The sequence below is a fragment of the Lysinibacillus sp. FSL K6-4013 genome (assembly GCF_038630435.1).
GTDB lineage: Bacteria > Bacillota > Bacilli > Bacillales_A > Planococcaceae > Lysinibacillus > Lysinibacillus boronitolerans.
Genome location: NZ_CP152031.1, coordinates 4,437,209 through 4,494,879 on the forward strand (window position 1 = coordinate 4,437,209; position 57,671 = coordinate 4,494,879).

The following is a 57,671-nucleotide window of genomic DNA, read 5'->3' on the forward strand; positions in this document are numbered from 1 at the left end:
ATTGATCAAAAGTGGGCTACAAACGTTGATTACATAATAGAAGAAACCCACATATTTTGAACAAAGATTGATTAAAATGTGTGGGTTTAATTATAGTAATGTTGAGGTTTTTATAAAAAAGATTGATCAAAAATATATCAAGAAATTACATAGTTTTAATTTTCTACGGTTTGCTCTACTAAAGGTAAATCATAAAATCTATCACAGTGAATAAAATCTATATATTGTTCAATTATGCCGATTTGAGTTAATTTATTTCTAAACGTCTCAATATGATTCTCATCATAATAATATACATGCCATTGTGTATCTCTACTAACATGTGCCTTTACTTCTTCAAAATATGGCAAATCTACATCACCTAAAGAATGCCCAATTATAATTACTCTTTCAATAGCCTCAAAATTCAATGAAAATAATTTATGTATATAATTATTTACATCTTTATATGTTTTAGAACAATAATCAGTTAAAACATTATATATTGGTGTATTTTGCTCATCAAACCTATTTTGATAGTCAATATATTTTTCATTAAAGTAATTTATTCTAGATAAATTTGAATGCCCCAACACCAATTCCTCATTTAAATCTACTACACCGTGTATATGTAAAACGTTTCTTCTTGGAATATTGTAAATCTCCTCTAAAGTAGTGGTGTAATTAAAGTTTATAAATATATCTTGATGGCTTTCATTGATTAAAGATGTTCTTCTGTTCATTCTATTCAACTCATGATTTACTACTTCAATCCATTCTTTCAAATAGACAGTTAATTCTTCAATATACTTAAATTCGTCTGCAAAGTAATCATTCAAAGTATCTTCTATACCAATATTACCACTTTCTAACCCCAAATCCGTACTTTGAAACATTTTTTCAACCAGTACATCTTCATCAATATTAGCTAAATTAAATTCCAAATCGCACCACAGATAATTTTGTAATTCTTCTCCCCATAAATAATATTTCTCTTCAAAATCCCTCAAGAAGTCTCCTCGATGTTCTTCTAAATAGCAACGAAAATTCCAATACCTCGTAGGTAAACCGTGACCTAAATCAAAACCATTCCCAATAATAAACAAATCCACTTATATCACCATCCTAATTAAAAATCTATAATAAAATTACAATGGAACTTACAAATTATGTTTTTTAAAAATTATATTCTAAAAAGAAATTGATTTTTAATTCAAAATCATTGCTGCTAACACCATGTTTGAATCCCGTACTTACACTTAAGGAGTACAGCAAAATTTCTTGGAATTTTTTCAGAGTGAATTTTTGAGTCTCTGAAACCGTATTAAATATTTCCTCAATATTTTGTATACTTCTTGATTCCAAGAAAGCCATCCAATATCGTAAAACCCCTATAATCAAATCTGAAATTTGCACTAAACGTTCATCTTTTGAATCAACGAATTTATAATCTATGCTTTCATGTCCTGATAATTCAATCGGATTAGCATTCAAAATTTCTTCAATCAACAATTCGTGATCAAAAATATGCTTTGCTTTAGGGTAAATAATTATTACATGAGAATAAAAAGTTGAATAATCTCCTATTGCAACTCTATCTTCATTATTTTGTAAAAATATCAATTGCTTCTCTCTGTAGCTTTTAAGTGATTGCCGTAAATATTCTAGATAAAAATTATTATTAATATTAATTGACCATATCCAATCAACAAGTTTTTCAACAAATTCATTATGATTCTTAATATTAGGATAATCCATTTCAATTAGTAAGCTTAAAAACCAATCTTGATTTTCCTTAATCAATAAAAAAAGACTATTTTTTAGTTCTCGATTTAATTCTGGTCCCCCAAACCATGATTCTTCCATTGAATCTACTATATCAACTATTGTGTAATAGAAATTATCAATGTATGAATAATGGATTATGTATTTTTTGTCATAAAGCCACTCAATAAGAGCAGCTACCCTTGGTTTTGATATCAACGTTAAAAGATCTGGTGCATTTTGACGTATATGCTTAAATTTAATTTCTTTAACATTGTTCTGTAATAAAAGTGCATCAAATAATTCATCTATATCTTCTGATGATGCAAAATTATCCCCTTCAAAACCAATTCCTCCAAGAACAAAAAATTCATGTTCCTTAACATTAAAGCCTTTATCGGTGATTTTAAAAGTACGAGGATTATTTGTTTCGTCGTAATATAGTATATAGGGTTTATCTATATTAGTTACTCCTCCTACAGAAGCAATAAAGTTGTATACATCAGTATAATCCATTTAAATTTCTCCCACAGTTAAAGTACAAAAGTTTTTATTAAACTTATCTTAAAACAAAAACCTCAGGTTACTTATTCAAAAATTTAGTAACCTGTGGGTTTGAAATAAGTACTATTCTAGTTTTTGTTTTGCTTCTTCGAATAGTAAGTCGAAACAGTCATTAACTAATTTAACAATACAATAATAAATTAGGGCATTCTCACTTTTTAAACCTCTATCACCATATAGTATACCTGCACTCAAATTATGTGCTATCCTGTTTCTAAATTTAGACAATCCCAGATATTCGTCACTATTTAAAATTCGTTTTAAAGTATTTAATACTTCATCATTATTGTTAGGGGTAACGGATTTTAAATTTTTAAAATATTTTATATTTTCTAGACCCCTCGCGGAAGCATAATACTGTGAAAATTTATCATATGCAGAATAAATTCTAGACATACTCGCGTATATAAACATTCTCTTATCAATAAAACTTGAGATATCCATTCCTATAGTATGATTCCAATAGCCTTCAAAAGTATTTTCTTCTAATCTATAAACATCAACTATACATTTTTGTATTTCTTCAAGTCTAAAGAAAATATCCCATAAGAGTTGAAGTTCTAAATTATACTTTTTATCTCCTTTGGGAAGTTGAATTAACATATTGAAAGCTGCATTTTTCCTAAAATCAATCCCTTTAATGTTAAAAGTCTCATTAATCTGTATCTCATATAAAGTGTACTTTTCGTATTCATCTTTCATTGGTATTTGTAAATTATCAAACTGATTACAGTTTAACTTTACATCCTTAACTATTTCTAAGAACACTGAGTATAATTGCTCTACAGCCGAGATAGTTTTATTTACTTTCGGTTTTAAGTGTACACCATCAAAATAGTTAGCGTTTTTTTCCTCAAACATTTTTTTAGCATTCTTATTCGATGCTATTTTATTTATTTCTTGAATATGAATAGAAGAATTATGAGTATTATCTATTCTTATAGAACTGATAAACTTAGCACTTTTTTGATTATAAATAAATAGTTCTTTATAAATTGGTGTAGTTTTTTCATCTAATTCCTTAGAAAGAAAGTCTGTTATTTTAAAGGTACCATTTGCCTCTAATTTATTTTTAAATTTGAATCCATACTTTAAACCTAGATACACTACTATTCTTTCAAACGCATACCATATAGCTTCGATAGCGTTATAAAAGAAAAATCTTGCTGAGTAAAAAGGCTGATTCTCTTTAGTTTTATTTACTTCAAGTGTAATATCAAAAAGAGACAAATCTTGACATGCTCTTAACAAAAAATAATGAATATCTTCTATTAAATTTATTATGTAACCAAAGTTAGTTGGCTTTTCTGGAATTACAGTTATTCCTTCATTAATCATATAGTTTACAACAACATCATCTATATCAATCTCTGTATATTTTTTCTTTTCAAAAAGATAATTTAGTCTATCCCCTTCTTCTTTTCTAATATTTCCAAACGAAATAGGTTTTGAAAATTTCAGGAAGTTTTCTAGTTGAATCTTTTCGTTAAAGTAAAACAATTCTTCAATCTCATCTCTATTAAAAAAACCATTAAAATTATCTTCTTCCACTTTTTCTAGGTGTACCTCACAACCATTAAAGCACTCTACTATATCCCCTTCAAGCATACGAATTGAAAATTCACTGCATTCTGTACAGAAAATTTTCCTGTAAAACTTCGTGAAATTTTGTTTTGTAAAGTCAAGATTAATCATTTAGTTTTCCCCCTTAACAAATAGCCCACTTTAATATTTTATACTAATTATACCTTCTGATTACATATATTGTTATTGAAGGTTTTTGCAAGCGAGATATTTTTAATATATATGGCTTAACAATGAATAGATAAAAAAGGAGCATTCTTATGCTCCTTCCAGACTGTAGACAAAAGCCATCGAGAGGTTGAACTGCCCCGTAAAAGTTAGACACCAATCTAACTTTTACGGGGGTTTTTTTATGGCAAAAGTAAGTGCTGAACAACGTATTCAAGCAGTTCAACGATATTTAAATGGAAATGAAACTTTGATCGAAATTGCGAAAGATATCGGTGTGACAGCTCAGATCGTCAGTGAATGGGTTCGCCGTTATCAAAAAAATGGCGTAGAGACTTTCTTAAAGTCCTATACAAACTATTCAGCTGACTATAAAATGAATGTACTTAATTATATGAACGAGACAGGTACATCTTCGAGAGACACAGCTGCACTATTCAATATTTCATCTCCTGGCATGATTCGGAATTGGAAGTTGAAGTTTGAAGTTGGTGGTTATGATGCCCTTGTTTCTAAGAAAAAGGGGCATCCATCTATGAAAAAAGAGACAAAAAGAACAACGAAATCAACACCAGCTGAAGGATCTGTTGAGGCGTTAGAAGCACGAATTAAACAATTAGAAATGGAGAATGCGTACTTAAAAAAGTTGAATACTTTAGTTCAAATGCAAGAAAAATTACCAATCAAATCAAAGCGCAAGTAATTTATGAACTGAAGGAAATCTATGAAGTAGTGGAATTAATCAAAGTCGCTGATATTCCACGTAGTACGTATTATTACTGGGAAAAGCGTTTGAATCGTCATGATAAATACGCTGATGTGAAAGTCGCAATTCAGTCCATTTATCATGAACATAAGGGACGTTATGGTTATCGTCGGATCACCAAAGAATTAAAAAAATTTGGTATTCATCACGATCCAAAAACGATTAACTGCTTGATGAATGCCATTGGCATAAAGTGTGAAGTCCGCATGAAGAAATATCGTTCGTATAAAGGTAACGTCGGAAAAATTGCCCCAAACATATTACAACGCGATTTTACAGCGGAAAAAATGAACGAGAAATGGGTAACAGACGTGACAGAGTTCCATCTATTTGGTGAGAAACGCTATTTATCACCCGTCCTTGATCTATGTAATGGCGAAATCATTGCATACACGGTAATGAAGCGTCCAGTGTATAAACTAGTCCATAATATGTTAGAACAAGCATTGGAGCGCCTCGAATCAGGTGATCAAGTCATTCTTCATTCAGATCAAGGTTGGCATTATCAAATGAAAAAGTATCAACAAACATTAAAACAACACGGGATTACGCAGAGTATGTCCCGTAAGGGCAATTGTTTGGATAACGCAGTTATTGAAAATTTCTTTGGCTTATTAAAATCTGAACTCCTGTATCTACAAGAATTTGAGTCCATGGCACATTTTGAACAGGAACTCCATGACTATATTTACTATTACAATCACAAACGAATGAAGGCAAAATTAAAAGACCTAAGTCCGGTGGAATACCGAATTCAGGTCTTAGAAGTTGCTTAACTAAATATGTCTAACTTTTTTGGGTCAGATCAGGTTCACTCTCGATGGCTTTTGTCATTTTTCTTCCTATTTCTTTTTTAGATTTGGTCCTATACAACCAAATCTAGCATATTCTTCGAGCATAGTTGCTCTCTTAAGCTACTTGCCACGTCCAAGTAGCCAGTTTCTTTAAATTCATGGCAGCAAAAGTAAGCATCGCCTGCATGGACAATTTTTTTAGACCTCTTAAGGTTGTCCATCGCATACCATGCTTTTCTTTTGCATCTGCAAAGATACGCTCAATCGTTTCTTTGCGCTTTGCATAGATTTGTTTGATGTCATTGGAATGGCGTAAATGTTCTGCTTCCTCTACATACGATTCCCAAATATGACGTTGAATGAGTTTTTGATGTTGCTTACTTTCTGTACATTGGGATAGGCTCGGACACTTCGCACAAATCAAAGGATTCGATTTATATTGACGATACCCTTCTTTAGTCGTTGTCGTATACTTCAATATCTGTCCTTGTGGACAAAGATAACAATTATAGTGCTCATCATATATATACTCATGCTTTCGGAAGAATCCATCTTTCGTTTTAGGACGTGTATAAGGAAGAACAGGCAACATTTGATTCTCTAATAAAAAATTCGTAATCGCTGGTGTTTTATAGGCTGCATCTGCCGCAACAGCTAATGGTTTTTGAACGTTTTCAATGACTTTTTCCACAAGTGGCTGTAATACATGACTATCGTGCACATTTCCCGGAGTTACAATGGCACCCAAGACAAAGCCCTTTTCATCTGTCGCTGCATGAAAAGAATACGCAAACTGTCTCGTACGTTCATCCTTCACGTAATAGCCACTTTCAGGATCTGTCGTGCTTTCCTTTATTTCTTTCCATTCTTCCTTTTCAAACTTCTCCGGGGGAAAGGGCTTTTTTCCGTGTTCCTCACGATCCATATTTAACTCTAATTGAAGTTTCTCTTCATAAGCCCGTGTTTCTTTTCGCACAACTTTTTTATCATACTTTCGTTTATTCGCACTCGCTTTCACATGCGTAGAATCGATAAATAAATGGTCTGCATGGAGGAGTCCTTGATGCATAATCTCCTTTAATATACGATAGAATATCTGCTCAAATATATCAGTGTCTTGAAAGCGACGGACATAATTTTTACCGAAGGTAGAGAAATGCGGGACTTCTGTATGGAAGCCAAATCCTAAAAACCAACGATACGCCATATTCGTTTCAATTTCTTTGATGGTTTGACGCATGGACCGTATACCAAAAACGTACTGAATAAACGTCATTTTAAAGAGAACAACAGGATCAATACTAGGGCGTCCTTTAGCAGAGTAGAGGTTTTCTACTAAAGGATAGATAAATGAAAAATCAATAGCCGCCTCTAGTTTTCGTACTAAATGATCTTGGGGAACTAATTGATCAATCGTTAGCATTTCTAATTGTTCACGTTCATTGATTTGATTTTTCGTCATCATGGTTAATCACCTCGAAAGTGTACTTTTTATCAATAGTTGAATTAGGAATTCTTTATGTAGAAGTTGATTGGAACGAAGGGTGGCGACTCCTGCGGGAAAAGCAGGAAAGTCGAGATCCTGGACTGAGCGAAGCGAGGGAAGCAGCTCGACCCCGCCCGCGGAAAGCGTCCGCCCGTAGTGGAAATCAACGGCTTTACTTTATTTTATTGTAAAAGAAAAAAGACTGTAGGCAAACTCAAAATTTCATTGAGTTTGTCTACAGTCTGAATGAGGGTGGGACAAAACCCACCTTTGAGCTGAAAAAGCCGTTGAAATTTTACGATGAGTAAAATTTCAACGGCTTTCAATAATTATTGAATAAAAATAAGGACCACTTCTGATAAAATAAAGTTACCACACAAAATTTTACAGGAAAGAAGGATCCTTATGTTCAAAAATTATAACATGAATCAATTAGTTTTGCCTCTAGATTTAGAAGTTCCATTACAAGAAAATGATATTGCTTTTGCCATCCATCATTTAGTCGAAAGTATTCCTGAGAGAACCTTCGACTCCTTTCAACGCCAAACAGGTTGCCCATCTTATCACCCACGCATGATGCTTAAAATTATTTTATGTGGCTACACGCAATCGGTTTTCTCTGGCCGTAAAATAGAAGACCTAACCAAAGACAGTATACGGATGATGTGGCTGGCCCAAGGGTATGAACCAAGCTACCGTACGATCAATCGTTTCCGTGTTCATCCCGATATGAAAGAGCTCATTCGCCAGTGTTTTGTGCAGTTCCGTGTCCAGCTTGTCCAAGAAAAAATCATCGATCAAGAGGCCATTTTTATTGATGGTACGAAGATTGAAGCAAATGCCAATAAATTCACGTTCGTTTGGAAGAAAGCAGTGGAAAAACATCATCACAATCTCGTTGAAAAATCGAATCAATTGTATAATGAGCTACTTGAAAAACAAATTATACCAGCATTGCAACGTGAAGATGAGGAGCAGCTTTCTATGGAAGAACTCACGCAAATCGCTGAAAAGTTAGAGGAAGTGGTCGAGGACTATACACAAAAAATCGATAGTACGGATGATGTCGGGATGCGGAAACAGCTGCGTAGTGAACGAAAAACGCCAAAGCAACTGTTAAAACAAGTACATGACTGGCTGATTCGTAAGCAGAGGTACGAAAAAGATTTTGAGATTTTTGACACACGCAACAGCTATTCAAAAACGGACAAAGATGCGACGTTTATGCGAATGAAAGACGATTACATGCAGAATGGACAACTAAAACCAGGCTATAACGTACAAATCGCAACAGAAGGTCAGTATGCGCTTGCCTACAGCATTTTTCCGAACCCAACGGATACACGTACGTTCATTCCATTTCTAAATGAAATCGAGCAGCATTATTTCGAGTTACCGCAATACATTGTCGCAGATGCAGGTTATGGTAGTGAACAAAACTATGAGGAGATCCTTTCGAACAGAAAACGAGAAGCACTGATTCCCTATACCATGTATGAGAAGGAGCAAAAGAAAAAGTACAAACAAAACCAATTTAACACCGATAACTGGCCATATGATAAAGAAACAGACACCTATACATGCCCGAATCAGAAACGTCTCGAATGGAAAAATCAAACTGTACGGAATGATCGGACAGGCTTCCAACATACGTTCAACATCTACGAATGCGAGGACTGTTCAGGATGTCCATTCCGTTCATCATGTACAAAAGCAAAAGAAGGCACCAATCGAAAAATGATGGTGAATGAAAAATGGGAACAACAAAAAGAATATATAAGAACAAAGCTTTCAGAAGAAAAAACGCGTACCATTTATCGTCAACGCAAAATTGACGTGGAGCCAGTTTTTGGATTCTTGAAGGCTAATTTGCGTTTCACTCGATTTTCTGTACGAGGAAAATCGAAGGTAGAAAACGAAATGGGGCTCGCATTACTGGCCGTGAATTTACGAAAATACACGGCCAACAAACAAGAACATATAAAATTAAATAGTAAAAAATGGAGAAAGGAGAATTTGAGCGAACTCAAATTCTCCTTTCTCCTTATTCGAAGCTAGTTCTGTCCCAGCCTCTTAAAATGTACTTATATGATTCTTCAGGAGTTTTTGCACCTCACATAGTCTTAGAGTGAGGTGATAGTATGGAACAGTTAGTTAATATTGTAGGGGCAAATATTAAAGAAATTCGTAAAAGAAAAAAATGACGCAAGAAGAGCTAGCTGAAAAGTGCGGGTTACAAACATCTTATTTAGCTGGGGTAGAACGTGGAGATAGAAACATCACACTTCAAACATTAGAAAAAATCACAGCAGGTTTAGAAATTAACGCAAAAGATCTTTTTGAATTAGATTCTCCTATGAAACAATTACCTATCGAGACTGAGCAACTTATACATATGTTTGCTGAGCAACTAAAATTAAAGTCTGATATAGAAGTAAAATTAATTTTCAACTTAGCTAATAGAATATTCGAGACATATTCAAAATAAAAAGAAGACTGCATTCAAATTTAAACTGTACCCTATAAGATAGACACTTTGAAAAAAGTCTATCCTATAGGGTACTTTTGTTTATAATGAGAAAAAAGATGTTGGGGTAGAGTGAAATGACCAAAAGATATTTTACGAAAATGGAACAAGAACAACTAAAATGTAATCCAAATGTGCAAGCAGTTAGCGAGAAAGCGATCACATATACTGACGAATTTAAACGTCATTTTATTGCGGAAAATGAAAAAGGTAAATTCCCAAGAGAAATTTTTGAAAATGCGGGTTTAGATGTTGAATTAATCGGTATAAAACGAATCGAATCTTCAGGCAAACGCTGGCGAGCTTCTTATCGTAAAGCAGGTGTCGGAGGTTTACAAGATACACGTAAAACAAATTCAGGTAGACCTTCCGAACGCGAATTGACATTAGAAGAAAAATTGAAGCGTTTAGAGGCGAAAAATCGGTTACTTGAAGCAGAGAATGAATTGTTAAAAAAGCTCGATCTACTCGAAAGGCAGATGTTGAAGAAGAAATAAAAATCGCTACGACACTAAAATTTGAACTCATCCATCACACGATGAAAAAGTATAAATTAAAGCGTTTAGTCAGCTATTTATGTGATGTGATGGGTATATCTCGGTCTGGCTATTACAATTATTTTTTAGAAAAATCAGCTCAGAAGCGTGTGGAGCAAGAACAAGCAGATGAAGTGGTAAAGGAAATCATTTTAAAAGCGTATCATTTCAGAGGGCGAAAAAAAGGAGCACGTCAAATTAAAATGACGTTAGAAAATCAATATGGAATTACGTACAATCTGAAACGTATTCGCCGTGTGATGAAAAAATATCAGATTATCTGCCCGATTCGAAAAGCGAATCCAACTCGACGTATGGCAAAAGCAACGAAAGAACATCGTACGTGCCCAAATGAATTACAACGCAACTTTAAACAGGGTATGGCCGGAAAAGTGTTACTGACAGATATCACCTATTTAACGTATGGAAGCAGTAAACGCGCTTATTTATCAACGATTAAAGACGCTGAAACGAATGAAATTTTAGCGTATGAAGTGTCGTCTTCATTAAGTATTGATATTGCCCTCAATACGCTTCATCAATTGAAGAAACACCGCCATTTAACGGAAGATGCCTTTATTCATTCGGATCAAGGATTCCATTATACCAATCCACAATTCCAAAAACTTGTGAAGAAAATGGGGTTAGGACAATCCATGTCTCGCCGTGGAAACTGTTGGGACAATGCGCCACAAGAATCATTTTTTGGACATTTTAAAGATGAAACAACTATCGAGAAATGTGAAACATTAGAAGAAGTCAAACGAGAAATTAAGAGTTATATGATGTATTACAACCATTATCGAGGGCAATGGCATTTGAAAAAGCTGCCGCCTGCAAAATACAGACAGCAGCTTCAACAAGTTACCTATCCTTTTTTAAAATGTCCTTTACAAAGGGTACAGTTTAATTTGAATAACAGTCTTCTAAATGCTACATTATTTAATTATTTTTAGATCATTAATTGAAAAGCTTTGCTGGTTATCATTAAGATACTTTACAAAAAACCCCTCTTCAATCCCAGTAATGCTTGCTATAAATTTTATATCCACTTTTAACTCCTCAGTTAATTGTTCTAAATTGATTATCTTCTTCTCCAAAATTAGCTGAAGTATACTTCTTACCTTCATTGGCTTCTCAATAGGAAGAATAGCATCTAACGGTTCCTCTTTTCTATATCCATTTTTATTTATGGACATAAAAAAGTAGCGAAATTGTTGATGCGTAATTAATTCCAAGTTTCTAGCTCTCATAGCCATAGCCTGTAATGAAACTAACCATTTTTCTTTTAATTCTCTATATGCATTAGGATTAGATACCTTATTGATTTTTGAAACATCCTCAGTAAATGCTTCCATCGGCATTAGAAACTCTGAAGCAAATAAATGAGCCTCATCCTCTTTTATTTTATAAGATGGCTTATCAAGCATATTAAATTCTGTTTTGTAATGTAATAATAAATGGCCTAATTCATGGGCTAAATCAAAATTCCGTCGCGCTGCTGATTTTTTTATATTACCTAATACAATGTACGGAATATCATCTTCTGTCCATAAACTATATGCATCAATAGTTTCACCAATTGATTTTTCAAAAATAAATACACCTGATTTTTCTAAATGAAACAAGAAATTTTTATTATTATCATCCGATAAATTAATATGCTTTCTAGCTAATTGTGCTATAAAGCGAATTTGTAACTCGCGTTCAACATTCTGATTAGAATTCAAATACTCTAATACCTGTTTGCGCAATGATAATATTTCATTTTTAGGATATTTTATTTTTCGGCCTATTTTCTTTATAAATGCATCTAAAAACTTTACATGCATCAGTTCACTTTGAGTCTTCATTGCTGTATTGATTGACTCTGAACGATAAGCTATTCTTTCGATCCGAATATTCTCTGGTTGATCGTTCTCTAATAAATCTTCTCTAAAAAAATAAGCTGATTTAACTTTAAATAAAGTTTTCATCTTATTTACTACTTCTAATTTAGGAGACACATAACCATTTTCATATTGCCAAACAGCTTGTTCTGTAATACCCAATTCTTCAGCTAACTGTGAACGGCTTAGCTCATTTAAAATTCGGATATTAGTTAAGCTTTTACCAATAAACAAATTAGTAGCTCCTTTCTTAATTCGATATTAACTTTCTCCAGTTGCTTCATCGATATCATCTTCGACAATTTCAATATCATATAAACTTGCATCAGGCATTTCAGTTGAGTTTTGTAATATTGCTTTAGTTTGTTCTTCCATTTCAATTATATGAGATGTTTTAGTGTTAATATGGTCAGATAGGTCTTCAACCAAATAAGCTTTATTATCTAATGGATTAGGCATCCATAAATTAATAGTACTAATTAAAAATTCTTCATCAATTTCATAAGTAACAATATAAAACCTGTCATATTGTTTAGCTATTTCTGACACTTCTTCATTCGTTAAATAATCGAAGGGTAGCTCTTCAAACAATACTAATTGGCGTGATTGACCACCTAGAGTTTTATTAGTCTTACTAGGAAACTCTACATCCTCATTAATACTTATAAATTCTTCCATATAAGCTGATTTCTTACTTTTAGAACGTCCATAAGTATCCTTACCTCTATCAACAGCTTCTGGATCAAAATAACGTGCATTTTTTATCAAAAATAGTGTTTTGATATCATCAACACTAAATTGTAAATACTGCCACGTAACTCCAGCTTTTGAAACCTTACTTTCCACCCCTAATTTTTCACATTGAACTGCCACGTGGTGATCAATATGATTTCCTTTTACCCATGCGTAAGCACCATGAACTTTTAAGTTACGCGCTGCTTCTTTTCTTACACGTAAATAATCCTTATACCCTTCAATAATTCCATCAACAATGCTTTCATTTAGCTCTTCTGACAAACGAAACTTTTTCATCAATAAACCAATCCCCTTTGCATTTCATGGATAAAATCACAACAAAAAATGATTTTCTTTAATTATAATTAAAGTTTAAGTGTATTAAAAGGATTATTTATTAAACGTCTGAGATTTTATTGAATACCAACTTTTTAAAGTTACTCGTGTGCTTTACTTTATAAATTGCTAGGCTCTTTTCCCATTTAACTAAACCTTCTTTTAACCAACTACCTGAGCTAAATATAATGTATTTTAGTAAAGGCTCAATATGCAACTTAATATTTGAACCATCTAAGGATGTAATAATTAAAGTAGAGACACTACGCCCAGCGCGTTCAACTTCTAACAATGCAACTTCTTTTCCATTCCTTAGTTTTACATATGCCACTATATATTTTCTAGGAGTAATCCCATCATCTAAAAACGCAAATGAACGCTCTCCTATGTCAGTTAACTTACCAACATATGCCTCCACACTTTCTACAAAATAAGCTCTTGATAACTCATTTAATACTTCTTTAAAGTCCGCTAATTCACCATTAACATATGTATTTTGTAATGACTTAACTTCTAAACCTCTTAATATACTTGTTCCGCCAATATCGCCCATTGAACGGCTATTATTATCTACTTTTACTGTCTTTTTTGTATTATCATCAATTCCATCACGTTGTTTAGTTAAGACCATTCTTTGTCTAGTAATTAATAGAGCATCTGTGTACTCATGAGTTAAAGTATCTGTTACTACCTCATCAAAATCACTTGTACGTCCATCAACTGTTGCATCAGCTTCATAATCACCTGAATTGGAAAGGGGGAGAATTATACGTTTTCTTGGCTCATTCGATTTTTCATGACGAACAAGGCTAGGGTGAGTAATCTCTAAATTAGAAATCTGTAGTTCTTTTTCTAGCATCACTTTGATATTTAGAACTGTATATCCTGTTGCCGTTTTTTTCACACGCAGCTTAAGTTTAATTGGTGTTTGAAATGGCCATTCAAACTTTATAGAGTTATTAAAATGAAAGTTACTAGACATGTTCTCATAGACTTTGCGAACGTTATTATTCATTAACAACCAAACTAAATGATGCAAATACTCATTCTTTAAATAATTTGTATTATAAGAAGATGTGAAGTGTAATCGTAATAAATCTGGCTCATATTGCTCTGTAAAATATAGCGGGAAAGAGTTCATTTCAAATAAGCAATTCAATAGAAATGCATTCGGTGCAACTATTCCTCTCAGTACTTCAATTAACGGTAAGTAGAAACGCTCTCCATTGTATTTGATAACAAAAGTTTGCGATGTTTCCGTATAGTTTGTTCCACGTATTGAATAGTTTTGTTCAAAATAGCCAACGTAATTTGGATCTATTATAATTATAATTTCTTCAATTTGATTAGGTAAGATGGGTTTCGTAATAACTCCATCTACGTAATAATGCTGGATTATCAAAGAAGTTAATACGGTCCAATCAACTATTAACTTTTCAGTTGTATAATACCCATTAACTTTTCCACTAAAATAAACTGGCAGCACGACCTTTTTTTCGTATCTAAAAGGCGCACCGATCCATTCCAATTTCACGCGTGCACCTTTATCAAACGGCCAAGATTTAAGCTTTATATCTTTGCTATTCATCGATTCCACCTTCCTGTAAATATACCTCTAGTATTGGTCGAATTGTTTTAAAACCCTTTGACTTTATTCCTGCTTGCCTTTGAACACGCCATAATTTTACATCGCTCAATTCGCACTTCAGATTATCAATGATTTTATAGCATCGGCGAATTTGAAATTGCTCCACACTTTCCGTAATTTGCTCAAGTAAACGCTTTGTAATAGGCAGCTGGTCTAAATGTCTTTCAAGATTGGCTAATATCCCTAAACGTTTCCCTAAAAGAGATGTTGTAATTCGAATAGGCCTTTCAGACGTCCACAATTGCTCATATAGCGTTTTAATTACATTTGAATATTGTTTATCTCTTTTATTCCAATCAACCGTTTTAACCTCGTTATAACGCTTTTGATGGGCTGGTAATATATTAAACAACCATTCTTTATCGTGACGGTATAAATACATATATTCTTTTTGGTAAGTTTTACGTAATTGCGTTCTACTTGATTGCGGATGCTTTTGCACAATCGTAATAAATTCAGCTTTATATGAATCTAAGTTTGATACTGTCATAGGAACCTTTTGCTGGTCCTGTTTGAATGATGGCTGTTCTAAATATTTTTTTACGGTTTTAGAATCTACGCCTAACTCTCTTGCAATTGCTCTAATACTTATGTTTTCACATGAAAGTTCAATTAATTTTTGATGCCATACATGACCAAACTCTTTTACTCGACCTATCTTGAATATGTCTGTCGATTGTTTTCTTGCATAAATAAACCCACATGAGCATGTAAATGTGCCAATTAAATTTTTCGTTTTAGAATCCCTTGTTACGTCTACATCTTGAATGATGAACTGCTTGTAATGTGATTCAGCCTTATTTAAACAAGGAAATGGACCATTACCAAATGCACCTTGATCAGCTGAAGTAGTTCCAAAACTCTCTACATCCTGTTGTAAAAAATCCAGCAGAAATAAATGACGTAGCGGATGTACATGACGCTTGGAATTACGCAATAACACCTTCAACCAATTATATTCGTATGCCTCGTTTAATTCACTTTCATACAGTTGCAAAAAGTCCTTTGGGAAATGTGACTCGAACGCTTGATATAACTCCTTTTGTCGCACACAATTTGAGGCTGTTATTAAATTGCGCTCTCTTAATAATGCTCGATACTTAGAGCTTATGATTTCCCTTGAAAGTCCATGTAAGGGTAATTGCAACAGTTGATATGCCTGCTTTGCTATTGTTACAGCTATATCCTTATATGGATCCGTTTCGTAAATAGCTGTTAAATTCATATGTTTTAATTCAAATCTGACATATTGTATCCGACTATCTGTTGTAGTTGGATATTTACGCAAAGACACTTCATGATGTAGACAATAATTAATTCCTTGAAGCTGATGCTCTCTATGAATGTACGGTTCTCCGTATTGTGCATCATCCGCTTTAGCACATTCGGCACAATAATATAAACCATCCTTTTTACAAACACTTCCTGCAATCATGCCAAGCCTTGTATATAATGCCTGTCCATCTTGTAATACATCCTGCAAAACTTCCTGCTGCCGTGCTTTCGATAAAAACGAAGCATAGTACGGATAAATCGTATGGTTGGATAAAAGCGATTCTACCGAGTAATGCGGTCCTAGCTTTTCTGCCAAAACAGAAAAATAGCTACCAATCTCCACACTCGGTATCACACAACGACTGCCAAACAACTCTTCCAACGTATCTTTACAATCAAGATTCCCACTATAAAAGTGGTAACGAGCAATGGCTGAATACAACAATTCATTTGGATATGGGTTTGTGAAGAAAGGTAGCATTTTGTCACTCCCTATATTTTATTGAGGATGAACTTTGTAGAAAGCGTTCTGGGTCCTTTTCAATTTTCTGTATTAACTTTTGTTTTTCAGTTTCTGAAAGCTGCTCTCTGGCTTGAGCTAACTGTTGCGAAAAGTAATCAATAATCTCGCTATCTACTACATCACTTTGCACTCTTTGAGACTTATTAAATTTCCCTTTACCACTTTTAACATAAGTATTTTTATAGCTATCAATAGGGTCCTTTTGTATTACAGTAATAACTAAAATCCCTGCTAACACATGGAAAACATATAAAGACCCTTTATTCCTATTTCCGAATACATAACCTAAAGTAGCATTACAAAATTCAGAATAAGAGATACATTCGTGCCCAACTACTTCTGTTTTTTCTTCCAAAAACACTAAATGATTTTCTACATTTAAAATAGATTTCGATTCGTCTAACAAATATTTACGCATCAAAGATTCTGTATTCGCTAATTTTTGATACTGTTTTTCAGAAAAACCATTTCCTATAAATTTGGCTTTATCTGATACATCGTCATACATAGTTCTCCAACTTAAAGAAATAATAAAATAATATAACCATGAATCATATTCAAAATTTGTACTTCTATTATTTCTGAATGGTCTTAAAACTTTTTGAATGAATAGCGTTTCTTTAACACTAAATCTTTGCTCACATTCACCGCATAGCATATATTTTTTGTCCAAATCTTGAAGAGGCGTATTCGGATCATGAACACTTCTAAAACGCTTTGTGAAGGAATCTTTTTTTATAATTGCGCCTACAGATTTCGGTATTCTGTGACTTAATTTTAAAACCCTCTTCTTCTTACATAAAGCACATTTACCATACATAAAAACTTTTTTAGGTGGTTTAATACGTATATATTTTTTCATTTTATTTACCTCCTAATTTATTTTGCGATTCCTTCGATTAATGTTTTATCCTCGGATAATTTTAATTTGAACGGCTTTAAATAATACGCTGGATAAACAGTACATTTCAAATTCTGTAAATCAAATGCTTCTATGATTTTTTGTATCAGTTGTTTATTAGCCTCTAATTCATCCTTAAGAGCTAATAAAAAATACGCTATTTTTTTGTCATGTTTTTCTGTATTAAATACAATAACCATATCTTCATATTTCACATAATCAGATTCATTTAATTTTAGATTTTCTAAAACGCTATTTATTTCCTTCTCTTCAACATATGGTGGAAATAATACTTTATAAGTTGGATATTTTATGTGTAACATGTCATCCATCACAAAAGCAGGAAAACGTTCTGCTACTTGTTGTACTGGTAAATAATTTTTTTTCATAAAAAAATCTAGACATTCATTAGCTTTTCTCTCCAAATAAATTAAATTATGGATATTTAGTAAATTATCAAATTCCTTAGAAGTAACGATTCCAGGAATTGAATTACGTAATACTGCTGATTTTGTTGATTCCGTTTTATTGGCTATATTTTCTAAAGAATTATATCCTTTGTCTTCAATACGGACTTTAATATTTTTTTCTTTATTGTTCATGTACAATACCTCCTTGTCCCACTTTTTATTTTTGTGGGACATTTTTTATTTGTACATACAATGTAATTGTATTTTTCTGAAAAGTCAATATAAAAATTCTTCTTGAGGATTTTTTATATAGCCCTCTTTCAACAAGGCAAAATATACATGATTTTTATCTTTTAACGACTTTTCTCTGAGTTTTAATAACGGTAATAAATTCACGCTAACAACAGCTGGTTTATTTATAACCTCTGAGTTCATTTGTATTAAAGCTGCAATAATTTCGCTTTTAATCTTACTCTCCTCTATTGAAGCAGGGGTTTGTGAAACATGCTTATTTACTGTTTTACGTATTTTTTCTATAGTTAAATTATCAAAAATTCCTATTGCTGAAATTTCTAGAGTTAATGATTCAATTAAATCTAATCTTTTATACTCTAACGTATTCTGCCGTTCCTTCATCGCAGCCTTAACCTTACCTTCATACTGCACATTCCTCTTATGATTCATCATCAACTCATCCAAATTAATCATAATATCCTCATACTTATACATCGCTGCAAAGTCATTATTACGAATGGCATTTAACATTGGCTGGATGATTTTCATATCCTTCTTTGCTGTCTGCTTCAGCACTTTTGATGTAATAATTTCATTTTCATTATTTTCATCAAATAGTGCTCGTTCCTGAGCCAGTATAAAGAGATTTACAGCTACAGATGTGATGCCTTGGCATTCCTCGTAAAACGTCTTTCTAACGTCTTCTGTAAGCTCTATACGTGTTTTTAGGCATTGTAATTCCCATAGTGTTTCTAAAAAGAACTCCCACTCTTCGCTATGCTCATCCATACGGTCCCAAATAATTGCACCATCGCTGGCCGCACGCCTGGCCTGGCGGAAGTTACCTTTAAATAATTGTTGTGCCTTTGATGTGCCAATTAAAACAGTTGGGATCCCGACTGTATTTGAAAGGGTAACAAAGAAATTAAGCATTTCTTCTTGGTCATTTTTTGCGTGCAGTAGGTGCTGAATTTCATCAATGACAAGTACACCAATACCATACATGCTTGCTAATGAGGTCATATGCAAAAGCATTGTCGATGTAACACGATTTAAATAACCAAATTTCTCTAAGTAACGTGTACCTAATAAATCATCAATTGCTTTAAAAAAGCGTTTACAGAGCGTTGAAAGACTACCATCATACGGGCAATCAATTTTAAGCCACACAATTTGTGTTTTATTGAACGGCTCATCTTCATACACTTGATGCTTAATAACTTGTGGATACATTAACAGTAAGCGTTCAATCGCTGTCGTTTTCCCGATGCCTGAAATGCCTATAATGGACAAGCTATCAGCAGTTGAACGGATATGATTTAATCGTTCATCAATATACTTGTGTGCCTGTTCCTCATCTTCACGTAAATGGTGTAACGCTCGGATCCTTTCGAGAAATGATTTATCTAACGGGTTGCGTGCTAAATAGCCTCTACGAATTAATGTTGATAGGCGCCGTTCAACTTCGAAATGAATAGGTAACGGCTGAATGAAATTTTTTACTCGCTTTAAGACATGATAGCGAATATTTGTTTCACTTTGCTTATCTTGCTCGCTAATACGTGGTGTCACCATGAATCGTTCTAATACATCATCTTCACTAAAAATAGGCGGTAGCGCTTCGATAAATGGATTAGAAGCGTATTCTGTCAGATGTTGTAGTTTATAGTTTGCTTCTTCCATGTCGCCTTTTAAAACGATATTATTCATCTTTTCCAAACTGTTCATCTCGCTTCCTTTTTAGTTTCTCCATTAGACGTGAAGATGCTTTCTTTTCTGGCTGTCGTTCTAATATTGTACGTGATGCTAAATCAATAATTTCTGCAGGATTTTCCGCAACAGTAGGGGATAAATCGAACTTTTCCCCTTCACGATTAGCAGCTTTTTCAATCGCCTTATTATCTCGGATAGCATCAAGCTTTTCTTTTTTGCTTTTCAGCTGATGCTGTGCCTGTTTCTTCTTTTTCTCTGCTGCCTTAATAATTTGATCCATCATCGTATCTGCATTAATCGATAGCTGTATTTGTTTCGCACGCTCCTCTTCTTCTAGTTCATTTCGTAATTGTAGCTGGAACACAACATCTTCTAAAAAATCAAGTTTGTATTGCTGACTCGGCTCTAATAAAATACAGGTTTCGTAATCCATGCCATTATCACTTGGAATATAAATTTTATCTAAGTGGCGAGGGTCATAAACAATATCGATGCTTTTATTTTTCAGCTTTGCATACCACTGTTCTTCAATTGCTCTTTGCGAACCGTAAAATAAATTTTTAAACTTAATACCTGCTCGTGAAATCGTTGCTCTACCACGTGGTAATACATTTAAGCGTAAAATATCTCGGTTCACTGTTCGTAAGCGTCCTTTACGGTTTTGAATGCCCCAGTTCCATAAGTTAATCGGCGTTGGCACAACCCTATCCGTGATCATTTCTTTTTCCATTGGATACTTATCAATGATTTTGTGGTTATGCTGCAAAACTAACGTAATGATTAACGCTGTGAACTCTTTTAAATTTAACGTAGCATCTAAACGATAATCTCGGTCTCCACGTTCTCGGTATTCCTTTTGAATAGCTCCAGGGGCTTTTTGTTTTACCTTACCGTTAATCGTACGGAATTTACGCTCTACAATACCTTTCAAATCGCCTCGGTACGCTGTTGTATTTTCAATTTTGATATTTAAATTATTAAGAAGTCCTTCTACTGAATACCCCTCAAACTCACCTCGGTCGGCAATAATAATTTCAGGTAGATGATAGGTCGTGTAGTCGCAAAATTAAAGTGTTCCCTCCCCCCTTCTTCCAAACCCTTGCCACTCCTGCCTCACTCCGATTTTCCAATTTCTGTCGTTAAACATAAACGGTAAATATCCCTCGCTCTCTTGCTCCTGCTTTTTGTCAGAAATCAGGATTTTTAGGAAAACATAAACGGTAAATGGAATGACAAGAATTAGGAGGTTAAAGAATAGATTTCCCGTAAGCCCGAAATATAAAAAATAGCGCACCTTTTCGGTACGCACGACGAATGGCCAGCTATCTGAAATTTTTTTCGGATAGCTGGCTATTTTGCACAATTGGCTTGGATATTTTTCGACCAAGGCATGTAATCATTTAAAAGTTCTGGCTGTTGATTAATTGGCAAATTCGGCAACTCGGTCATCAGCTTCACGAGGTACTGATAGAAATCGATACCGTTCACTTTTGCCGTTTCTGCCAAACTTAAACAGATGGCATTTGCTTTAGCACCAGCTTCACTAACAGAGAAGAGCCAGTTTTTGCGACCAATTACATTTGGACGAATCGCATTTTCAGCTGGATTATTATCAATTTCAATCCGACCATCAAACAGAAACGCCTTTAACCCATGTACACGATTTAAAGTGTATTCCGCTGCTTTTGCGAGTGCGCTTTTCCCGAAGAAAGGTGATTCATCTACCCATTTCAAGAATTTCTCTACAATTGGCTTGGAATATTTTTGCCTTGCTTTTCGGCGTTCACTTGGTGAAAGCTGCTTAAATTGGCGTTCTAAGTGATAGAGTTGATCACAATAATTAACGCCAATTTGCCCGTTTTTACTATCGGCTTTCAGCCAATAACGTCGAACGTGCGCCCAACAGTTAGCGAAGATGACATTAGGTAGATTACCGTATGCAGAATAACCATCACAAATGAGAGTTCCTTTAAAGCCAGCCGTAAACTCTTCCAGTACGGTACGACTTCTAGATAAAGCGCTCTGGAAAAGAATAATGATTGGCCCTTGGCTTGGAACACTTCGGAATACCCAATTATAGGCGTTTGATTGACCGCATTTCCCGTCTGATCGTTTAATAATTTGTGCATAGGTTTCGTCCACATGGAGAACAGATTTTGCTATTAATATCTTTTTCATCTGTTCATAAACCGGTAGAAGCCAATCTTTAGCTACACGAATGACCCAATTCGATAAATTCTTATCATTAGTAAGTAAACCATATCTTTCCCATTCTTTTACCTGACGGTAAAGGGGTAAATATTGAATAAACTTATCGTAGATAAGCTTTGCTAAAACAGTCGGTCCTGCAATGCTTCGCTGAATGACAGCTTGCGGTGCTTTCCCTCTTTTGATTTGTGCTTTTTGTGAGGTATCCTTTTTACAATGCCTACACTCATAAGCATGTTCGATATGCTGAACACGCTTCATTGTAGCTGGAACGAATTTCGCTTCTTCACGTGCAATTGTTGTACCAATTTCAATCATCTCACCATGGCAACAGTCACACTGCGTATTGTCAGGATGATGGTGGACTTCTTCCACTTCAATCCCATCTAAAAAAGCATCATTCCGTTTTTTCTTATGTAGTTTCCGAACAACTGTATAAGTAACAGTTGGCGTGCTTTGTTCTTCTGTGTGCTCAGAATCGCTAAAAGACGGATCATCTTCAAATAATGAACCTTGTCCATCGGGCGCTTGATACTTAGATTTTTCTGATTTAGAACCGTATAAAGCCTTTGTTAATTGGCGAATTTGTTCAGCTAGCACCTGATTTTGGGATAACGATTGATCCAGCTTAATCGAAAGCTCTTCATTTTGTTTTTTCATATAGGCTAATTGTTCTTCAAGTAATCGAATCACTTTTTCTGTTGTTGAAGCGTTATCCAAATCATTCACCACATTTCGTTCAATATAAGTTATGGATGATTATATCATTTAGATGAATTAATTTAAAAGACACCTTTTGCAGATTTTGAAATCGCCTTTGGCTGTTGAATTGATAACCCTTCTAATAGCCAACGAAGCTCCTGTTGCGAAAGGTTACGTACCTCATTTTCATTTTTCGGCCATTGCAGCTTGCCGTTATCTAATCGTTTATAAAGCATGGCGAAGCCATCGCCATCAAAGTACAGGCATTTATAACGATCCTTGCTCCATCCTGAAAACAGAAAGATGGAATCACTATACGGATCCAATTCAAATGAATCTTGAATGAGGGTTGCTAGACCATCAATTCCTTTCCGCATATCCGTTTTGCCACAGATGATATATATGTTTTTTACACTTGTAAAATTATGTTTCATCGACTGCTCAACTCCCTCATGATGACTTGGATAATGTGCTCATCTACACCATTGAAGAAGGAAATTTCAACATCAGTTGATTTAATTATGCAGCTTGGAACATGGGCTTGTGGTTGTGATGTTACAGATGAGAGGTTGTTAATAATAGGATCTAATGTCACAGGGACAATCGTTAATTTTGTGGTTGGCATAAAATTGGCACCTCCTTGAATTGATATGTCTATGGTATCGGAGATGCCAATGTGTTTATATGCGTTATTTGATTACGGGCTTACGATTTCCCTTCTTTTTCTCCTGCCTTTTTTCGCTATTTCCTTCCTGCCTTCTTTTTAAAAACTGTTGGTTTTTCAGGCCTTTCCCCCGCTTTTATATTCGCTTTCCTCTTGCCTTTCTCATGCTTTTTCCAGGCTTTTTAGAAACAAAAAACACGAGGAAAACTGGAGAGTTGCTCCAATTTCCACTCGTGCTATTTACCGTTTATGTTTGACCATTTTACATTTAGTTTTGCTATTTACCGTTTATGATTTGCGGTAACATAGAAAGGCAGAATGTAGGGTTTAGGATTTAAGGAACAATCATTTTCCTATCTCAGCTAAAATCCCACTATTTTATTCCTTATTCTTATCTAATCCACTTTTAAGAACAACTGCTAACATTCCAAGAGCAACAAATCCGCCATATTTAATCCCCTTTTGAATGTAATCACCAAAACTCTTTTTCGTTTCCTTTTGTATATCTTCTACTCTATCATCTGTTTTATCGAGCAATTTTATAAGTTCTATCCATTGTTCGGGAGTGAGATTATCCTTTTTTAAATTTTCAGCAATGATTTCTTTTGTTTTATTAAAACTTTCGAGTGCCTTAACAGAAACCTCTTTTTGCTCCTTTATACCATTTAGTATAAAATCCTGATTTTGCTTAAGTAGATTTGTCACATTAGGAATTGCTGGGAGCATTTTCTCTAAAACTCTTATATCAAGTCTATTAGTTAAACCTAAGAATCTTAAGAAATTGCTGTTTTCTGCAAGTTCAACCTCACTCTTAATTCCTATTTCATTTAACACAGCTTCACGACTCAAGAGCATCAATTCTTCTTTTTCATTTGTTTCCACTTGTCTTACCCTCCCTATTTTCCTTAACAAGATTTTAAGAAAGCTAATCCTTAAAACGATTAGTTTTTGTTATTATGATTCATTTTTAAATTCTCTTAAAACCTCTTTTTTATCATAAGAGTATGTAATATCTATTGTTTGTCCCTTCGTCTTTTCACTTGATGAAAAATCTTTAGGAATTGTATGAATTGTACCTTCTGGCAAGACCAGTGCATACTTACAAGGTAACAACAAATACTTTAATGTCTGTTGTGATTCTTCTAACTCACTTTCGATAGTATCTGGTCCTGCAAATGGTAGATAAACCTGATAACAAAAATTTCCGAAGCAAATTAAAAAGATACCAAATGGCGTTTTTTCTCTTGATTCCCATTTACGTATAGCCAAGACCATTTCTATATCAGCAAATGGTTTTCCCCCTGGAATAAACTGTTCAAAAACTTTACAAACCACTTTTCCATGTTGTGAATGGTCTTCCTCTCTAATCCAATCAAGTGTCTCCCAGAAATAAGGCAAATAATGTTTGGGCATTATCGAAAGGGCCATTTTTACAAAACATTTATAAACAGCCATTGGGATAAACGGAAATCTCTCTCCCTTTATCGTAAAGGAATTATCAGTGGCATCATCAACAATGTTTCCGCTGTCAATATAATCTTGAATGATGAACCTATTGCTCTTTTCTTTGTCATGCTCTATCCTTAAACCGTTTTTATGCTTATAGGTTGGAATCCCAGTTTTCCCTCTTATACCTGTGGTAGAGCGTTCAAATGAGAGATAATTTGCTAACTCACTTTCAAGTTTAGAGAATACTTTATTACATTCATCACATTCTTCAAATGAAATCAAAACCTTATTCCCAACTAATTCAGGTATAGCATGGGCTACCTTTTTAAATGTTGTTTCTTCTTTTTCTTTTCCGCAAAATCTACACTTTCTCTTATTCTTATCCCCTATAAACTGCTTATCCCTATTCCCAATATTTTCAGTCTTAAGTGTTCGGGGATAAATATTATAGTTATCCATATAAAACCTAATATGTTCTTTTACCTCATTTTGGTTCACTCTATTCACCAACAATTACTATGATTTTATTTATTATGATACCGTTACTCAAAATTGATTTTATGGATATATAACCTTTCTTATTTCAGGCTTTAACTGATATGTAAACTTTAAATTAAAACCAAAAATCTCTAATATTTTTTCTCCATGTTTTTGCATTTGTTCTTCCTGGAATCGATATGCATCCTTTTCAGATGGCAGTTTAAGATATGAATCGAGATTTCCATCAATTGTAGATATTTCTTCTTCAATTTGGAACAACTTGTTTTCATTTTGCCAAGCATGGCGAATCTCATGATATAAATTACCGATTAAACTAATGATTTCATTAGGGTCTCTTTTTATATCCCCGAAAAGAAATAGGAAAATTTTTATTCTCCCCATTTCTCCAATAGTTACACCCGCAGTCTCAGTTTCACCATTGAATATCTGTGTATATTGCTCCGCCTTCATATCAGGCTTATTTTTTTGTTCTTTAAGGAGTTTTTCTCGGTTTTCATAAAAGTATATAGTGTAATTTAAAGATGCGTATTCTTCTCCTAAAAGAGCAATACATTTGTTAATTTTTATTTCCAATCCTTTTTTTAAGTTTCTTATATTTAACCCCATAAATTCACCTCTTGCTTTTCACTCGTTTATTAATACAACAACTTAGTCTTTTACTTGTATTGCTCGTAAAGTCTATGAATATATTTTATATCATCATTAAAAGACTCTTTAGTTGCCCGAATATGCTGAGTCTCGGTAGGCTGACTGTGTCCAGTCATCCAACGACAAGATTTTTCAAATAAATCAGTTACTGAAGCAAGTTCATTAACAAAGTCACCCTTAATATCCTTAACTTTTGTAAACATGATATTTGGCTCATATCTCCGTATAACATTATTAAAGAAACCCTCTTCCACAATTAATTCACACCAAGTTCGGATATCCGCATATGCTTTCTTCAACGCCTCTTCTAATGTATCTCCAAAACAAGTTTTAGAATTAATTGTTTGTTCTTGAGCTTTTAATTTTTTCATTACTTCTTTCAGATTTTCTAATCTACCACTAAAAGACTCTGACACAATCCCTTTGTTCATTTTGTCAAATTCATCTACCTTGAAAAACTTGTTCTCTTTGTTTTTCATTTTTGCACTTGCATTATAAAGGTAGTAGTAAAACATAATATTGTGTGTAAAAACAACAATCTGTCTATCTAATGACAATTGATATATCAAATTGGCTATCATTTCTGACCTTTTATAATCTAATGAAGTGACAGGGTCATCAAAGAGTATAGTGTTAAAGTCATTACGAATGGTTATATCAGTAGCGAACTCCACCATGGCTAATGCTTTTTGTTCACCTTCGCTCATAATTTGAGATACCTTATATTCCTCAGAGGAGACATATTTCTTTCTCATTGTTTCCCCTTTTTTTGGAACAAGTTTTAATTCAACGTTTGACACTTTCAGTTCTTTAGCAAATCTGTTAAACGTCTCCAAATACTCACCCTGTACAATATTTTTGAAAGCCTCAGCTTGTTTTTTTGTCAAAGTATTCGTAGAAAATTTACTCTTTACCTTTTTATATTCCTCAATAGATTCTTGGAACTGAAACCAATCCTCTAAGAGCATCAATGAATTATGCAGTTTTTCATTTTTTTGTAGGGTTTCTTTTAATGACTTACGTGAGTCAATAATCTCAGCTGTTTCTCCATTGGATTTTCTTAGATTTCCAATCCTATCACTCAATAAATCAATTTCCATATTAATCTCCTGAATCACATCTGTTACATCTAAGACTACTTTTTCATCGATAACTTTTTTTGATTTTATACTTTTACTAAATACATCTATATTTCGGTTCACTAATTGAATAACCGACTTAATTCTTTCTATAAATTTTTCACTTTCAAATAATGCGACCTCTTCTTCAGCAAATGCTATCATCACATTTGTTACATCGTGTTTTAATATCTCTTTTTCAAGGAAATTCAACTTCCCTTTATTACTATTACTAACATGTTTCATATAGCTCTCAATCATGTTAACACTTGTTGAATTAAGAGGGTTACTACAAAAAATGCAGGGTTCACCTAATTTGAGTTGAGTTTTGCTAATAGAATCGAAATACTGTTTACCTGCCTTAACAAACACTAACCATTCATTATTTACAAATTCCAGAAAGGATACATTTTTTTGAAAGGATTCGTTAAATTCACGTTCCTCCTGAATTTTTTGTTCAAACTCCATAATCAGCTCATTGACCTTTTCTAAGTTTTGCTGACTTAAGATAGCGGACAATTTTTGAATAGATTCCCTAATTGATACAAGTTTTGTTTTCTGTGCATTTAATATTTTAATCTTATCTTTTGGATTAGAGGATTCCAACTCACTGATTTGAGTGTCAATTTCCTGAATTACCTCTTCATATTCTTCACTGCGGGGGTAGTTGCTATCAAGATAAACCTTAATCTTCTTATAATCTTTTACTCCCTTAAAAATATCCTCAAGTTCCTCTCGGATAAAATTATAAGAAGAATCTATAAAAATTTTATCCCGCTTAACTATCATGGCTTCAATAGCTTCATTAATTTTGTTCCGTAATGAATCTAACAGGTCAGAAATAATTTGGAATTTCTCAAATCCTTTTGGAAGGATGCTAAAAGTAAGGTCACTATTTATCAAAGGAATAACAGAGTCACTGTCGAAGACATTTATTTTACATAATGCTGGATGTTTTTGATTAATATGTACAATTTCATTTTTCTTTTTGTCACCCGATGAATATGTAACTTCAACGGTTTGTAACAATGGTTTATCAATTGATTCTTCCATATAGACATTTGGGATTATTGCCAAATCCCTTTCTGAAGTAAAATAGTTATCTGCTAATTTACGGAACATACGAACATAAGAAGATTTTCCAGAACCATTTTCTCCGTAGAATACATTGAGGTTTTTTCCTAATGAAAAGCGAACATCACTTGATAACGCATTAATATTATGAGGAGCATTTATTTCATCTATAACCAACACTGTTTCATCTAAATATTCTCCGTCCTTATCAAGAATTTCATCGAGCTTTTCTTTACTTTTTATTAATCGGAGAACATCTTCTAAAAGTTGAAAGGAATCAATATCACAATTTGTTTTAACTTTGTTAAGAATATGTATTTTCCACGCTTCTTCCCCTGCCCATTCAGACAAAAACTGAAATGCTGTTGTCATATAATCCCCTCCAATAGTAATAAGAATTACTTCGACAACATCCTACAAAATCCTCCCATTATACTAAATTTCACATATCTATCATTATTTCAGTTTTTACTCTTCTTTTTTACAAGAACAAAAAAAACACGAAGAGGAACTGTATGGAATAGTCCAATTCCTGCTCGTGCTGTTGTTACATTGTTTTACTTTGAACAATATACTTTTATATTCGCCAATATTGACTAAATGTTTTGTCGGATTAAATCGTTCTATAATAGATATTATAAAGAATTAACAACCTTAGTACGATACTCTTCCCAATAGTTATCTTCATCGCCCCATACACTGTGCAACCATATATACATAAATATAATTTCAAGGTACTGCTTCTTTCCTTTTATAAAAGGTTTCTTTGAAATCTTTGTGTAAAGTGAATTTAGATTAAATAGATTTGTTTTTTGCTTATAATCATAAAAATATGGTTGCCATTCTTCATTGCTCTTAATTTTATGTTTTAATGGCCATAAGGAATCGTCATTAAAAAATCGTGACAAATAATCTGTAGCAAAAGTCCAAATATTCACTTTGTACTTATTCCAAGTCTTTTCTAACCACTCGTTGATTTCTTCGGTTAAAAATACTGAAGGGGTATTTATTTCTTTTTCACTTTCAATCCTATAGTAATCTTTTATAAAAAGGAATAACATCTCTGTTTGACCTTTTAAAAATGAGTTCTTTTTTATTAACTGAGCATAAGCATCATAAGAACAACTTCTAAACTCTTCCTCTTTATTGTAAAGGAAAAATAGTTCATCCTTCTTGAGAAAACTTATTATAGAGCGATGGATATGCTTTTCATGTACATCATATATACTAACTAACTATTCCTGAATTTCATTATCATACATTTCCAATTGATTTCTGAACTTTACTAAACGTTCTTCGTTTAAAAATGTTTTTTGTTCCATTTCTTCAATATTTAAATACTGATTAAAATATTCAAAAACGTAATTCACACAAATTCGCATGTTATCCATTCTGGCATCAATATCATATTCATTTATTTTATCTTCTCTTTTTCTTTTTGAAATATATTCTTCAAGAGAAAGCATCTGATTCACACCCTATTTACTTTTCCATAAACATTCATTATTAAATCCTATATAACAGTATTCAATCTCAAAATTGCAAACGCACCTACTACACACAGTTCATCCCCTTCAATTCCAATTATCACATTTTTAATTTCACACTATAAAAACGCATAGCTTCAAGACTACCTTCTGACTCAAATACTCCTTTTTCTATCAACTCCCTAAGCCTATACTCCAAAAATCCATCTCCTACATATTGGTCTAAATGTCCCAACACTTCACCAATTAATCTTGCAGATTTCATAAAGTCTTTTTTCTTTTGTTTAGCATGTAGCCTTTTAGCCTTTTTAATAATAAATTTATCATAATAGTCTTCAGGAACGCTCTGTATTTTTCCGTTTCTCCATATTCTTAATGTTTCTTGATTACCTAAAAGGGACAGCCATTCTTTTTCTAAGTCCTCTCTATCATGGTCTGTAAAGAACTTTCCACGACCCTGTTCATATATGATTTGGAGTTTTTCAGGGGATATCTCACCTGAATAAAGTGGAGTATATTTAACCTTTTTCACCTGAAATAGCTCTTCGTACTCTGCTGTCGTGTTGATAAGGCTGATATCAACATTTTTTTCCTTTAAAAGATAAACAACAAATCGCAACCCTGTCTGTTCATGTGCGTTATCAGAAGTCCAAATTGTTATATGAACTCCCTCTGGTATAGAGTTGATTTGGTTAATTGTCTTTTCAAACCCTTTTTTATAATCGAGAAATTCATCATATTTATCCGTAATTATTTTTTTCATCCATTCAAACCTGGCCTCTTTACCACTTTCCTCATGCAACTGCCAGACTGGACCAATAGAGAATATGTCCCAAAAAGAGATGACCTTTTCCTTTTTATCAAGACCCATTTCCCGTAAAACATATTTTAAACTACCTGAAGCTGATGCTCCGAATAGAATATGTATCATATTTATTAATTCCTCTCTACTTTAGCAATAAAATATTTTTCGGCACCACTTATATTATTCCACTCAATCTTATACTCATGATTAAGATGATACCTAATATCCTTCTTACCAGTCGGCTTTTGAATTGTTCCCTTTAACCGCTTTTCTTTCCTAAAAAGACGATAAATCCCTTCCTCTCCCTTATTGCTGTAAAATAACGGGTCATTTACAACAACCAAGCAATACGAATCTGAAAAACCTGCATCAACCAGTTCTTCAAGGAATTTAATATCCTTACACATGGAAAACATCTGCTCTGGATACTGCCCGTTTGTTGGATACTTAATCTCAATACAGTGTTTTTCTTCCGTAGATGGATTAAAAACAACAATATCCATTTCCTTTTTAAGAAAATGCCCTTTATCCAATCCAAAGTAATTGATATTCCGTTCTAATTGAATTTTATATTCTTTCGGCAAATTGGCTCTTAGAAAGATTGCTAATTCAAACTGAATACTGAACTCATTGTAAATTTCTATACTGCCATTGGAAATTTGGTTTATGAACTCCACTAACTGAGCTTGTAAATCCATACTTTTCACGACTTTCATAAGTTACCCCTTTGAAGTGGGGCAAAATCTTCATCAAAGCACATATAACAGTAGCCTGACTGGTCTTGTTTGAAAATGGCATTTCTCTCCTCATTTAATCCCTCTGGCGTGATACTATATGCACGAATTCTTTGTAAATCAAATTCATTATCGTGATAACGATAAACCATTAAAACATTCGACTTTTGAACCTTATTCTTTTGAAGAATCAATTCGTTAAGATAATCTATCCTTTCAGCAGATTCAATGTATTGTATCCCAATAACATTATGTGGAATATACCCATCATTTGTTTGTGAAAATAGCTTTTCAATTGTTTCAATATCCCTCTTGGGGAGACTCTCTCTCTCCAAATGTAAGGCAAGATATAAAAACTGTTCATCTTCAAATCGGGCATCCCACTTCCACCAAGACAAATCCATTGGTCGGGAACGCCCTTTTAATTTATCAAACTTAGAATCCTCAATGAATGCATCGAAGCCAAGCATTTCTCCTAATTGGGCAAAAAAGTCAATTTCCCTTTTTGTGAACATAGAAACATTATGTAGGTAGGACAAGTTCATTCTTCGATAATTCCTTACATAGCCCTCAAAAAATTGTACGAGATTAAAATATTGTTTTTCCATCGTAATCTACCTTTCCTGTACTTAAATCAATAATAATTGAAATTTCAAACTACCACACTTTAATTCTATGTTATTATTTGATATTGGGAAAGTCTGTATAAAATTTGAAAATTGTATGGAGGGGAAGCAATGCCAAATACTGATTGGACAAAACTAAATTCATTGCAAATAGGGCGATATGCGGAGTATTATTCAAAGATGGAGTTTGCCTCATATGGGTGCGATGTTTACACTTCGGAAGTAGATGACCATGGCGTAGATTTTATTATAAAAGATAAAAATGGTCGGTTCTGTGAGATACAAGTTAAATCTCTTAGAGGAACAGGATATGTGTTTATGCAAAAAAGCAAATTCGATATTACTAATAAAAACCTATACCTGGCTCTATTAATTTTTAATGTTGGGGAAATGCCAGATATTTTCCTTATACCAGCTCAAGCATGGGAAGTACCAAATGAAATGTTCGTTGATAGAAATTATGATAAATCAGGGCAAAAAAGTGCTCCCGAATATGGAATCAATATCTCTAAAAAGAACTACTCCATACTTGAAATTTTTAAATTTGAGGATTCAATTGGAGACTTTTTGAATTAAATAAGAAAGACCACCCTTGTCCAGTAAGGTGGTCTTCTCAGTGAACCATTTGGAAATTCTATTCTTGTAGTCTCTATTATATCATTTCCTTTTTGACTGTAGCAGGACTTATTGAAAAATTCCTATAATATCCTCACACATCTATTTTCATCAATAGACCTTTCAGTTCCTTTATTGATTCAGATGGAAGAACTCTCACAAGATATTCTAAACCAAAATTCGCAATATACGTCAACAATATCGCCCTTTTTTCGCTCTCCATAAATACAAATTCCCCTTTAAACAATTCAGTCGGCTTTTCTGGGAACTGTTCGATTTCTGCATAGGTTATTTTTTGACCATTTGCCCTCGGAACTAAGTTTGACAATATCCTCTCTCCTTAATAAGAATACTAATAAACAAAATTTAGCCTAATTTATAGTAATTCAAGGTTAAAACTCCCTACTCCACGTTTTTAGACAAAACGGACATTTCCAAGCAAAAATTGAATCCCAATTGGAAATACCGATTTTTTCATTTACATAACTTAGATTGTATTTCTTTTGTTCTTGCTCAGTAAGAACTCTTATCAAATTCTTTCCGCAAAACGGACAATATTCTTTAGGTATTTCTTGCTCATTCTTCAATTTTTTCTTCATCACTTTTAACAATACGACATAGCCCTTCTTTAAGAAGAAGACTTACATCTATACAGGCTTCTAAAAAATCTATTTTTCTATACAGCTCTTGTTCCCAAAAATTGATTTGGACTTTATTACGGATGATAACATGTACATTCTCCAACATTTGATAGTGACTCAACATTTTCCCTCCAGCATTATGTTAATCTTATTCGTGTACCTACTTTCGTAGCCTTTAATTTGTATCATCAGATATAACCTTTACCCCAAGTATAAAGTTATTGCCCCCTCTTTTTCAGCAGTTTCTATACAGCAAGATAAGAAACGGAGCAACCTCTCCTTTTCTTGGTCGGTATCAAGTTGCATGGGATGCATACCCGAAAAGATTAACACCGCAGGATGCAACAGTTCTCTTTTGGCTTCACTATAAAACTTTTGATTCTCCACCTCGTTGAAGGCTTGTTTTAGCGTTTGATAAGAAACAGTGACTTCTTCTCCTCTCCCACTGAAATCTATCCCATATGGATTAGCCAGACCCAATGGCACATATAGATGCTCAACATTTGGATTCCAGACCTGAAACGATTTCGTTGCAAAAACCTCATTCTTTTTATTTCGTGCTTCAATATAAAAACCCATAATTCCTTCTCCCCTTATCTCTCCATTAAGTGACTTGATAACTCCTCCAGCATTGCCAAATACTCCTTTTCGCTGTCAGGTTCACCGAATCCATATTCCTTCAACTGTACAGTAGGTGTCTGTAACCATTCCCGAATATCCTTGTCCATTTCCAGGTCCTCCAAAAACAAAACCTCCTCCACCAATTCGTTTATATCTGCATCTTTTTCCTGCATAATTTCATTGCTCATTCTTATATCCCCCTTATTCTTAAAACACTCCATTAACAAGACCACCTACATCAAAAAGAAGACTTTTGCGTAATACCCCATAACTAAGGCAATTGCTATCATCAGAAAGTCCCCCAGTAATTCAACCGAAAGATTCAGCAAGGATTCTTTCAACTTTGTTTTATTCAGCAACATTTTCTATCCCCCTTTCAAATAGAGTTTGGAAACAAACAATATAAAAAACGCCCAGTCGGGTTGACTGAGCGTTAATATATGTAATATGAACTTTTATTGGAGATAACTAAAGTCCTCATTTTGTTTCCTCGTTTCAGAAATCTTAATATTTTATAAATCTATGATAACTACAGTTCTTCACGATATCAACTCGAATTTTAGTAAGCCCATCTAAAAAATACCACCACAAATATTCTCAAATTCCTCTCTCAATTCTTCAATCCATTCTTCACGAATACCAGCTATCTTAGCAACTCTCCACCATTGTAAGTCGTAGCCTACCTTCTCACACTCTTTAATCGCCCACTTGATTCTACGTATCTGATAATCTCTTACCGATTCAACATTTTGTAGCAAGTATTCATTAGTTCGGGGCAATTTGGATAGATGCTTTTCCAGCAAGGATAATTTGTCTACTTTCTTCCCAACTCTGCTTATAGTTACTCTTTCAGGCTTATCATTGGAATTAAGTATTTCATCTACAATTGTTTTTACTAATTCAAGAATTTCCACATCTCTTTTTTCCCAATCCACCCGATTATTTACCGTAGTAATTTGCTTCTTTTTTGGAGAGTTTGAATTTAACCACTCCCTATCATTGCGATATAGCCAAGTATAAAGACCACTATTAACCTTCCGAAGTTCCGTTTTACTCTTTTCGGGATATTGCTTCTGCAAATCCAGCCATTTATTACGAAAACTATCCTTGTTAATAAGATTGTCTTTGCTTTTATTACCAAGTTCCGCTTCAGTTTCTCCTAACTTCTGACCATATTTCTTTACCGTATTTACGTCTACCTTTAATCTTCTTGCGATTTCTCTCATACTTAAATTCATTTGAAAAAGTTCTTTTAGCTTTGATTCCCATACTTCTCCAAACTCTTTTACTCTTCCAATCTTGTACCTATCATCTTCACTGCTATCAGGCCCTTTTCGTGCGTAAACAAACCCACACGAACAGCTAAATGTTCCAACTGGCCGCTTGATTTTGCTATCATATCGAATGGTCATATTTGTAACTATAGGCTTTAAATAATGGTCTGCTCCTGCATTCAAACATGGAAAAGGGGCTTTACCAAAAGGATTATAACCATTTTCCTTATTCCATAGCTCTTCCAACGTAATCCCTAAAAACTGAATTAACAGTAGATGTCTAATAGGATGAACCGTTTTATGTGGCTTTCTAACCATCATACTCAGCCAAGAACTGTCACTATTATTTATAGAGGATTGCACTATTTCCAAAAGTGATTCTCCATAATACTCAATAAATTGCTCTCTAAGTTCTTTTTGTCTTACACTTCCATTCGTATTTGCTAATCCCATCAACTTTAACCCCTCTTTGTATTGAGAGAAAAACCATTCAGATGGTTTATTGGGATAACGATGGTTTAATAGCTTATCCACATTATCCACAACATGAATATATTTTGGGAGAAATTCACTTCCTATGACGGTTTCTATATTCGGAGAAATTATATATTCTTCATTAAAAGTGCAATTATCTGTAGTTGCTGGAATAAATTCATGTTTATTATAGGGATGTATAAAAACTTTGCTGTCGTACAGTAAGGTCTTATGTTTTGGGCAAATAATAACCCCTGGAATTTGGTGGCTTCTCCCCCAATATAATTCGCCATAAGTCTTCAATGATTCTATTGCACACTCCCTGCACACTTTGATATATCTATTTTCCTCAATTGTACTTGCCATAACCCCTATTCGATTATGGATGCTTCCACCACTGTTTCCTTTCATGGATTGTAAGATTGTTTTTGCACGTTCTGGAGGAAGAAAAGCACTATAAAATGGATATAACGTATTTTCCATTATCAGTTTTTCCGAAGTTTGATTATTACCTATTGGCAAATTACTTATCAAGCTGTCTATATTAGCTGGTAAATCCACAACTGCCGTTACAGAGCGAGAGCCAAATAACTCTTCAATTGTTGCTTTGGGGCTGATATTTCCGCTTCTTACATGATACCGAGCCAGTATCGAGTAGAGCAGTTCTCCTTCTGGATATGGGGTAGGAAAGAAAGTAATCATAACCATCACCCTACACTAAAGAAATCATTTTCTATTACTTTTATGATTCCTTTTTCTTTGAGAGATTCATGTGCGGACAAGCCCTTCTCTTTGCCTTCCGAAACAATCAATCTTAAATCTTGTTTGTTTGGCAACTCCATTTGCTTTAGTTTTTTAGTTGGCTGAGGAGCAATTTCCTCTATATTTATAAACAGCTTAAATGCCTCTTTTACAATTCCCCTTATATCCAATTCTTGTCCTTGCTTTTCCATCACAGAATTAATACACTTTTTTGCCTTACCTGGTTCAACATCCAACTCAATTAACTTTAAGATAGCCTGTTCCCTCACGTTTTCCTTCCAATTTTTCTCCTCCTTTTTCTTCGCTTTTTGAATATCTTTTATTTTATTATTCATAGAAACAGAAGCAAATTCCTGATTAATAAACCCTTCTACATCTATAGGTGTAATATCTTCGTATCTTGAAATAGCTTTAATGTCTCCGCTTCTTAAAGCACGAATCATCGGCTGGATTAGTTGTAAATTCTCTTTTGCCACTTTTCTTATTAATGCAGGAGTTATTTGTTCCTTACCACTGGAAATTGCCCTGACTTGAGCCATCACGAATAGTTTGATTGCAATGTCCGTTATTCCACCTGATTCATCGTAAAGTACATCCTTAAATTCTTTAGTAATTGGAGTCGGTTTTCTTACCCATTGATAATCCCACATACCTTCAAGAATTAAATCCCAATTCGTATCCTTTTTTAGTCTTTCAAGTACCATATCCCCTTGACCGCCACTACTGCCTCTTCGAGCTTGGCGAAAATCTCCCCTAAGATAAGGGATTGCCTTGGGTGTACCTATTAAAAGCAATGGAATACCCATGTTGGATAGATAATGGAAAAAATTCATCATTTTCTCCGCTCCTCCTGATTTAGCAACACTTAAACTCTGAACTTCATCAATAATAATTAGTCCAATTGCATTTGTCCTTGCAATTTGAGCAAGGGCTGGTTGCATAGAGGCAATTGGTTGTCGGCCTGAACCGAACTTACGATAGTAGGAACTCCCCAATAATGAATCCACTGTACGGAATAGGTCTATACATAATCCTTTAACAGTGCCATCAAAACTACAGTCTACTTTAATCCAAGAAAGCTGGTACATATTAAAGTCTGTATTATTATACCGAGAATGCACAATGCTTTGCGGAATGGTTTGTAACACCTTTGACACACTCGTACTCTTACCAAGCCCCGATGTACCTATCATTGTCATAGTAGATGGATTAGCTTTGAAATTATTATTGTATGCATCTATGTGTCCATTAATAATCGCCTTGTAACGTTCTTGCAATTCCTTTGCAAATTCAGTCTGAAAAGGATTTCGGTGAACATACCCTCTCCGAATCATCCTTGAAATTCTCGACTCCAAGTCTAAAGTCTGGGCAAGTGGTTGGAAATATTGAAATAGACGCTGAACAAGATGAAGTCTTATATGACTCTCCAGATTTCGTTCACTTTCATTGAATGAAGGATAAAAAGCTAATTTATCAACCACTTCCTCTTTGGAAAGAATAGGAGGAAGAGCTTCAATAAACGGATTTTTTCGGTACTCCATCACTTCCTGCTCTCTATATTCCGCCATTACAGCTTCTCCACCGTTTGGAATCATCACTTTATTCATTTTTTCCATACGCTCTCTCCTTTTGTTTCTTTCTTAATAGAAATATTTCATTATCAAGTTCATCTTGTTCTTCTTCGGGTTCTTGACTATTTACTCTATTAAACGAAAGAACTTGCCCCTTTTCACTCGTCACTTTCTTATCCAATTCAAATGCCTCATTTCCCCTATTAATCATCTTTTCTATTTGTCTATTTTTACGAATTCCCTTTAATTTTTGGGTCTTGCTTTCCGTTCCATCCTGCTGTTCTTTTGTCATTTTTTCCGCTTCTTGGACAATGTTTTCTATCTCTGAAATTAAATCTATTTTAGATTGCAACTGCTCGTCTTCTTTTTGCTTTTTCTGCAATTTTTCATACTCCTGCAAGTATTCCAGCTCTTCAAGGCTCTTGTTTTTATGGGCTTCTTGATAATCAAGGAGATGGCATTTCTCAAAGCTTTTTCCGTCTTCCTTCTTTATATATATGTAGTTTAAATTTCGTGGGTCATAGGCTATCCGAATCTTCTCCCCACTGCCTGTTATACGAACACGTTCAAAACTACCTTCCCTAATAAGAGTTGAAGAAGTATAAAATAATCCCTTGAATTTAATTCCTTTTCCAGTTATATAAGCATTTGCAGTTGGCATCAAATTCAACTTAACAATATCTTCTGAAACAGAGCGTAACAAACCAGCTCTATTTTTCATTCCCCAGTTCCATAGCTTTAAGGGAATCGGTTCTATATCGTCTGCTATCATCATTTCCTCACGATTGTAGTTGGAAAGCATATTTTGATTATGATGTAGACAAGATTTAATCATGATTTGGGTAAATTGAAAAAGGTCAAGCACCCCGTCTAAACGATAATTCCTATCCCCTCTACCAGCAATAGGATTAACCGCACCTGGAAGTAATGGTTTTATCACCTTATCGTTAATTATTCTAAAGTTTCTCTCAATTATTCCTTTGGCATCCGCTCTGTAGGGGCTTGAGTTCTGTACCTTGATGTGTAAGGAACTAATAAGTGACTCCGCTAAATTGCCTTCTAATTCTCCTCGGTCAGCCATAAGAGTGTCACATAAATGATGAACAGGCCATTGCTCTTCGTTAATCTCAATATCGTATAATTTACAAAACTCCACCTTATTCATTACTGTATTAGAAATAGCACTCATTGCCCCGCTCCAAGAAGGCCCTTCTAAACCAACGTATAATCCTGTAATTATTCTGGAAAATCTGTCTACACAAAGGTACACTACAGGGCGACCGATTATCCAATTTCTGTTATATCTTGAAACCAGATAGACATCCGCAATTGTTGCATCGATTTCATAGTATCCTGGACCATAAGCCTCTACTGTAGAGTTCCCCAATAAATATCTATGATTTTGCAGATACTCCTTCGACCCTTGTCTTGTGTATATTTCCTTCTTCAAATTCCTTTCCTTGTAAAAGAAATACTTGAATTGTCCAAATGACGGAACACCTGAAGACGATTTTAATAACGGTTTCTCTACTCCTCTCTCGACTTTATAGCCCTCCGTATAAAATTCCTTTCGCATTAATTCGTAGGCAGTCTTTAAAGAGTTATTATTACCGATATTTGTATAATAAAATTTGTTAAGTGCAACACGAAAAATCCTCTTTGTTTCTTCAGTTACATTAACTCCTTCCCCTACAACATCCTTGTATTTTTTAGGTCTTCCAACCTTTTTATTTGTTACCTTTTTTTCCTTACCTATGTTTCCGAAATCGGGCAAAAGGGCATTCTTATGTTTCCCCCTTTGCCAATATCTCCTTAAATATTTGTAAACAGTCTTAATGCTAACATCAAAATTTTCACTTGCTTTAGAAACAAGTTCTCCTCTTCTCTTTGAATAAAATATCTCTGGTTCATTTTCCTTTTCTGCAATTGCTCCTATGATGCTCCACGCTTTTTCCCGTACCTTTTTCTCCTTCTCACTTATTTCATCCTCAATCCGAAAATATTGAAAAGGGTCTTCTTTAACAATTATTGCTTTGCCAGTATCTATATCAACCTCTATATCTTTAATATTTTTAAAAATTGGAACGCCTTTATCAGCATAAACATCAATCAAAACTGCAACTGTATAATCACTGCTAACCCACAAAATTCTTTCAACGGAATCCTTTAACGAATCTCCCGTATAACCGATTAACGTATTAACGGTCAATAGCAATTTTTATCTCACCCTGCCTTTCTTGAGGAACAATCTCTAATGCTTCTGCCGATTGATTTAAGTCAATTTTCTTATCCATATCTATTTTTATCTGTTTTGTTGCTAAAAGGTGTTTTAATAACAATAAAGCTGAACCAGCTTCAAGATTTAATTGCGAATCAACTGAATTGGTTATATCACGAATTGACCTTTTATTTTTATAAAGTAATTCCAAGAGAATTCCAGTAATATATGAAATGTCATCTTTAGTGAAATCCGTTGTTTCCTCTAAAAACTTCGCTGGATGTATCCACTCAATGTTCTTTGCTTTAATCAATGGAATTTCCTTATTTGTTACCAATGCCCAATCAACACCTTTTTTGTAAAAGTATCTCCTGATTAACTCGAAACGTTCAATCACCGCCCTTTTTTCCAATTCATGACTTGCTTTGACACTTCTTGCTACTTCAAAAGTATTTCCGTCTTTTCCCCTAACTGTAATTAAAAAAGTCGTGGTTAGAATGTATGGAAATCCAGATTGTTTATCCTTAAATTTCCTAATATCGATATCTTCCTGCTCCCCAACCACGTCTTCGTAATTCATCAAGGGAAAATGTTCTTTCACCTGTAAAATTGAGTCATCAAATTCTGTTAGGTAAAAATATCTTGTCTCTATGTCAGAAAGCAAGTGAACAATCCTATTACACTTCCATGTCCTTATACGACTGCTCCTGCCGAGACTGCCAAAATCGTGAATTTGGGTAAATCCCTTATAGGATTCATATTCTCCCTGCCCTCTACCTTCCTTTATATACCGTTGCAATTTCTCCGCATTCCATTCATTTCTCATTTTCAACACCAGCTTTTCTATTTCTCTTTAACAAGGCTTGAACCTTTCCGAAAACAATTTTATTTACTAAAGGAGTATGATTGCCTTCAATAATTAAATCGGAATGCCTCAACACCCCCTTGTAAAAATCATTTCTCAATATCTCTACCAAAGACTGTTTACTAAACTTATTACCTCTGCTGGTTTTAAATCCTGAAACGTCTAAAAAGCTTTTCAATTTCCCAAGACTGCCAAGCTCCAAATATTTTTTGAAAATCAATTCAATAATGGCCGCTGATTCGTCATCGACAGTAATCTTTGCTTTATCATTCCACTTATAACCCAAAGGAGCATTGCCACATGCTTTATATCCCCCCTTTGCCTTCGTTCTTCTACCTTTACTTAGTTTCATAGAAATACTCATTCGTTCATACTGGTCCAGCAGTTCCATCATCCCATTAACTAAAAAGTCATTTGGATTTTTATTGTAAATTCCGCTATAGTTGGGCTGTTCAATACTGATAACATCCGCTGAGTGTTTCTGAAACTCTCTGTGAACTAAGACTTTGACCGTATCACTTCTCCAAAGACGGGAGGTATTTAATACCACGACTATTTTTACCTCACCAAAGGAACTAATTAAATCGTTTAGACCGTCTCTGTTTGCAATCGTTCCAGAGATTCCTTCATCACGAAATACTTCAATTAGGTTGTATCCATTCTTTTGGCAAAAATCTATGATTGCTGATTCTTGAGTTTTTAACCCATACCCATCCATTTGGGTTTTGGTGCTTACTCTTATATATCCAAAAACATCCAAATCGATATCCCCCCTGTACATAGATAGTCAAGTATTATTCATAATGTCTGACTTAAAAGCTGAAAAAATATAGGACTATCAATGTCCAGTTGCTCTTTAAGTCGTATGTTAGTGAATTGGTCAATTCATTAGTTAATTGCAAAGCCCTTTTCGGTATCACCTCCTTGAATATAGTCATTGGGCATAAAAAATAGCCAGTAGTCAATCCAAATGGTTTTTTTTTGGAAAGGCTACTGGCTATTCTAATTTTTTTATAAAAATCAAAAGGGCTAAATCTTGTCCTCCGCCCTTAGATGTTTTTCGTTTGTCATCATCTTATCTCAAGAAGTAACAAAACTCAAGCAGAAATTAACTGAAATCTTCACTTTAACAAATTCATAAGAGGATATAGGCGGTTATTGTGTTCACGTTCAAAGTTCACTCAGGTTAGTAAGATAAACAGCATTACTGCTATCGTTCTTGTCTACAATAGAGTCCTTGGTAAAAATGTATTTGCTACTATCCAGTGTTTTCCTAATGCTTTTGAAATAGGTTTCTGCCTCTCTCCTTGTGTAGAATATTTCTGTGTTCCCCATATTCCCCCAACACTCGACAGCCCAATTCTTTTCCATTTTAATTTCATCCCTTTATTCCGAGTTTCTTCTATTATATATGTTATATTTTATAAATCTGGATTCATTTATACAAGAGCCTTGTTATTTAAACCGACCCTCACATTCCGAAGTCATCATACCTCAATAAATATGAAAGAAAATCTATTCAAATAACAGGCAAAAAGAAAAAACTGCAATAATTAACTCGCAGTTCTTCTAAGACTGTCCTAACCCAAGTTCTTCTTTATTCTTATTCCAATCCTTTTACTTAGTTTTATATTGATAATCAGACCTCCTATACACATCACACCAATCACACCAGTAAACAAACCCATCAAAAATGTCATTTCTTTTGTAATATAGTCGCTAATATTTATTACCATAATAAGAATGATAAGGGCAAATATTGTTCTCCGATGGCTTTTCAATATTCTCATGCTCTTTTTATCATCTTCAAGATTACTTTTTATTCGATGGACTGACCCTAACATATTTAGCACTTTCTCTGCCTCCTTTTTTGTCGTTGTATTTTATTATAGATTTAGCGAAGATATCTATAATCTAAAATAATGGAAATTGAAGGAGAATTACTAAGCCCTGATTAATCATCTTCTAATAGGGGATTTTTCTTATAAACTACAAATTGCTTTATCTCCTCTTCCGTTAAGTCTTCTACATCGACATTTTTCGATTTACAATACTCCAGCAATGCCCGAACTTTGACTTTGTAATGTGATGGAACAGCATAGACACCATCATCAATATCCAAATCATCATCAAACATATTAACACCTCCATTTACCCAGATATATTCTCAATATCTCAATCAATATAACATTTAAATGCTCCAGCAATTGACCATCTCTTACTCGATTCCCTTACATTATTTTCAATAAATCTTAAGAAGGAATCATATCCTTCCATAAATATCTTGCCTTCAACAAAGAACACCAACAAAAAATTTTTAATTTCCAATGACCTCCAAGCTGATACCTTTATTTCATCAACTGTCTTATTAGATTGAAAACAAGGAAATCTCCCCTCTTCTGCCAGTTCAACTAACTCTTTTAATGATGATAATTCACCAATCATTTCCGAAGCCGATACAAAACATCTGTGTCCCTTTGCTCTTGAGGATACAGCGAATACAAAAACTGCGTAAATTCCAGCAATTGCTCTAATGCTACCGTTTCTTTAATCTCGATAATCACTTCTTCATGAGTTTCATTTATTTCGTACAAGGTAATATCCAAGTGTTTATTTAACTCATTTATCATTCCCTCTAATGTAACCTCTAACTTGTCCAATCTTTTTTTATCAACTTCCAATCTATAACAAATTCCCATTTGAAGATATTGTCCCATTATTATATCTCCCCTTTTCCTTCAGCCTTACTACTTGCCTTTTCTTTCTCCTCTATATATTCAATCAGCATCTTTTTCAAGTCCTTCGATAAAATCTTAGAACTGCTTATTATTTCTTGGGGAGGTGTGTCTTCGATATCTCTCTTTGCAGATTCCAAACGACATTGATAAATCCTTCCCATTGATTCTTGGTCAAAAAATCCGTCATTTTCTACATAACTATCAAATTTATCTTTCACATATTCTACGAATTCCGACTGTTCCACTACCTCCACAGCTCGATGATAACAAAATCGACAGTGCTCTATAATTTTTGGCAGTGGCAAATAATCCAAACAATTTACTGCTAATTGCATCCTGCTTTCATCAGATACTTTTGCTGAAATAATTTTTAAAGCCTCAACAAATCCAGCTTCAAAACCTTCATTATATCCAATATTGTATGGTTCAGAATTTCTCATGCTTTACTTCACCTTCATTCCCTAAAACATGGTCAATATTTACACTTTCTGCAAATAAAACATCATGGTCAAAATCCACCCCATTCTCGAACACTACTGTTCGTGCTATTCCATCTACCCTTGCAGTTCGGAACAAATCAATATCTAAAATTTCCTTTAACACACCCCTATCCCTTTTCAAAAATCTTTTCATATCCAAGAGCCGATATTCCCGATTATCAAATTCAAGTATCAATTTAAAATTGACGGTTGCAAGAACAGAAGTAATTTCCAAATTATTTTGGTAAATACACTCTAAATCTGTTCCTTCTCTTAACTTTGGCTCTCCTTTCTCTATCTGCACTCTTTTCGGTCTTAGCAATAGCTTTACTCTTGCAAACATACTGCCTTTTTCAATATTGCTGTCCAGGATTTCATATCCCTGTTCGGCATACAATTTCCTATTAGATTCAATCTGGGCATCAACTATATCAGGATGGCATCCAAATTTTGATACCCATGTTCCTTCCCATTTCCACCATTCTGGCTTCTCCGCATGTTTTATAGTTTCAAATTTTTCAGGCATCTTTAATCCTCCTCTTGTTATTGCTTATAGGAAAAAAATAAAGGCATCTTGACAATAGACAAAATTTTTCCTTTTTTTAAAAGAAAAACCTCTATTGCAAGATGCCTCTATAAATTACGAAAATGCAAATGCAGATTACACCGCAGAATTACTCTTAAAAGCAATTAGTCGATATAACTTTGCTATACATTACAACAAATTATGAACTAATCAATCTGTTTTAATTTTAAAAACTTATCAATATTACCTAATAACTCATAATCAATAGAAAGAGTCAATTTTTTTTGGTTTTCATATACCTTATTTAGATATTCTGCTAATTCTTCCATCAATGGATTATCATCAACAACTACTATGCCTTTATGACCGTCAAAGCTCTTGATAAAGAAATGTCCGTCTTCACATCTGAATAGCATATGAAAGTTTCCTTGTGAGCGAAATTTATATTTTACCTTTGCTGGAATAGAGTGTACTTGATTGATAATAAGCTCTGTTGTTTGGTAGTCATCATTATCTTTTACTTGAATTGTTCCAAGAATGTGTGTATATTCATAATCACAAACTGAACAATGAACATTTCTACTCATTTTCCATCCTCCTATATATCATAGCATGATTGATATTTTACAAACTTATCTTATAAGCTATATTTTTATTCATATTTCACTGCAAATTTATTTAACTCTATTAATTTTCTAAAAAATTAACAACTCTTGTATTAAGAATATCTCTACATTTAAGGAAATGCAACTGCCATTGCTGACCCATTGACAACATTTAAGCTCCATACTATTTGTAAATCACTACAGGAGTGGAATTATCTCTCTCCTGTAGCATAGATTTATAAGCAATTAATAGGATTCATCTTTCACATTAAAAATCGCACTTAGTAATTTTCCATTTTGATTGTCCGTATCAATCGCTTCTCTGTATCGTGAATACAAAAATTCATAAGCCATTCTTATTACAGTAAAGGCCTGGAACTCTGATAGTTGATTTAATTTCTTCAATAGCTTATCGACATCAACACCAAATATTTCATCAGCTACGTTAATTTGAATATCGTCTTCTACATTAGCAACTAACACTGTTTTATTGGGCAATTCAGGGGAATATAAATGTCCATTAAACGCATTGACTATAAGCCTCGCTTCATTTAAATCAAAAAATCCTTTTAGTTCTCTTTTTGTACCTTGATAAACTTCATTCAGCATATGCACCATCTGTTTAGCTTTGAAGGAATAATCGTCAAGCTCTGTTTCCATAGGGAATTGATTAAATCCCCACCACTCAGGTTCAAAATCAAGAAAATCCATTTTAAATTCATGTTCAATTACTACATCTTGCATTTTTTACTTCCTCCTTAAGATTTGTTTTCTCAATATAATAATCAAAATCTGTAAGGCTTAAATTTAAAGAATCCACAACGTATGTCCAAACCCATAAAAGAATCCGACCGTATCATCGTTTGTTGCTTTACGCAGAAATGGTATTAACGTTTGATGGTACTCTTCATTATTAATATCTTCTATATACAGCATGACAATTTCTCTAAAACCGCTCGGTTCTTGTTCATCTACAATTCCTTCAATTTGTGCTCCAATATAATTGGAGTCCCGTTCAAAATATCTTTCTACCATTTCTAAAATTCTTTGAGTTCTTTTCACTTTAATTCCCATCCTTTCATTTTTTATGTTTTTGAAAACGCAAAAAAGGCTAACCTATTTAGCCTACACACCCACATAGACTGACAGAATTTAGCGTAGAGTAAACCCTCGCAAATTAAGTCAAACTATATAGCTGTATTAAACTAAATACGTTAGCCTCTTACTAACATCAGATGATAATACATTTATAGAATAAATGTATTAATTAGTCTCAAAAAATCTTCTTTAGGCAACAAATTAATTTGCATTGCCTGTATTCATAATTTACACCCCTATTTATTATATGTCAATAACTTTTTTATCGACTATTGTCTTACTAAATATATCATGGTGGATATTTTTTGGGGAAAATGGCTTCTTTATATTAAGCAATCTCTCTCTTTACCTTTTTAATTAAAGCAATAAGCATCTTTATTATTTCGCAAATTTCCTTTTCTAACTGCTGGTAGGTTTCTAAATTTACGTAGCCAACCCGATAAATTAGCTCAATTTGTGCTCTTACCTCGTATGCAGAACCGTTCGCAATTGCGTAGAAATGCAACATCTGATTAGGAAAGAGACCTGCATAACCTTGTCCCTCAGCGAGATTGCTTGAAATCGACACCGATGCTCTCTCGATTTGAGACCTTAGACCATATTGTTCGTGTTACGGAAAACTCTTTGTCAGCAAGTAGATTTTTTCTGTTAATGACACTGCTTTTTTCCAAACCCCTAATTGTTTAAAGTCTCTTGCGAAAAGGTCCTGTTCGTTCATATCCTTTTTCACTTTTTCTCTCTCCCTTCTTTTCTATTAAGCAGTTCTGTATAGACTTTCAAGTTTTCTAACATCCGCTGTTGCGTCTTCTTTTAACTCCTCTTTTAACCTAATTTCAATATTTGCGGATGTTTCCAATAACCGAAATCGAATATGCTCCAGTTCCTCTATATCCAAATCCTTATACGATAGCCATAAAAAGGATTCTATCAATTTTTCAACGTTCACCTTTTGTATCTTTAATTCTTCTACATCGAGTCCGTATAATGAATCAAAAAACATGAAATTTTCAACCTGATTCAAGCTCCATTTAATTTGGTCTATGGACATTCAATTAGCTCCTTTCATTGCTTGTTTCCTTATAATTAAATTGTAGCAACTGACAAGGATTTTTTGGGGTAAAAGTGGTCGGATGATGTTCGAGCACCTTCAACCCTGTGAGCTACTTTTCTTTCCCTTCTATCCACTGCAACAACTTTATAAAATATGTTTCAAACACTATTCATTTGTTAAAAATTTACATATAGATACTTTATTAGACTAAATCACTAAAATATTGTTTTGCACGTTCGCTTGATGAAAACCTTGAGTTGAATTATGTCGAAATACTTTCAGAAAAGTTGTATTAGTCCTTTTCTTATATAATGGGATATTTATTTTTATACAACTTTTTGGGGACTTTCTCATAAATGAATCAACCAGCATCATACAGAACTACTTTTAATGTGCCAATAGCACAAATAAAATTCTGCTTTTCCGAAAAATCTAAGGTCTTTAAATAACAGGAAACTTTTACATAAAGCCTTCGCTTTTCTATGATTTTAAAAAGTCCATATCTATTGAAAAAGGGATTTGGCAAAACCATCTAATGCAATAATCAAATACCTTAAGGCAAAAGTTCACATATAACAAAACACTGATACATCAAAACATCACGATGATTTGGAACTATAAGGTTCAACAGATACAATTCAATGTGCAGTAGCACCTAAAGCAGATATCCGTAAAGCTATGGTACATTGTAAATACCACTGAAGATTAACAAATACATTGGCAACTGCATCTCCAAAAGAGTCAAGAGGCATCTGAAAAAGGCTCTTTTATTACCAAAAGAACCAAAACCATCTATCGAATCGCCATAGTGCAATTGAAGCAGCCCTAAACAATTAACTATAAACAAAACATTCAATGAATATTTGTGTAATACCAGTGCTATATGTTTTTACAAAGGAGCTGTATAATACAAAGCAAATGGATAATAGCACTGTTGACCTTACGTTTAGATGTTGTTTTTCTTTATCCATTTGGCTTATGTAAAAGTCGGTTTTCATTTTAAATCATTCAGTGGTTTAGTAATAAAGGTTTACTTTACTATTGCAGACAAAGACGACTATAGTCACTTGATACCGATGACACTTTCTTCTGACTCTTGAACCGAATGAACATGCAATACAACTATTACCGATTTATCATAAAAGGGTGTCCATAAAGACACCCTCTAACCCTATGATTTAAAAATGAACTTTTGACCTTTATTGGTAATTTGATTGACTTGTAGAAATGGCAGTAAATCATCCAATAACTTTGTGAAATTCCCACTACTCTTTATTCCAATTTGAGTACGGACTTCCTTTTTTGTAATATCAGATTTTCCTGATTGTTTAATATTTGTAAGGATGGATTTAACCTCTTCGACTCTTTTATCAGTCAGGCTTGGCTTCTTCTCTTTTCCTTGCTCTTTTGCTCCTGCCTCTTTCCCTACCTTACTCACTTCGATTTTGCATTTATGATATTGAATACCTGGCATCTGCTCCAGAACCGTATCTATCACTTCTTGATTGCTATTAAATACATGAATCTTGGCATTTGTTAGATTATCACGAGCAATTCGTCTGATTGCCTGATATATCTCCCCAGCAATTGTTGATAATCTAACTTTTTCAATATCTTCATCTTGGAAAATGGAAATAGTAGCAATCGGAAGGTTTTCATGATATTTGTAAAAGAAGTTAGTGAGGGCATATGTCCCATAGTCAAAATTCGGGGTTTTCTGTACAATGACCGTATTAAACTTGCGGTAATTATTTTTTCCAATTAAGTTACCAAAGTAATCAGTAACTATTGGGATACCTAATGTTTCTTGCATTCCCTCCAAGGTGTCATTGAAATATGCCTCAATCCCTTTCTCTACTTGCTCCTTTTGCCCCTGTTCCGTAACGAACAGCACACCACTACTATCTTTCAAATCTATTCGTTCTAATGCCTTTTCTGTAAGATTTATATAGTTTTTTAATGCCTTTTTACTGGTATTTAAATCGTAATGGTAAAATTCTGCTTGTGAGTAATCAAATATTTTAGGCTGTTTAATAACGTTGAATTTGGTCGAAAGAGAATATCTATAGTCGAACCAATTTGCATCCAATATGATATTGCAATCTAACATTGCAAATTTAGGTGTAGAATCAAAAGTGTGAAATCCCCCTTCGTAGTAATAAGCACCATTGTTCAGAATCTGTTGGAACTTGAACAACAATTCTTTTTGCTCATTCCTCTTTGACAGTCCAACCTTTTTTAGCAATTGCTCGATGACCTCTTTGTATTTGTCATATATTTCTGATTGGAAATTTACGAATACCATTTCCTTATTTTTCAGAACCTCAGAATCATTCGAGTATTTATTCGCCATATCCCTTAAAAGACTTGCAAGGTCATCTGTTTCCGTAAATCCATATTGGAATATTTCAGTCCATAACTGCCCTATCTCTTTGTTTGTTACGGAAATCTGTTCTAACAAGTCTGGGTATTCGTCTATTACTAAAATCCTTCTATCCGCTATTAAATCCTGATGGTCTCCTCTGCAGATATTAGAATACATTTTATGGGTAATACAAAGAGTCCTTGCCTCGATTGCTCTTTTTCTTGCCCTTTTCTTTTTCGTATCTTCACCTGTAAATGCCACCGCAATTTCTTTCCCAGCCAGTGAATTAATCCGCTTTGCAGTAGCATCCAGTTCCCCATCCTTTGAAAATCTTTGCACGTATAACGCTCTATCTTCTGTTTCCGCTAAATACTGCTGTGCACTCCTGCTCTTTCCAGCTCCAGCCTCGTATCCATAAACTGAAAACACTTTGCTATTCCATTTGTTTCTATCGAATATTTGATTTTTTAAATCATAAAATACGCTTGTTGATACTACATTTTCCAATTTATACTTCCTCCTTTGTTGACTAATGTCACTTGTTGAAAAAAGTATAATTCGGAAAGTCAATTGAAAATATAGCACTTCTGTCGAACAACGTCTTACCTAATATTTTACAAATAACAACTACTCATTACTTCTTTAAAAGATGTCCATCTCCAAATTGGAAATTTTGGTATTTGGCAATTTTCGGCTTCAACTGGTTTTTTCATATAGATAGATAATCCGTTAAACTGTTCTTGGTTTTATTGAACTTAGATTTGTACTAATTTAATCGCATACTGGCGATTCAAATGTAAAAGTTATCCTTTACATTGTAGTGACGACAACTTCAATAGATGTTGTATTCCCAAAAGGCTTTTGACGTTTTGTAAGATGTATGACTTTTTTCATCCCTCGTTTTATAAGAATGATAGATTTAATTTTTCCCTTTACAGCTTGGCTGTTGATAAAAGTTATTTTTTTGCAATTACACTTTAGATTTTTTAAAATAGTCGAGGTTTTTAAAAGAGTCTTTTGACATTTCGTAATAACTTTTCCCTGCAATATTCAAATCAATTTTAGATTTTATTGAGGACTATATAGGTTTATGTATTCCGAAAGTTACAAAGCCTGGTTCACCTTACAGCCTCAAGGGAATGAGACGTTTCAAAACAGAAAGAATCCAAAATTTTTATTCTTGCTTTTCTTCCCTCTTTTTCTCAAATGGAGTTGCATTTTAAACTCTTTTTAATTATCCCACTTCTTAGTCAGACGGTATCGAACATTGAAAACGTAGTATCGGTAAGTAGGTCTTGGTATAATAAGCATTGTTAAGAAGTCGGTAAAAGGTTTAGGGGGGAGGAAAGGAACTGTTCATGTTCGTTAAAGCAAAGGACTTGAAGGCAGGAATGATAATCGAATTGGAAATGATGGCTTCCTATCATGCCAGGAAGAATAAGGTGACTAAAGTGGTGGAAATCGAATAAGACGTTTTTTATTCAGAGGGAGATAAAGAGATAATAGTTGATTTTATTGAATGGGAAACGAAAAAGGGTGGGGTCATTATGCTCAATCCATTGAAGGAGAATAAACTGGTCCAGGGAGGGGCTTAGGGCTTCATCCGTCTCTTTTCAAAATTGAAATAGACAACTAAAGCCCAATCCTATCACTGTTGATTATTGAGCTTCCGAATTAGGCTGTTCAACGTCATCAAAATTTATATCAAGTGTTTCTACATAATGAACGATAGTCTCAACGCTTTTGTAAATATTTGTTTCACGCAAAGGGGTGTCGCTCATTGCCCAAGCAAGAAATAGTTGACCAAGAACCGTCAGAACTGGTAATAGAACCTTTTTCCAAGTGCTTACTTCTTCTCCATTTAAATTTCCACTTTGAGCTTCGGCATCTGTAACATTTACAATAATATTGATTTTAAGAGCCATATCGAAAAAGTGTGGCCGCTTAATTCTCACTTGAATATCTTCTTCATGTAGTTCCTCTATTTCTTCTACGTCATCCTCTGTATCATGAATATATTCACTTAGATTTTCCACAAAGGAACTGTTGATTGCAGAAGATATCTGATTAAAAAAGGGAGCAAATTGGGAAGCACTTGAGAAAGCTAAACCTTGGTTGCTCAAACTTGCTACAGCACTTGCCATTTGAGAAAAGTCATGACGTGGAATATTAGCCATTGTGTGCATAGGATTATTAATTAAATGAGCAACCACACCACTGTTCATCAATTCTAAGATATTGGACTGCTTATAAATAGCAAATGCATCACTGTTCATTAATGTACTTGCCATTGTATTTGCTTTTTCAAACGCACTTGCATGTTCCATATAACTTGCAACAACACTACTATTCGCCATTTTATTGGCTAACTCACTGGCTCTGGTAATACGATTTATCATTTCTTGATTCCTATTTATTTGATTCATCACCTTTTGCCATTTTCGTAAATGCTTAAACGAATCATCCATTACTATTCACCACTTTTAAATATCCTTATTTGAAATCATTTCTTAATCCATACTGTTTTTGCTCAATTAACAGTCTTTTTAAATTACTTAATACAATAGAGCTAAAGTTTTTTATCTGGAGCTTTTCTTCAAACTCCTTGTAGATTACAGGTAAGTTATATGATTTTCCTTTTATATCAGATTTTCCAAAAGGAGCATCAGTTTCAATAAGCAACTTATCCAAAGGTACAGCTTTTATGATGTTTAGACCCTTTATTGAGGTAAGCATTGAATAGTTTACGGATAAGTAATACCCATTTCTAATGATTTCTTTTAAAAGGCTTTTACTGCCAGAATACCAGTGAAATACTGCAAACTTAACCCTATTTTCTATTAAAATTTCTAAGGTGTCTTTCTCAGCCATTCTGGAATGTATCGACATTATCTTGTTTGTCTCTCCTGCTCTTTTACAAATGTATTGAAATGCTCTTTGTTGTTCTGTTTTAGTTGCTATAAATTCTTTAGAATAATCTAAACCAACCTCACCAATATATTTAGTATGAGGAAGCCATTTATCAAACAGCCTCATGTTGAATTGATGCGTCTTTGCTAATTGTGGGTTGTAACCCAAACCTATCTTCACATACTTATTATCAGGAAATTCCCTCTTACACTTCTCAAATATTTCAGGTAAATTCGTAACAAAAAGAGCATATGTTTTGTTACGATTAAAGTAATCATACATTTCTCTATAATTTTTGTAATAATCTATATGAATATGAAAATCAACTAAGCTGGGCATCTTCTATTAAATCCTTTAGCCCCAAATATTCCATTAAACCGCCTCCACTTTGTGCATCTTCAAACTTCACCATTTCTAATAATTCATTCATAGATTTGTGATACAACCGCTCGTAGGCAGTAATTTCAACCATAGATAATGGTCCTTGCCGAACCAAGAGCGTTCTAATGTATTCCTTATCATCTTTATGTTTGGAATATCTCCTTAAGCTAAATAGCACAGCCTTTAAATCACTTGCCCTGCCTTGCAATTTGCTATATTGGGTTATAAACTCGCTATTTAATTTATATACCGAATTATAAACAGTGTTATCCTTACCGATTGCTAAGAATGAGGCTCTTCTAATAAGACAAGGGTAACAATATCCACAATTACAAGGAATCTCAATACTTTTATCGTATTTTCTATCATACCTTGATAAACAAGGGTGGGAACATGAAAGAGTTCTATGAGCATTATCCTGGAAAACAAGATTCCCTTTATGCTCTGCTACAATTTCCCCTTTGGATTTATCCCAATAAAAAATCGAGATTGTATGATTTAACCCGACCAATTGCAGGATTTGATTCAGTGTCTTCAAAAAGATTGGATGGGTCGTTCTCGTACTACAACTTCCAATTCTGCTATCAGTTAAAGGAACATTAATGCCAATAAATCCGTTCTCTGGAATATACACAGGCGTTCCTTCTCCTATTATCGATGCAATCGCAACTGCTCCAGCTAAAAATAAAAATGACCTGCTTCTACTTGAACTCTCAGCACCCAATCTGCCCCTTTCCCCATTCCATTGAATCGGAGCTAAGGGATTCGCATTAAATAAAATTAGCTCTTTGTTTATCGCAGGATATGCCTTATCAATCTCATTAAAAAGTTCGTGCTGTCTGCTTGTCAAAAGATTGTATTCCCTGAAACCCACAAAACAAGTGTTTTTTTGTTTTTCAGATAAGGTTAAAGCTCCGCAGAATGAGTCCAAACCACCAGAAAATAGACTTACTGAATCATATTTTTGTTTGTCGATAAGTTTATACTTTGTATTTTTCTTATTAGACCTAAACTTGCTTGTTGATTGTCTGAATTCAAATGTCCAGTTATCGCCACTTAAAAATCCAAGAGTTTTTTCCAGTTCATTTTTTACTACAGTCCATTTTTCTACTTCAAGAACAGGCAAGTGGAGTTTAATACGTCTTGTCCAATTATCAGTTGATTTTTTTCGAGGTATTCTTTTATCTGCACAAAAAACACTTATGGCTATTACCAACAAATCCTCACTAATGTCCGATAGAGATTGACTTCCAAATCTTCTCCATAGTTGTTCTGCATCAGTCTTAACATTTGATTTGTTGTTCTTATCGAAAAGATTAAACACTAAAAGATTTTCAGTTTGGTTTCCGCTATTTGCTAAATCATCATCTTGCTTGTTAATCCATATGTTAAACAAGTGTCTCACTCCAAACAGATAATATTTCAAATGCCTTGTTACATTTCTCTGTAATAATTTGATTGCCTTGCTGTCCATTCCAGTCAACTTTTTGAATGTCCACTATTGTAAACTCAGACTCTAAGGATGTACGAATATACGTCTTTACACTTTTTTCTGCAATATCAAATTTATCTAATTTGTCAAACATTGTAAGAATTTTCTCCGCAAAATTAGCAAAGAAACAGTTTTGAATAAATTTTACAATGAATTCCCTAATGAATTCACCAGTGTTAATCGAACCAATTATATTATTATAATCATCTTCATCTTCTGCACTTTTTAATAGTTCACGCATAAGCTCACTCATACTTTGCTGGGCAACGCTGCCGTAAAAGTCACTTCCGCTATCATTAAAATATTCTAAGAGACCTGAACGAAGGCCTTCTGAAGACTGACCTCGCAAATGCGATAGTCCTACCTTCTCTAAAGCATCGAGAAATCCATAACTCTTAACAGCTTCAATAAAATTAACTGCCTTTGTTCCTATTTTAGCAACTGAACCTGAATAAGATTTTCCTCCACCGCCCATTGCCTTTGAAAAGCTCGAAACTGCTTTACCTATTGTAGAAGGAGTAAAACCGCTTTTTACCATACCCGTTACATCTCTTTTAGCTTCTGGCCATAAATATCCTGTTGGCGGTAAATATCCTTTAGATGTTCCCATACCTTTATCACCCTATCTCCCATAGCTTTTTAGACGAGTTCTTTTCGTTAATATAATAATCTTTAAGTTTATCGAATGTTTCTTTATCCATTTGCTTAAATAACAATATTTCATTTGGAGTGATTGAGCCTCTCTTATACTTTTTTAACTCTTCAAGTATTTTTGGCTTATATTGCTGGAACATCTTATAGAGTTCAATTAACACCCATAGATGATTCTTGTCCTGATTATATTTACTAATAATTCCTTTTATAATTTCGTTTCGAGTAACCTCATCCATCTCTTTTAGTTCTTCAATCTTTTTCTTTCTAATAATTTCAGAGACGGTTGGATTACATATTTGATTTATTATTTTTCTTTCTTCCTGATTTAAGTTTATTGAGAATAGTTTTTTGTCTGAAACGGAATCACGAGCTAAATAGAAATATTGCGACAAATCAACTTCAGATAAATTAGTTGGTTCAACACCAATCCATCTTTTTATTTTGTCTCCAAACCAAGCACTATTTTTCTGTTCTTGACTCGTTTTAGGCTTTTCCTCATCATTTAAACCTTCGTTTAATACCTGATTTTCAATATCTGATAACGGTTTTGGAATTCCAGCATTTTCAAACTGCCACTGATACAATTCTCTAAATAAATCCCTGTCGGTGTATTCAAGAACCATCAACTTTGCTAAAACTGATAAATTCAGTTCTATTCTTTGTATCTCAGCAAGACGTTTTCTCATATAGAATGTATTTAAAAATCGTTTGGTTTGTCTTGGATTCCCTTTAAGAGTGGCCGCAATTACACTTCCAATACTATTGAATATTTGAATTTGTTCTTCAAAATCCGATTGGCTGTAGCCCTGTTTATACTTGTTTCCATTCGCACTTGTTACACAATTGATTATTTCTACTATCTCTTTCCCGCTTATAATTTCCCCTTTAACAAAAATACCCTTATCCCTTAGCTGATTGATTAATTGGTTTAATACATCTTCACTTAAGTACATTTCGCTTATCAAAAGAAGCATATAATTTTTTATGTCGGTCTCAGCTAACTCAGCTATTCTGATAGGAAGCTGAACTATTTTTTCAATGTAATCAGTCGATACATCTATATCTACATCATCCAATTGAGGATATTTTCTCTTGATTGAATAGGTGATGATGTTCTCATCCATAGCAATAACAAAAGTAGTCTTTTCGACAGCAAGAAACAGCTTAATAGCTTCAAGTGTTTCGATTATTCTGTCGGGATTACATCTATCTAAGTCATCTATCATTATGATTAAATTATCTATCTTAGATGTACGAATAATGTTCACGAAATCCTCTCTGAATTTTCGTACATTTTCAATGATATTTTCTTGTTGCGGGGCGTTGATGTAGTCTTTTTTCATTTGAGATGCCTTGTCCAAATGCTGTCCAATCTCTTTTTCTGAATCAAAATTTTCAGGATTGAAACCTCCGAGAAGCATTGGCAAAGGATTTCCTGCTAATAGACTCAAAGATAAAGGAATGCCCTTTTTTAAGGCTGTACTACCTACCCTTATCCAATCAACTCGTTTAATTAAGTTTTTAATCTTATCCGTTGATTCCTTAAAAAATGTTTGATTTTCTTGGAGACTTTGCAGAATTGACTCCATTAATGCTGTCTTTGCATCATCATACCCCTCAAACATCCAAGCATTTACTGTAACAACTGCAATTCTTTTTTCAGTTTGATTCATGGTATTCTGTTCAATCAGATGAAGCAAAGTCGATTTTCCACTTCCCCAATTGCCAAATAATCCAATTGTCAGGGGATTCATTCGTTCGCTTGTTGCAATTTCACAAATAAGATTTGCGTAAGGTTCATATGCCAACATATCTATCTTTGAAGCATCATCAGCCCACATACATAGCACTCCATTCATTTTAAAAGAGGTTTTCCATAAAAATAAAACATACGTTCTCAAATATTTTAACTTACAATAGATTTACTTTTCAAACACTATTGTCTAATCTTATTGTAGCTTATTTACTCTATTATGTTGGGTATAAATATAGAAAGGATTATGAAGGGAGAATAATATGCCTGATAACATGTCCAAAGAAAATAGAAGCAAAACAATGAAAGCCATCCGCTCTCAATCAAAACTTGAAAATCGAATATCAAAAGAACTATGGAGAAGAGGATATAGATTTAGAAAAAACTCAAAAACCTTGGTTGGTAAACCTGATATTTCTATACAAAAGTATAAAATAGCTATATTTATCGATTCTTGCTTTTGGCATGTCTGCCCCTTACACAGCAATCAACCTAAAAGCAATCAAGAATATTGGGAAAAGAAACTTCTACGTAACCAGCAACGTGATAATGAGGTAAATGATTATTACATAAGTAACGGTTGGAATGTAAAAAGAATATGGGAACACGAAATTAAAAAGGATTTATATGGAGTGGTAGAAGATATTGCGGATTTCATAGAAAATGTAAAAAGGTCAAATTAAAAGAGCCTTGGCAGTCAAATTGCTGACCCAAGGCTGATTAAACACTA

55 protein-coding genes and 3 pseudogenes (1 of these 58 cut by a window edge) are annotated in these 57,671 nt (G+C 33.8%); 6 read left to right on the top strand and 52 right to left on the bottom strand.

Annotation, left to right across the window (positions count from 1 at the left end; all coding sequences use genetic code 11):
- Positions 1 to 155: 155 nt before the first annotated feature.
- The 3 genes from MHB39_RS22005 to MHB39_RS22015 form a co-directional block, all read right to left on the bottom strand.
- Entirely contained in the window at positions 156 to 1,091 is a 936-nt protein-coding gene (locus tag MHB39_RS22005; protein WP_342545372.1) for a bacteriophage abortive infection AbiH family protein, read from the bottom strand.
- A 64-nt stretch (positions 1,092 to 1,155) separates the two neighbouring features.
- Complete coding sequence (locus tag MHB39_RS22010) at positions 1,156 to 2,259, bottom strand: DUF3800 domain-containing protein (protein WP_342545373.1); 1,104 nt, start codon at positions 2,257 to 2,259, stop codon at positions 1,156 to 1,158.
- A gap of 111 nt (positions 2,260 to 2,370) precedes the next feature.
- On the bottom strand, positions 2,371 to 4,002 hold the full coding sequence (locus MHB39_RS22015) for a hypothetical protein (protein ID WP_342545374.1): 1,632 nt from the start codon (positions 4,000 to 4,002) through the stop codon (positions 2,371 to 2,373).
- Positions 4,003 to 4,243: 241 nt separating this feature from the next.
- Between MHB39_RS22015 and MHB39_RS22020 the strand changes: the two genes are divergently transcribed.
- A protein-coding gene (locus tag MHB39_RS22020) for an IS3 family transposase (RefSeq protein ID WP_342545375.1) occupies positions 4,244 to 5,601 on the top strand; the annotation gives its coding sequence in 2 pieces (ribosomal slippage) (positions 4,244 to 4,697 and positions 4,697 to 5,601; 1,359 coding nt in all).
- A gap of 133 nt (positions 5,602 to 5,734) precedes the next feature.
- On the opposite strand, the gene MHB39_RS22025 is transcribed toward MHB39_RS22020, so the two are convergent.
- The gene (locus MHB39_RS22025) at positions 5,735 to 7,084 is read right to left on the bottom strand and encodes an IS1182 family transposase (protein WP_342545376.1); all 1,350 of its coding nucleotides are present in this window, start codon (positions 7,082 to 7,084) and stop codon (positions 5,735 to 5,737) included.
- A 426-nt stretch (positions 7,085 to 7,510) separates the two neighbouring features.
- On the opposite strand from MHB39_RS22025, the gene MHB39_RS22030 reads away from it, so the two are divergent.
- The 3 genes and pseudogenes from MHB39_RS22030 to MHB39_RS22040 all read left to right on the top strand — a co-directional run.
- On the top strand, positions 7,511 to 9,163 hold the full coding sequence (locus tag MHB39_RS22030) for an IS1182 family transposase (RefSeq protein WP_339280866.1): 1,653 nt from the start codon (positions 7,511 to 7,513) through the stop codon (positions 9,161 to 9,163).
- A gap of 142 nt (positions 9,164 to 9,305) precedes the next feature.
- Positions 9,306 to 9,593 (top strand): helix-turn-helix transcriptional regulator, encoded by a 288-nt coding sequence (locus MHB39_RS22035; RefSeq protein ID WP_342545377.1) that lies wholly within the window; start codon positions 9,306 to 9,308, stop codon positions 9,591 to 9,593.
- A gap of 116 nt (positions 9,594 to 9,709) precedes the next feature.
- Positions 9,710 to 11,016, top strand: a pseudogene (locus MHB39_RS22040) (IS3 family transposase); the annotation flags it as partial.
- Between the two features lie 90 nt (positions 11,017 to 11,106).
- On the opposite strand, the gene MHB39_RS22045 reads toward MHB39_RS22040, so the two are convergent.
- The 20 genes and pseudogenes from MHB39_RS22045 to MHB39_RS22140 all read right to left on the bottom strand — a co-directional run bounded on the left by MHB39_RS22045 (position 11,107) and on the right by MHB39_RS22140 (position 31,830).
- The gene (locus MHB39_RS22045; RefSeq protein ID WP_342545378.1) at positions 11,107 to 12,291 is read right to left on the bottom strand and encodes an XRE family transcriptional regulator; all 1,185 of its coding nucleotides are present in this window, start codon (positions 12,289 to 12,291) and stop codon (positions 11,107 to 11,109) included.
- A gap of 27 nt (positions 12,292 to 12,318) precedes the next feature.
- Complete coding sequence (locus MHB39_RS22050; RefSeq protein ID WP_342545379.1) at positions 12,319 to 13,089, bottom strand: hypothetical protein; 771 nt, start codon at positions 13,087 to 13,089, stop codon at positions 12,319 to 12,321.
- A 100-nt stretch (positions 13,090 to 13,189) separates the two neighbouring features.
- Positions 13,190 to 14,716 (bottom strand): Tn7-like element transposition protein TnsE, encoded by a 1,527-nt coding sequence (locus MHB39_RS22055; RefSeq protein ID WP_342545380.1) that lies wholly within the window; start codon positions 14,714 to 14,716, stop codon positions 13,190 to 13,192.
- A complete protein-coding gene (locus tag MHB39_RS22060) occupies positions 14,709 to 16,532 on the bottom strand; it encodes a TnsD family transposase (RefSeq protein ID WP_342545381.1) in 1,824 nt (607 codons plus the stop codon). Before MHB39_RS22060 ends, MHB39_RS22055 begins: the two co-directional genes overlap by 8 nt.
- Before the next feature lie 4 nt (positions 16,533 to 16,536).
- Positions 16,537 to 17,436 (bottom strand): hypothetical protein, encoded by a 900-nt coding sequence (locus MHB39_RS22065; protein ID WP_342545382.1) that lies wholly within the window; start codon positions 17,434 to 17,436, stop codon positions 16,537 to 16,539.
- A gap of 17 nt (positions 17,437 to 17,453) precedes the next feature.
- Positions 17,454 to 18,077 carry a hypothetical protein gene (locus tag MHB39_RS22070; RefSeq protein WP_342545383.1) on the bottom strand — a complete coding sequence of 208 codons (624 nt, stop codon included), beginning with the start codon at positions 18,075 to 18,077 and terminating at the stop codon, positions 17,454 to 17,456.
- 84 nt (positions 18,078 to 18,161) lie between these two features.
- A complete protein-coding gene (locus tag MHB39_RS22075) occupies positions 18,162 to 19,847 on the bottom strand; it encodes an ATP-binding protein (RefSeq protein ID WP_342545384.1) in 1,686 nt (561 codons plus the stop codon).
- Positions 19,822 to 20,883 (bottom strand): annotated as a pseudogene (locus MHB39_RS22080) (Mu transposase C-terminal domain-containing protein); the annotation flags it as partial. The gene MHB39_RS22075 and the pseudogene MHB39_RS22080, both read right to left, overlap by 26 nt.
- Before the next feature lie 299 nt (positions 20,884 to 21,182).
- Complete coding sequence (locus MHB39_RS22085; protein WP_307476189.1) at positions 21,183 to 22,769, bottom strand: IS66 family transposase; 1,587 nt, start codon at positions 22,767 to 22,769, stop codon at positions 21,183 to 21,185.
- Between the two features lie 53 nt (positions 22,770 to 22,822).
- The gene (tnpB, locus tag MHB39_RS22090; protein ID WP_307476187.1) at positions 22,823 to 23,176 is read right to left on the bottom strand and encodes an IS66 family insertion sequence element accessory protein TnpB; all 354 of its coding nucleotides are present in this window, start codon (positions 23,174 to 23,176) and stop codon (positions 22,823 to 22,825) included.
- Entirely contained in the window at positions 23,173 to 23,367 is a 195-nt protein-coding gene (locus MHB39_RS22095; protein WP_307476185.1) for a hypothetical protein, read from the bottom strand. The genes tnpB and MHB39_RS22095 overlap by 4 nt, the downstream gene beginning before the upstream one ends.
- A 417-nt stretch (positions 23,368 to 23,784) precedes the next feature.
- Complete coding sequence (locus tag MHB39_RS22100; protein ID WP_342545385.1) at positions 23,785 to 24,288, bottom strand: hypothetical protein; 504 nt, start codon at positions 24,286 to 24,288, stop codon at positions 23,785 to 23,787.
- 72 nt (positions 24,289 to 24,360) lie between these two features.
- Positions 24,361 to 25,353: an HNH endonuclease gene (locus tag MHB39_RS22105; RefSeq protein ID WP_342545386.1), complete on the bottom strand. Its 993-nt coding sequence runs from the start codon at positions 25,351 to 25,353 to the stop codon at positions 24,361 to 24,363.
- Between the two features lie 60 nt (positions 25,354 to 25,413).
- Positions 25,414 to 25,962 (bottom strand): hypothetical protein, encoded by a 549-nt coding sequence (locus MHB39_RS22110; RefSeq protein ID WP_342545388.1) that lies wholly within the window; start codon positions 25,960 to 25,962, stop codon positions 25,414 to 25,416.
- Between the two features lie 50 nt (positions 25,963 to 26,012).
- On the bottom strand, positions 26,013 to 28,568 hold the full coding sequence (locus MHB39_RS22115) for an AAA family ATPase (RefSeq protein WP_342545389.1): 2,556 nt from the start codon (positions 28,566 to 28,568) through the stop codon (positions 26,013 to 26,015).
- A 263-nt stretch (positions 28,569 to 28,831) separates the two neighbouring features.
- Positions 28,832 to 29,257, bottom strand: a complete 426-nt coding sequence (locus tag MHB39_RS22120) for a hypothetical protein (RefSeq protein ID WP_342545390.1) — start codon at positions 29,255 to 29,257, stop codon at positions 28,832 to 28,834.
- Positions 29,258 to 29,431: 174 nt separating this feature from the next.
- Positions 29,432 to 29,662, bottom strand: a complete 231-nt coding sequence (locus tag MHB39_RS22125; protein WP_342545391.1) for a hypothetical protein — start codon at positions 29,660 to 29,662, stop codon at positions 29,432 to 29,434.
- 121 nt (positions 29,663 to 29,783) lie between these two features.
- Entirely contained in the window at positions 29,784 to 30,614 is an 831-nt protein-coding gene (locus MHB39_RS22130; RefSeq protein ID WP_342545392.1) for a DUF1835 domain-containing protein, read from the bottom strand.
- A 5-nt stretch (positions 30,615 to 30,619) separates the two neighbouring features.
- Positions 30,620 to 31,204, bottom strand: a complete 585-nt coding sequence (locus tag MHB39_RS22135; RefSeq protein WP_342545393.1) for a hypothetical protein — start codon at positions 31,202 to 31,204, stop codon at positions 30,620 to 30,622.
- The gene (locus MHB39_RS22140) at positions 31,201 to 31,830 is read right to left on the bottom strand and encodes a hypothetical protein (protein WP_342545394.1); all 630 of its coding nucleotides are present in this window, start codon (positions 31,828 to 31,830) and stop codon (positions 31,201 to 31,203) included. The genes MHB39_RS22135 and MHB39_RS22140 overlap by 4 nt, the downstream gene beginning before the upstream one ends.
- A 129-nt stretch (positions 31,831 to 31,959) precedes the next feature.
- Between MHB39_RS22140 and MHB39_RS22145 the strand changes: the two genes are divergently transcribed.
- Positions 31,960 to 32,424, top strand: coding sequence for a DUF4365 domain-containing protein (locus MHB39_RS22145; RefSeq protein ID WP_342545395.1), 465 nt, complete (start codon positions 31,960 to 31,962; stop codon positions 32,422 to 32,424).
- 133 nt (positions 32,425 to 32,557) lie between these two features.
- Here the strand turns inward: MHB39_RS22145 and MHB39_RS22150 are convergent, their stop codons facing one another.
- From MHB39_RS22150 to MHB39_RS22280, 27 genes and pseudogenes are all read right to left on the bottom strand, one after another.
- A complete protein-coding gene (locus tag MHB39_RS22150; protein WP_042977390.1) occupies positions 32,558 to 32,791 on the bottom strand; it encodes a hypothetical protein in 234 nt (77 codons plus the stop codon).
- A gap of 248 nt (positions 32,792 to 33,039) precedes the next feature.
- Entirely contained in the window at positions 33,040 to 33,225 is a 186-nt protein-coding gene (locus MHB39_RS22155; protein ID WP_342545396.1) for a hypothetical protein, read from the bottom strand.
- Positions 33,226 to 33,305: 80 nt separating this feature from the next.
- Entirely contained in the window at positions 33,306 to 33,683 is a 378-nt protein-coding gene (locus MHB39_RS22160; protein ID WP_342545397.1) for a hypothetical protein, read from the bottom strand.
- Positions 33,684 to 33,697: 14 nt separating this feature from the next.
- A complete protein-coding gene (locus tag MHB39_RS22165; protein WP_342545398.1) occupies positions 33,698 to 33,913 on the bottom strand; it encodes a hypothetical protein in 216 nt (71 codons plus the stop codon).
- A gap of 45 nt (positions 33,914 to 33,958) precedes the next feature.
- Positions 33,959 to 34,087 carry a hypothetical protein gene (locus tag MHB39_RS22170; protein WP_279381992.1) on the bottom strand — a complete coding sequence of 43 codons (129 nt, stop codon included), beginning with the start codon at positions 34,085 to 34,087 and terminating at the stop codon, positions 33,959 to 33,961.
- 210 nt (positions 34,088 to 34,297) lie between these two features.
- Positions 34,298 to 36,175, bottom strand: coding sequence for a TnsD family transposase (locus MHB39_RS22175; RefSeq protein ID WP_342545399.1), 1,878 nt, complete (start codon positions 36,173 to 36,175; stop codon positions 34,298 to 34,300).
- 5 nt (positions 36,176 to 36,180) lie between these two features.
- The gene (locus MHB39_RS22180) at positions 36,181 to 37,851 is read right to left on the bottom strand and encodes an ATP-binding protein (protein ID WP_342545400.1); all 1,671 of its coding nucleotides are present in this window, start codon (positions 37,849 to 37,851) and stop codon (positions 36,181 to 36,183) included.
- Entirely contained in the window at positions 37,835 to 40,021 is a 2,187-nt protein-coding gene (locus tag MHB39_RS22185; protein ID WP_342545401.1) for a Mu transposase C-terminal domain-containing protein, read from the bottom strand. Before MHB39_RS22185 ends, MHB39_RS22180 begins: the two co-directional genes overlap by 17 nt.
- Positions 40,005 to 40,850: a TnsA endonuclease C-terminal domain-containing protein gene (locus MHB39_RS22190; RefSeq protein WP_342545402.1), complete on the bottom strand. Its 846-nt coding sequence runs from the start codon at positions 40,848 to 40,850 to the stop codon at positions 40,005 to 40,007. Before MHB39_RS22190 ends, MHB39_RS22185 begins: the two co-directional genes overlap by 17 nt.
- Positions 40,840 to 41,649, bottom strand: coding sequence for a recombinase family protein (locus MHB39_RS22195; protein ID WP_342545403.1), 810 nt, complete (start codon positions 41,647 to 41,649; stop codon positions 40,840 to 40,842). The genes MHB39_RS22190 and MHB39_RS22195 overlap by 11 nt, the downstream gene beginning before the upstream one ends.
- Before the next feature lie 820 nt (positions 41,650 to 42,469).
- Positions 42,470 to 42,742, bottom strand: a complete 273-nt coding sequence (locus tag MHB39_RS22200; RefSeq protein WP_342545404.1) for a hypothetical protein — start codon at positions 42,740 to 42,742, stop codon at positions 42,470 to 42,472.
- Positions 42,743 to 42,843: 101 nt separating this feature from the next.
- Positions 42,844 to 43,026, bottom strand: coding sequence for a hypothetical protein (locus MHB39_RS22205; protein WP_342545405.1), 183 nt, complete (start codon positions 43,024 to 43,026; stop codon positions 42,844 to 42,846).
- 38 nt (positions 43,027 to 43,064) lie between these two features.
- Entirely contained in the window at positions 43,065 to 43,334 is a 270-nt protein-coding gene (locus MHB39_RS22210; RefSeq protein WP_342545406.1) for a hypothetical protein, read from the bottom strand.
- Positions 43,331 to 43,606: a hypothetical protein gene (locus MHB39_RS22215; RefSeq protein ID WP_342545407.1), complete on the bottom strand. Its 276-nt coding sequence runs from the start codon at positions 43,604 to 43,606 to the stop codon at positions 43,331 to 43,333. The genes MHB39_RS22210 and MHB39_RS22215 overlap by 4 nt, the downstream gene beginning before the upstream one ends.
- A gap of 2 nt (positions 43,607 to 43,608) precedes the next feature.
- The gene (locus tag MHB39_RS22220) at positions 43,609 to 44,067 is read right to left on the bottom strand and encodes a hypothetical protein (RefSeq protein ID WP_342545408.1); all 459 of its coding nucleotides are present in this window, start codon (positions 44,065 to 44,067) and stop codon (positions 43,609 to 43,611) included.
- Positions 44,054 to 44,632: a DUF2442 domain-containing protein gene (locus MHB39_RS22225; RefSeq protein WP_342545409.1), complete on the bottom strand. Its 579-nt coding sequence runs from the start codon at positions 44,630 to 44,632 to the stop codon at positions 44,054 to 44,056. The genes MHB39_RS22220 and MHB39_RS22225 overlap by 14 nt, the downstream gene beginning before the upstream one ends.
- A gap of 206 nt (positions 44,633 to 44,838) precedes the next feature.
- Entirely contained in the window at positions 44,839 to 45,219 is a 381-nt protein-coding gene (locus tag MHB39_RS22230; protein ID WP_151112136.1) for a hypothetical protein, read from the bottom strand.
- A 264-nt stretch (positions 45,220 to 45,483) separates the two neighbouring features.
- Complete coding sequence (locus MHB39_RS22235) at positions 45,484 to 45,981, bottom strand: hypothetical protein (protein ID WP_342545412.1); 498 nt, start codon at positions 45,979 to 45,981, stop codon at positions 45,484 to 45,486.
- 63 nt (positions 45,982 to 46,044) lie between these two features.
- Positions 46,045 to 46,299, bottom strand: a complete 255-nt coding sequence (locus MHB39_RS22240) for a hypothetical protein (RefSeq protein WP_342545414.1) — start codon at positions 46,297 to 46,299, stop codon at positions 46,045 to 46,047.
- Between the two features lie 364 nt (positions 46,300 to 46,663).
- Positions 46,664 to 46,933, bottom strand: a pseudogene (locus MHB39_RS22245) (four helix bundle protein); the annotation flags it as partial.
- A gap of 156 nt (positions 46,934 to 47,089) precedes the next feature.
- Positions 47,090 to 47,383 carry a hypothetical protein gene (locus tag MHB39_RS22250; protein ID WP_151112128.1) on the bottom strand — a complete coding sequence of 98 codons (294 nt, stop codon included), beginning with the start codon at positions 47,381 to 47,383 and terminating at the stop codon, positions 47,090 to 47,092.
- A gap of 1,174 nt (positions 47,384 to 48,557) precedes the next feature.
- Entirely contained in the window at positions 48,558 to 50,258 is a 1,701-nt protein-coding gene (locus MHB39_RS22255) for a hypothetical protein (RefSeq protein WP_342545415.1), read from the bottom strand.
- A 1,151-nt stretch (positions 50,259 to 51,409) separates the two neighbouring features.
- Positions 51,410 to 52,219, bottom strand: coding sequence for a hypothetical protein (locus MHB39_RS22260; RefSeq protein ID WP_342545416.1), 810 nt, complete (start codon positions 52,217 to 52,219; stop codon positions 51,410 to 51,412).
- 25 nt (positions 52,220 to 52,244) lie between these two features.
- The gene (locus MHB39_RS22265; RefSeq protein ID WP_342545417.1) at positions 52,245 to 53,000 is read right to left on the bottom strand and encodes a TatD family hydrolase; all 756 of its coding nucleotides are present in this window, start codon (positions 52,998 to 53,000) and stop codon (positions 52,245 to 52,247) included.
- Complete coding sequence (qatC, locus tag MHB39_RS22270; protein ID WP_342545418.1) at positions 52,984 to 54,438, bottom strand: Qat anti-phage system QueC-like protein QatC; 1,455 nt, start codon at positions 54,436 to 54,438, stop codon at positions 52,984 to 52,986. Before qatC ends, MHB39_RS22265 begins: the two co-directional genes overlap by 17 nt.
- A complete protein-coding gene (locus tag MHB39_RS22275; RefSeq protein ID WP_342545419.1) occupies positions 54,431 to 55,144 on the bottom strand; it encodes a hypothetical protein in 714 nt (237 codons plus the stop codon). Before MHB39_RS22275 ends, qatC begins: the two co-directional genes overlap by 8 nt.
- 7 nt (positions 55,145 to 55,151) lie before the next feature.
- Complete coding sequence (locus MHB39_RS22280) at positions 55,152 to 57,029, bottom strand: P-loop NTPase fold protein (RefSeq protein ID WP_342545420.1); 1,878 nt, start codon at positions 57,027 to 57,029, stop codon at positions 55,152 to 55,154.
- Positions 57,030 to 57,204: 175 nt separating this feature from the next.
- Here MHB39_RS22280 and MHB39_RS22285 point away from each other — a divergent pair, with 175 nt between their 5' ends.
- Positions 57,205 to 57,624: a very short patch repair endonuclease gene (locus MHB39_RS22285; protein ID WP_342545421.1), complete on the top strand. Its 420-nt coding sequence runs from the start codon at positions 57,205 to 57,207 to the stop codon at positions 57,622 to 57,624.
- Between the two features lie 44 nt (positions 57,625 to 57,668).
- On the opposite strand, the gene MHB39_RS22290 is transcribed toward MHB39_RS22285, so the two are convergent.
- Positions 57,669 to 57,671, bottom strand: the end of a protein-coding gene (locus MHB39_RS22290) for a DNA cytosine methyltransferase (RefSeq protein ID WP_342545422.1). It continues 1,185 nt past the right edge of the window; the window shows 3 of its 1,188 coding nt (coding positions 1,186–1,188); its start codon lies off the right edge, out of view; it ends in the stop codon at positions 57,669 to 57,671.

Coding starts and splice junctions, on each gene's coding strand:
- MHB39_RS22225 (WP_342545409.1), bottom strand. CDS start 44,632: ATGCCTGAAAAATTTGAAACTATAAAACATGCGGAGAAGCCAGAATGG.
- MHB39_RS22170 (WP_279381992.1), bottom strand. CDS start 34,087: ATGTTGCTGAATAAAACAAAGTTGAAAGAATCCTTGCTGAATCTTTCG.
- MHB39_RS22030 (WP_339280866.1), top strand. CDS start 7,511: ATGTTCAAAAATTATAACATGAATCAATTAGTTTTGCCTCTAGATTTA.
- MHB39_RS22275 (WP_342545419.1), bottom strand. CDS start 55,144: ATGGGAACATCTAAAGGATATTTACCGCCAACAGGATATTTATGGCCA.
- MHB39_RS22215 (WP_342545407.1), bottom strand. CDS start 43,606: ATGGGACAATATCTTCAAATGGGAATTTGTTATAGATTGGAAGTTGAT.
- MHB39_RS22095 (WP_307476185.1), bottom strand. CDS start 23,367: ATGCCAACCACAAAATTAACGATTGTCCCTGTGACATTAGATCCTATT.
- MHB39_RS22175 (WP_342545399.1), bottom strand. CDS start 36,175: ATGATTACTTTCTTTCCTACCCCATATCCAGAAGGAGAACTGCTCTAC.
- MHB39_RS22135 (WP_342545393.1), bottom strand. CDS start 31,204: ATGAAAGTCGTGAAAAGTATGGATTTACAAGCTCAGTTAGTGGAGTTC.
- MHB39_RS22145 (WP_342545395.1), top strand. CDS start 31,960: ATGCCAAATACTGATTGGACAAAACTAAATTCATTGCAAATAGGGCGA.
- MHB39_RS22050 (WP_342545379.1), bottom strand. CDS start 13,089: ATGAAAAAGTTTCGTTTGTCAGAAGAGCTAAATGAAAGCATTGTTGAT.
- MHB39_RS22065 (WP_342545382.1), bottom strand. CDS start 17,436: ATGAAAAAATATATACGTATTAAACCACCTAAAAAAGTTTTTATGTAT.
- MHB39_RS22230 (WP_151112136.1), bottom strand. CDS start 45,219: ATGAGTAGAAATGTTCATTGTTCAGTTTGTGATTATGAATATACACAC.
- MHB39_RS22055 (WP_342545380.1), bottom strand. CDS start 14,716: ATGAATAGCAAAGATATAAAGCTTAAATCTTGGCCGTTTGATAAAGGT.
- MHB39_RS22015 (WP_342545374.1), bottom strand. CDS start 4,002: ATGATTAATCTTGACTTTACAAAACAAAATTTCACGAAGTTTTACAGG.
- MHB39_RS22280 (WP_342545420.1), bottom strand. CDS start 57,029: ATGTGGGCTGATGATGCTTCAAAGATAGATATGTTGGCATATGAACCT.
- MHB39_RS22285 (WP_342545421.1), top strand. CDS start 57,205: ATGCCTGATAACATGTCCAAAGAAAATAGAAGCAAAACAATGAAAGCC.
- MHB39_RS22110 (WP_342545388.1), bottom strand. CDS start 25,962: ATGGGGTTAAATATAAGAAACTTAAAAAAAGGATTGGAAATAAAAATT.
- tnpB (WP_307476187.1), bottom strand. CDS start 23,176: ATGAAACATAATTTTACAAGTGTAAAAAACATATATATCATCTGTGGC.
- MHB39_RS22070 (WP_342545383.1), bottom strand. CDS start 18,077: ATGAACAATAAAGAAAAAAATATTAAAGTCCGTATTGAAGACAAAGGA.
- MHB39_RS22035 (WP_342545377.1), top strand. CDS start 9,306: ATGACGCAAGAAGAGCTAGCTGAAAAGTGCGGGTTACAAACATCTTAT.
- MHB39_RS22115 (WP_342545389.1), bottom strand. CDS start 28,568: ATGACAACAGCATTTCAGTTTTTGTCTGAATGGGCAGGGGAAGAAGCG.
- MHB39_RS22180 (WP_342545400.1), bottom strand. CDS start 37,851: ATGGAAAAAATGAATAAAGTGATGATTCCAAACGGTGGAGAAGCTGTA.
- MHB39_RS22250 (WP_151112128.1), bottom strand. CDS start 47,383: ATGTCCATAGACCAAATTAAATGGAGCTTGAATCAGGTTGAAAATTTC.
- MHB39_RS22205 (WP_342545405.1), bottom strand. CDS start 43,026: ATGTTTGATGATGATTTGGATATTGATGATGGTGTCTATGCTGTTCCA.
- MHB39_RS22130 (WP_342545392.1), bottom strand. CDS start 30,614: ATGATACATATTCTATTCGGAGCATCAGCTTCAGGTAGTTTAAAATAT.
- MHB39_RS22210 (WP_342545406.1), bottom strand. CDS start 43,334: ATGATTGGTGAATTATCATCATTAAAAGAGTTAGTTGAACTGGCAGAA.
- MHB39_RS22025 (WP_342545376.1), bottom strand. CDS start 7,084: ATGATGACGAAAAATCAAATCAATGAACGTGAACAATTAGAAATGCTA.
- MHB39_RS22010 (WP_342545373.1), bottom strand. CDS start 2,259: ATGGATTATACTGATGTATACAACTTTATTGCTTCTGTAGGAGGAGTA.
- MHB39_RS22265 (WP_342545417.1), bottom strand. CDS start 53,000: ATGCCCAGCTTAGTTGATTTTCATATTCATATAGATTATTACAAAAAT.
- MHB39_RS22075 (WP_342545384.1), bottom strand. CDS start 19,847: ATGAACAGTTTGGAAAAGATGAATAATATCGTTTTAAAAGGCGACATG.
- MHB39_RS22260 (WP_342545416.1), bottom strand. CDS start 52,219: ATGGATGATTCGTTTAAGCATTTACGAAAATGGCAAAAGGTGATGAAT.
- MHB39_RS22165 (WP_342545398.1), bottom strand. CDS start 33,913: ATGAGCAATGAAATTATGCAGGAAAAAGATGCAGATATAAACGAATTG.
- MHB39_RS22060 (WP_342545381.1), bottom strand. CDS start 16,532: ATGCTACCTTTCTTCACAAACCCATATCCAAATGAATTGTTGTATTCA.
- MHB39_RS22220 (WP_342545408.1), bottom strand. CDS start 44,067: ATGAGAAATTCTGAACCATACAATATTGGATATAATGAAGGTTTTGAA.
- MHB39_RS22125 (WP_342545391.1), bottom strand. CDS start 29,662: ATGCTTTCTCTTGAAGAATATATTTCAAAAAGAAAAAGAGAAGATAAA.
- MHB39_RS22160 (WP_342545397.1), bottom strand. CDS start 33,683: ATGGGTTTTTATATTGAAGCACGAAATAAAAAGAATGAGGTTTTTGCA.
- MHB39_RS22140 (WP_342545394.1), bottom strand. CDS start 31,830: ATGGAAAAACAATATTTTAATCTCGTACAATTTTTTGAGGGCTATGTA.
- MHB39_RS22120 (WP_342545390.1), bottom strand. CDS start 29,257: ATGTTATTCCTTTTTATAAAAGATTACTATAGGATTGAAAGTGAAAAA.
- MHB39_RS22190 (WP_342545402.1), bottom strand. CDS start 40,850: ATGAGAAATGAATGGAATGCGGAGAAATTGCAACGGTATATAAAGGAA.
- MHB39_RS22235 (WP_342545412.1), bottom strand. CDS start 45,981: ATGCAAGATGTAGTAATTGAACATGAATTTAAAATGGATTTTCTTGAT.